Raw genomic sequence first — 56324 nt, 5'->3', positions numbered from 1 at the left:
GCTGGTTTCCACCAGGATGCCGCCGAGCTTGGCCAGGGAGCCGTCGCCGGGCTGTGCGAGCAGCAGGTCGTTGGGCCATTTCAGGCACACCCCGGGGATCGCCAGGGTTTCCACGGCCCGGGCCACCGCCAGGCCCACCGCCAGGGGGAGACCGGAGAGGCGCTCAGGGCGACCGGCTTCGCCGGCGAAGCGCCACAGCAGGGAAAAGGTCAGGCTGGCGCCGGGGCGGGACAGCCAGGTGCGGCCGCGCCGGCCGCGGCCGGCGGTCTGGGCGTCGGCCACCACCACGGTGCCCGAGGGGGCCTGGGGGCGGCGAGCCAGCTCCAGGTTGGTGGAATCGCACTCGGCCAGGGCGTCCACGTCGAAGCGCCCGGCCATCGGGCCGAGACAGGCCTTGAGGCGGGCGAGGTCGATGAGGGGCGTTGGGCGGGCCGGAGTGTCCAGGGGGGCCGGCGTCGGCGCGGTAACCGACGGGTCGGGCTGAACGGGCGGGAGGTGCTGGCTCACGGAGGCGGGGACCGGCGGGCGGCGAAAACGGTTAATCCATAATTATCACCGATTTGCCCCCCGCCATCCCGCGCCCGTGGCGCGGCGGGTCATTCGTTTGCGCCGACGCTTTCCCGGGGGGCGTCCAGACCCAGTTCCTGGATCTTGCGGGTGATGGTGTTGCGGCCGATGCCCAGGGCGGTGGCCGCCTCGATGCGCCGTCCGGCGGTGTGGGCCAGGGCCCGGTTGATCAGGATGCGCTCGAAGATGCGGGTGAGGCGGTCGTGCACCTCGCCGCTGTGGCGGGTCAGCTCCCGGTCCACTTCGGCGGCCAGGGCCGTTTCCCAGTCGCCGTAGGTACTGCCGCCGCCGTTGCTGGCCTGGGCCTCGCGGATTTCCGGGGGCAGATCGGTGACTTCCACGGTCTGGCCCGGGGCCATCACCGTCAGCCAGTGGCAGAGGTTTTCCAACTGGCGCACGTTGCCCGGGAAGTCCAGGCCCATCAGGTGCTTGAGGGCGCCGTCGGACAGGCGCTTGGCCTCCACCCCAAGATCCTGGGCGCTCTTGGCCAGGAAGTGGCGGGCCAGCAGGGGAATGTCCTCGCGCCGCTCGCGCAGGGCCGGCAGGCGGACGCGGATGACGTTGAGGCGGTGGAACAGGTCTTCCCGGAACAAGCCTTCCTTGACCCGGGTTTCCAGGTTCTGGTGGGTGGCGGCGATGACCCGCACGTTGGCCTTGAGCGGCTGGTGGCCGCCGACCCGGTAGTAGTGGCCGTCGGACAGCACCCGCAGCAGGCGGGTTTGCAGCTCCGGGGGCATGTCGCCGATTTCGTCGAGGAACAGGGTACCGCCGGCGGCTTCCTCGAAGCGGCCGCGGCGCTGGGCGGTGGCCCCGGTGAAGGCGCCGCGTTCGTGGCCGAACAGCTCGGATTCGAGCAGGTCCTTGGGGATGGCGGCAGTGTTGAGGGCGATGAACGGCTTGTCGGCCCGGGGGCTGTGGCGGTGCAGGGCGCGGGCCACCAGTTCCTTGCCGGCGCCGGACTCGCCGGTGATCAGCACCGTGGCGTGGGAATGGGACAGGCGGCCGATGGCGCGGAAGACTTCCTGCATCGACGGGGCGGTGCCGAGAATCTCCGGCGTGAGGCTGGGTTCCTCGGCTGCACCATTCTGGTGCATCGACTCGTCCACGGCCCGGCGGATCAGCTCGATGGCCTGATCCACGTCGAAGGGCTTGGGCAGGTATTCGAAGGCGCCGCCCTGGAAGGCCGCCACCGCCGACTCCAGGTCCGAGTAGGCGGTCATGATGATCACCGGCAGGCCGGGCCAGGCCGACTTGATGCGGGTGAGCAGGTCCAGGCCCGAGGCGCCGGGCATGCGGATGTCGGAGAGCAGTACCTGGGGCGGCTCGCAGCCCCGGTCCAGCTCGGCCAGCACCTCGTTGGCCGAGGCGAAGCTGCGGAAGGCGATGGATTCCCGGGCCAGGGCCTTTTCCAGCACCCAGCGGATGGAGCGGTCGTCATCGACGATCCAGACAGGTTTCATGAAGTCTTCCCTGAGTTGTGTTGGCGTTGCCCAACGATGATGCAAGGAGCTTGCCAGGCCCCGGGCCGGCTTCGGTCAGGCCTCTTCCACCGGCAGGCACAGGGTGAAGCAGGTCCGCCCCGGCCGGCTGTCGCACTCGATGGTGCCCTGATGTTGCTGGATGAAACTCTGGGCCAGGGTCAGCCCCAGCCCCGATCCGCCCTCCCGGCCCGAGACCAGGGGGTAGAACATCTTTTCGCGGATGGCGTCCGGGATGCCCGGGCCGTTGTCCTCGATCTGCACCTCGATGGCCAGACGGTAGCGCTTCTTGGCCAGGGTCACCTGGCGCACCGCCCTGGTGCGCAGCACGATCTCGCCCTGGCCGTCCATGGCCTGGGCGGCGTTGCGGGCGATGTTGAGGTGGGCCTGGATGAGCTGTTCCCGGTCGGCCACCAGCTCGGGCAGGCTGGTGTCGTAGTCGCGTCGCACGGTGAGCCCCCCCGGGTATTCGGCCAGCAGCAGGCTGCGCACCCGTTCCAGGATTTCGTGGATGTTGGTGGGGCCGGGCTGCATCGGCCGGTGGGGCGAGAGCAGGCGCTGCATCAGGTCCTGGAGGCGGTCCGCCTCCTTGATGATGACCTGGGTGTATTCCTTGAGGGCCGGGGCGTTGGGGAGGTCCACCAGCTCCCGTTCGAGCAGCTGGGCGGCGCCGCGGATGCCGCCCAGGGGGTTCTTGATCTCGTGGGCCAGGTTGCGGATCAGCTCCCGGTTGGCGAGCTGCTGCTCGATCAGGCGCTCTTCGCGGTGGGCCTTGAGTTGCTGGTCGATGGGGCGCAGTTCCAGCAGCAGGCGGGCGGCGGGCAGGTTGGGCGGGGGCTCCACCGGCGTGACAGTGCAGTCCACGTGGAGGATTTCGCGGCCGTCGCGCCGCAGCTCGATGTTCTGGCCGGTGTAGCCCCAGTTGTTGGCGATGGCGTTGCCCAGGGCCGCTTGCAGGCCGGCGCCGAATTGCACGGTGGCGTTGAGGGGCCGCCCGAACAGGGAGCGCAGGGAGCAGGCCAGCAGGTTTTCCGCCGCCGGGTTGACGTAGCAGACCCGACAGTCCGCGTCGAGGACGAGGACCGCGGCGGAGAGCATGTCCAGGCCGGGGAAGGAGGGCAAGGTCGTGGGCTGGGCGGCGGGGCCGGAGGCGTTGGCGGCGTTGGAAGGCGGCGTGGCGTTCATGGCTCGGAACGGAGCAAGGAGCGGGCCACGTCGAAGAATCGGACACTCAGCGCAGGTTAGCCAGCTCCTTGCGGATGGCCTCGATGTTGCGCTCGTGCAACTGGGCCTTGTCCTTGTAGGGCTGGAGGCGGTCGAGCACCTTCTGGTAGTTGCGCTCGTCGCCGTTGCGCACCGCTTCCTGGTCGGCCAGTTCCTTGCGCGCCTCTTCCAGACTCTTCTGCTCGCTGGCCAGTTCCTGTTCGAGGATGCGGCGGCGGTCGCCGTCGCGGGCCTTCTGGGTGGCGTCGTCCACCCGGGGGAAGCCGGACGGGCTGGGGGCCCGGGGCGCCGGGGCGGCCTTGGGCGGGGGCATGGACGATACCGGGTCGGTGGCGACCTTCTTGCAGTTCTTGCCCTGCTGCACGTTGGAGATGACGGTGTTCCCCTCGGTATCGGTGCAGCGGAAGATCTGGGCCTGGGCACCGCCGGCTGCCAGCAGCAGGGCGGCAGAAACGAGCAGGGACGCGGTTTTCATGGGGGCCTCGTTGCGCATGGGGCAAGTGTAGGGGCGTTGCCGGATGCGGGCAACCGTGAGCATGGGGCGGTCAATGGCAGGCCATGCAAATCGGGCCGTCATCGGGCGGGAATGACCAAAGAAAAAAGGGACGGGTTGCCCCGTCCCTTTCAGTGCTGCGGTCGCGCGACCTCTTAGATGGAGTAGTACAGCTCGAACTCCAGGGGGTGCACAGCCATGCGCAGCTTGGTCACTTCTTCCATCTTCAGGGCGATGTAGGCATCGATCCAGTCGTTGGAGAACACGCCACCGCGGGTCAGGAACTCGCGGTCCTGGTCCAGGGCTTCCAGAGCCTGGTCCAGGCTGTGGCAGACGGTCGGGATCTTGGCGTCTTCTTCCGGCGGCAGATCGTACAGGTTCTTGTCCGCGGGTTCGCCCGGGTGGATCTTGTTCTGGATGCCGTCCAGGCCGGCCATCAGCAGCGCGGCGAAGCACAGGTAGGGGTTGGCGCCCGGGTCCGGGAAGCGGGTTTCGATGCGGCGGGCCTTGGTGGAAGCCACGTGGGGCACGCGGATCGAGGCGGAGCGGTTCTTGGCGGAGTAGGCCAGCTTCACCGGGGCTTCGAAGTGGGGCACCAGGCGCTTGTAGGAGTTGATCAGCGGGTTGGTGATCGCGTTCAGGGCGCGGGCGTGCTTGATGATGCCGCCGATGTAGTACAGGGCCATTTCGGACAGGCCGGCGTAGCCGTTGCCGGCGAACAGGTTCTGGCCGTCCTTCCAGATGGACTGGTGCACGTGCATGCCGGAACCGTTGTCGCCAACGATGGGCTTGGGCATGAAGGTGGCGGTCTTGCCGTACTGGTAGGCCACGTTGTGGATCACGTACTTCTGGATCTGGGTCCAGTCGGCGCGCTTGACCAGGGTGGAGAACTTGGTGCCGATCTCGCACTGGCCGGCGGTGGCCACTTCGTGGTGGTGCACTTCCACGGGCACGCCCAGGGATTCCAGGGCCAGGCACATGGCGGCGCGGATGTCGTTGAGACGGTCGACTGGGGGAACCGGGAAGTAGCCGCCCTTCACCGCGGGACGGTGGCCGGCGTTGCCGCCTTCGGACTTGTCGTCGGAGGACCAGGGGGCCTCTTCGGAGGAAATCTTGCTGTAGGTGCCGGACATGTCGGTCTTCCACTCGATCGAGTCGAAGATGAAGAATTCGGGTTCCGGACCGAAGAAGGCGGTGTCGCCGATGCCGGAGGACTTCAGGTAAGCCTCGGCGCGCTTGGCGATGGAGCGGGGGTCGCGGTCGTAGCCCTTGCCGTCGGCGGGTTCCACCACGTCACAGGTCAGGACCAGGGTGGGCTCGTCGAAGAAGGGGTCGATGTAGGCGGTGTCGGCGTCCGGCATCAGCAGCATGTCGGAGGCCTGGATGCCCTTCCAACCGGCGATGGAGGAGCCGTCGAAGGCGTGGCCTTCCTCGAACTTGCTCTCATCGAAGTGGCTGATGGGCACGCCGACGTGCTGTTCCTTGCCACGGGTATCGGTAAAGCGGAAATCGACGAACTTGACGTCGTTTTCCTTGACCATCTTGATCACGTCCTGGGGGGTCGTCATGTGCAACATCTCCTAAGCAAGGTGCCGGTGCCCGGCAGAATTCAGGATTGCGGTAATTCGTTTGCGGACCGGATTGAGCAGGTTCCATGCCAGTCCGGCCGATAAACCCACGCCATTGTGCCATAACGGAATCCTGCTGCCGGGAGTAGCTGACTCCGCACAAAATCGGTGCGCCATTCGCCGTTTATGCACCAAATTGGTGCTCAAGCGGCAAGGGGCCGGATTCTGCCGTAAATTTGCACCAAATCGTATCGCGGAGGCCCGGCCCTCAGGCATCCTCCAATCTCGTCTACGCGCCTTCGCTTCACCTTCGCCTGGCCGCGCCACCCCGTTCCTCCATCCCGGCGACGCCGGGGGCGGGCGCCTGATTTATACTTGCTACCCCTTGTCCGGCCGCACCGCGCCCCCATCTGATCGGGACCCGCGCACCGCCGCGCAGGCGGCTCGACAATCCATCCACATCCACTGAGCACCGCGAGGTTTGCCATGGGGCGTTTGAACGAATTGCTGGCGCTGGCCAAGGCCCGCGCCGAGGACCAGAACCTGCCCTACGCCGGGGCCCTGACCCCGGCGGAAGCCTACGAGGTGTGGAAGCTCGCCCCCGGCGCCGTGCTCGTGGACGTGCGCACCAAGGCCGAGTGGGACTGGGTCGGGCGCGTGCCCGGCGCGGTGGAGATCGAGTGGAACCTGTACCCGGACGGGGGGCGCAACCCCCACTTCCTGGAGCGCCTCAAGCGCGAGGTGGACCGGGAGGCCCTGGTGCTGTTCCTGTGCCGCAGCGGCGGGCGTTCCAACGCCGCGGCCACGGCGGCGGCCCAGGCCGGCTACACCAGCGCCTGCAACATCCTGGAAGGGTTCGAGGGCGACAAGAGCGCCGACGGCCGGCGCAACACCGTAGGCGGCTGGCGCTTCGCCGGCCTGCCGTGGACCCAGAGCTGATCCGAGTTTCGAGAAGTGACCGATTCGATGCAAACCATTGCCTTCAACCCCTCCTTCGACCGTTACAACAGCCTGTCCGACGCCGAGTGCGAAGAGCGCATCCGCGCCGCCCGGGCCACGCTGGGCAAGAAGGCGGTGCTGCTCTGCCACCACTACCAGCGGGCCGACGTGTACCAGCACGCCGACCTGACCGGTGATTCCCTCAAGCTGTCGCGCCTGGCCGCCCAGGCCGAGAGCGACTACATCGTCTTCTGCGGCGTGCACTTCATGGCCGAGGTGGCGGACATCATGTCCAAGCCCAACCAGATCGCCATCCTGCCCGACCTGGCCGCCGGCTGTTCCATGGCCGACATGGCCAACCTGGCCAAGGTCACCCGGGCTTGGCGCGAGCTGGGCGAAGTGCTCGGCGAGGACCCGGCCAACCAGGTCACCCCGGTCACCTACATCAATTCGGCGGCCGACCTGAAAGCCTTCTGCGGCGAGCGCGGCGGTATCGTGTGCACCTCGTCGAACGCCCGTACCATCGCCGAATGGGCCTTCGCCCGCCGGCCCAAGGTGCTGTTCTTCCCTGATCAGCACCTGGGCCGCTGGACCGGTCACCAGCTGGGCATGCCGCTCACCGACATGGTGGTGTGGGACCCGGACCTGGAATACGGCGGCCTCACCCCGGAGCAGATCAAGAACGCCAAGATCCTGCTGTGGAAGGGCCACTGCTCGGTGCACCAGATGTTCCAGAAGAGCCACATCGACGCCTTCCGCGCCAAGCACCCGGACGGCATCGTCATCGCCCACCCGGAGTGCAACTTCGAGGTGTGCGCCGCCTCCGACCACGTCGGCTCCACCGAGCACATCGTCAAGACCATCAAGGAAGCGCCCAAGGGCACCCGCTGGCTGGTGGGCACCGAGCTCAACCTGGTGGAGCGCCTGGCCCGGGAAGTGGCGCCGGACGACAAGATCGTCCAGTTCATGGCCACCACCATCTGCATGTGCTCGACCATGCAGCGCATCGACCCCCAGCACTTGGCCTGGACCCTGGAAAACCTGGTGGAAGGCAAGGTGGTCAACCGCATTTCTGTGCCGGCCCACGAGGCCGAACTGGCACGCCTGGCCCTGGACCGCATGCTGGCGGTGTCCTGAGCCGCCGGCCCGCAGCGCTGCGATGAACGCCCACCGGCCGAATCCCTATGTTGCCGCGCCGGCCGCCGGCCGGGCCGCCCGCGCGCCCCTGCCGCCGATCTCGATCGCCACCTACAACATCCACAAGGGCTTCTCCCAGTTCAACCGGCGCCTGATGGTCCATGAACTGCGCCAGGAGCTGCGCGGCCTGGCGCCGGACATTCTGTTCCTGCAAGAAGTGCAGGGCCAGCACCGCCACCACGAGGAGCGCCACGATGGCTGGCCCGAGGCGCCCCAGCACGAGTTCCTGGCCGAGGACGTGTGGCAGGAGTCGGCCTACGGGCGCAACGTGGTGTACGACCACGGCCACCACGGCAACGCCGTGCTGTCCCGCTTCCCCATCGTGCATGCCCACAACCAGGACGTGACCCACCACCGCTTCGAGCGCCGTGGCCTGCTTCACTGCGAGATCGCCGTGCCCACCTGGGACGGGCGTTCGCTGCACTGCGTGTGCGTGCACCTGTCCCTGCTCGGCCACTCGCGGCGCCACCAGCTCGACCTGCTGGCCGGGCGCATCGAGGAGCTGGTGCCCCGGGACGCCCCCCTGATCATCGCCGGCGACTTCAACGACTGGCGCAACCGGGCCGACGGCCTGCTGGCCCAGCGCCTCGGCCTGCGCGAGGCCTTCTCCCGCGCCCAGGGCAAGCCTTCGCGCAGCTTCCCGGCGGCCCTGCCCCTGTTCCGCCTCGACCGCATCTACGTGCGCGGCTTCGCCGTTGCCGACGCCCAGGTCCATTCCGGCCGTCCCTGGTCGCGCATTTCCGACCACGCCTTGCTGGCGGCGCGTCTCCTGCCCCACGGGTAGCCCCGGTGCCGACCGAGTTTCAACCTGACAACCGGCTGAAGCTCCTCAAATGCGGGGTGGAATACTTCCCCGCGCTGATTGCCGCCATCGACGCGGCGCAGCACGAAATCTTCCTCGAAACCTACATCTTCGCCGACGACGACGTGGGCCTGGCCGTGGCCGCCGCCCTGTCCCGGGCGGCGCGGCGCGGGGTGGCGGTGCAGGTGCTGGTGGACGGCTTCGGCGGCGGCGAATTCCCCCGCACCCTGGCCCCGGGCATGGTCGCCGACGGCGTCCACGTCCTCGTCTACCGACCCGAGATCGCCAGCCTGCGCGGCCGCTTCCGCCTCAAGCGCCACCGCCTGCGCCGCCTGCACCGCAAGCTGGCCGTGATCGACGGCACCACCGCCTTCGTTGGTGGCATCAACATCGAGAGCGATTTCAACGTGCCCGGCCATACGGCGCCGCGCTACGACTTCGCGGTGGCGGTGGACGGCCCCCTGGTGGAGGCGGTGCGCCATACCATGGTCCGGGTGTGGGAGATCGTCGTCTGGGCCAATTTCCGCCACCGCTACCGGGTCGGCCGGCTGTGCGCCGACCCGCCCTGCGGCGGCGACGATCCGCCCGCGGGGCGGCAGCGCGCCGCCCTGTTGATCCGGGACAACCTGCGCCACCGCCGCGACATCCCCGAGGCCTACCTGGAGGCCATCGCCGCGGCGCGCAGCGAGGTGGTCATCGCCAACGCCTACTTCCTGCCCGGCCGGCGCCTGCGCCACGCCCTGGTGGAGGCGGCGCAGCGCGGGGTGAGCGTGATCGTGCTGCTCCAGGGGCGGGTCGAATACCGCCTCCAGCACTACGCCACCCAGGCCCTCTACGGCGCCCTGCTCGACGCCGGGGTGCGCATCTTCGAATACCGGGCGAGCTTCCTCCACGCCAAAGTGGGGGTGGTGGACAGCCAGTGGGCCACGGTGGGCTCGGCCAACATGGACCCCTTCAGCCTGCTGCTGGCCCGGGAGGCCAACGTGGCGGTGCTGGACCGGGGCTTTGCCCGGGAGCTGCGCGGCCACCTGGCCCAGGCCCTGGACGGGGATTCCCGGGAGGTGCGGGCCGGCGACTGGCGCCGCCTCGGCTGGGTCGGGCGCAGCCTGCGCTGGACCGCCTACTACCTGGTGCGGGTGGGGCTGTCCCTGGTCGGCCTGGGCGACCGCTACTGAGGCGTCGGTGCTTGCGTTCTCCCGCGGCCGTGGGCCGGGGATGCAGCGCCAAGCTCAAGCATCGGCCCGGTTTCGCCCGGCTCTGTTGTGCCTTCGCCTGCTCTTGGTTGCTGGGCGCACTGCCTTGCCGGCGCCGGGAAGGCAGGCTTATCCCCTATTTGAAACCCCGCGTCCCTATTGGCTTTCCGGGCAGTACCCCTGGAGATCGGCCAGGGGCGCGGACTTTCGCCGAGGGCTCAATCGTCGGCCAGCACGATGCTGCGCCGGGCCGGCACCCGGGCCAGGGACCAGTGTTCGTGGGCCCAGGCCCACAGCGCGTCCAGGGGGGCGGCGGCCAGTTCCGCCGGCGGCTGTTGGCCGAGAAAGGCCAGGGCCCGGGCCAACTCCTGGGCTAGTTCGCGTGACTGCGGCAGGGCCGGGGCCAGGGTCTGCTTGGAGAGCTTTTCCCCGGCGGCGTTGGCCGCCACCGGCAGGTGCAGGTAGGACGGCGTGGGCAGGCCCAGGGCCCGTTGCAGGGCCACCTGGCGCGGGGTCGAGTCGATCAGGTCGGCGCCGCGCACCACGTGGGTGACGCCCTGGTCGGCATCGTCCACCACCACCGCCAGCTGGTAGGTGTAGACCCCGTCGGCGCGCTTGAGCACGAAGTCGCCCACATCCTCGGCCAGGTGCTGGGCGATGGCGCCTTGCAGGCGGTCGGCCACCGCGATGGCATCGTCAGGGCTGCCCGCCGCGGGCAGGCGCAGCCGCCAGGCGAAGGGGCCGGGTCCCGCCGGCGGATGGTCGCGGCAGGTACCCGGATAGACCGGGGCGCCATCCACCGAGGCGTGGGGGGATGCGGCGGCGATGGCGCGGCGCGTGCAGGCGCAGGGGTAGGCCAGGCCGGCGGCGGTCAGCCGGTCCAGGGCGGCCTGGTAGGCGGAACGCCGCTCCGGATCGCTCTGGTTGCGTACCGGGCCGTCCCAGGCGAAACCGAAGGATTCCAGGGTGCGCAGGATGCCGTCCCTGGCGCCGGGCACCACCCGGGGCGTATCCACGTCCTCGATGCGCAGCAGCCATTGCCCGCCGTGGGCGCGGGCGTCCAGGTAGCTGCCCACGGCTGCCACCAGGGAGCCAAAGTGCAGCGGCCCGGTGGGGGAGGGGGCGAAGCGGCCGACGTAGGGAGCGGCGGAGCTGGGCGAGGTGGGTGGCATCGAGACGGGCATGGGGCGGATTTTACCGTGGGCCTTTGCCGGCGCCCTGCTTGCCAGGCGGCGCCGGGCGCGGCAGTCTGGCACTTCCGCCCGTTATCCGAGATCGCCCGCGATGCGCCTTCCCCATTTTCGGCCGGCTTCTGCCGCCGCCATTGCCGCCATCCTGATCCTGGCGGGCTGCGCCGCCGAGCCCGGCGACGAGGATATCCGCCAGGCCTACGAAAAGAGCGTGCAGACCAGCACGGGACGTTTCATCGGCGGCGATCTGGCCCAGACCGTCAAGGTGCTGTCCGCCAAGAAGGTGGCCTGCCAGAAGAGCGCCGAGGCGCCGGGCTACGTGTGCGACTTCAGCTATCGCACCGAGCTGCCGGTGGTGGGGGTGCAGGAGGGCCTGGGCAAGGGCCGCTTCGTCAAGGGCGACCAGGGCTGGGTGCTGGCCGAGTAGCGGGCATGAAAAAGCCGCCTGGCGGACCAGGCGGCTTCGGGATGGTAGGCCGTGCAGGGCTCGAACCTGCGACCAAGGGATTATGAGTCCCCTGCTCTAACCGACTGAGCTAACGGCCCGTCAAGCGGTTGGCGCCGTCAGTTGCTGTTGGAGTCGAGGAAGCTGCGCAGCTTGTCCGAACGGGACGGGTGGCGCAGCTTGCGCAGGGCCTTGGCTTCGATCTGGCGGATGCGCTCCCGGGTGACGTCGAACTGCTTGCCGACTTCTTCCAGGGTGTGGTCCGTGTTCATCTCGATGCCGAAGCGCATGCGCAGCACCTTGGCTTCCCTCGGGGTCAGGCTGTCCAGAATCTCGCCGGTGACTTCCTTGAGGCTGGCGTACATGGCCGCTTCCACCGGGGCGGTGGTGGCGGTGTCCTCGATGAAGTCGCCCAGGTGGGAGTCGTCGTCGTCGCCGATCGGCGTCTCCATGGAGATGGGCTCCTTGGCGATCTTGAGGATCTTGCGGATCTTCTCCTCGGGCATCTCCATCTTTTCCGCCAGGGTGGCCGGGTCCGGTTCCACGCCGGTTTCCTGGAGGATCTGGCGGGAAATCCGGTTCATCTTGTTGATCGTCTCGATCATGTGCACCGGGATGCGGATGGTGCGGGCCTGGTCGGCGATCGAGCGGGTGATGGCCTGGCGAATCCACCAGGTGGCATAGGTGGAGAACTTGTAGCCGCGCCGGTATTCGAACTTGTCCACCGCCTTCATCAGGCCGATGTTGCCTTCCTGGATCAGGTCGAGGAACTGCAGGCCCCGGTTGGTGTACTTCTTGGCGATGGAGATCACCAGGCGCAGGTTGGCCTCGGTCATCTCGCGCTTGGCCTTGCGGGCCTTGGCTTCGCCGGTGGACATCTGCTTGTTGATGTCCTTGAGTTCCTTGAGCGAGATGCCGATCTTGTTCTGGATGTCGATCAGCTTCTGCTGCTCTTCGTGGATTGCCGGGATGTTGCGGGCCAGCACGGCCGCGTAGGCGGCCTTGCCGGCGGCGGACACTTCGGCTTCGGCCCAGGCCAGGTTCACCTCGTTGCCCGGGAAGGACTTGATGAAGTGGCTGCGGGCCATGCCGGCGCGCTCGACGCAGATGTCGAGGATCTTGCGTTCGCGTTCGCGCACGCTTTCGACCATGGCGCGTACGCCGTCGCACAGCCGCTCGATGGTGCGCGAGGTGAAGCGGATCAGCATCAGCTCGTCGGAGATCTGCTTCTGGTGCTTGAGGTAGATCTTGTCCTGGCTGCCCTTGCTGGCGAGGGCCTTGACCATCTTGGCGTTGGCGGCCTTGATGGTGGCGAAGCGCTCCAGGGCGTCGGTCTTGAGCTGGAGCAGGGAGGCGGACACGGCACCGCCTTCGCCGTCCTCGTCGTCGCCATCGTCGTCAATGTCGTCGTCATCGGAAGACGGCAGTTCGGCGGCGGGGGCGGCTTCTTCCTCGACGGCGTTGGGGTCGATCAGGCCATCGACCAGTTCGTCGATGCGCATCTCTTCCTTTTCCACCTTCTCGGCCATCTCCAGGATCTCGGTGATGGTGGAGGGGCAGGCGGAAATGGCCAGCACCATGTGCTTGAGGCCTTCCTCGATGCGTTTGGCGATCTCGATCTCGCCTTCCCGGGTGAGCAGCTCGACGGTGCCCATCTCGCGCATGTACATGCGCACCGGGTCGGTGGTGCGGCCGAATTCGGAATCGACGGTGGACAGGGCGGCTTCGGCCTGCTCTTCCACATCCTCGTCGTCGCTGGCAGCGGCGGCGGTGTCGGACATGAGCAGTTCTTCGGCGGCCGGAGCCTCGTCGAAGACCTTGATGCCCATGTCACTGAAGGTGGTGATGATGGATTCGATCTGCTCGGCGTCCACCACGTCGTCAGGCAGGTGGTCGTTGATTTCGGCGTAGGTCAGGTAGCCCCGTTCCTTGCCGAGCTTGATCAGGTTCTTGAGGCGCGTTCTGCGCGTTTCGGCATCCACGGCGGACGGAGAACCGGCTTCCGCGGGCTCGGCCGACGAAGCCTTCGCCTTGGCGGCTTTGGCCTTGAGGATTTCCTTGGCGGCGTCCTTTGCCTTTTCCTTTGCCATGACCCTTTATCCGATCGATTCGAAAAACTCTTAATTATACCACCGCTTAGCCGTCTTCCCCGCAGTCGGGGCAAGGGGCGCTAGCGGCGGCGGCTGATGCGCCCGAGGCGGTTCATTTCCACCACCAGGCGGGCGTATTCCTGCTTTTCGTCCGCATCCAGTCCGGCCTCCTGGGCCTTCTTGGTCAGACGCTGAAATTCCTGGTCGAGCTGGTCCCGGGTGAGTTGGTCCAGGTAGCCCCGCCATACTTCGTCGAGCACCGCGGTCTCGTCCGAGCCCTCGGCCGGCGCCTGTTGCAGCAGGCGCCCGGCTACCTCGCGGATCAGGGCTTCCTCGCTGCTGCCGCGCAGGCGCTCGATCAACGTAGCGTAGGGTAGCGGCGCCTCGGCGGCCAGGATGGCCTGGGCCAGGCGCAGCACCGCCCGGGCTTCCGGGTCGCCGCCGGGCAGCAGGGTGAGGGGCAGGTCCCGGGCCAGCTCGGGTTTTTGCAGCAGCACCTCGATCAGCCCGCGCATCAGCGACGGCGCCTGGCGCGGCACCCGGGCCGGCGCCGGCGGGGCGATGTGGCGCAACTCACACAGCCGCTCCACTTCCTGCTGGGAAAAGCCGGTGGTGTCGGCGAGCCGCTTGACCAGTTGCAGACGCAGCAGGGGGGCGGTGAGCTTGAGCAGCAGGGGCTTGGCTTCGGCCACCAGCTTGGCCCGTCCCTCGGCGGTGTGGGGGTCGGCCTCGGCCGACAGGTGCTGGATGAGAAAGTCCGACAACGGCGTGGCCTGGGCCACCGTGGCCTGGAAGGCGTCCTTGCCGCGCTCGCGCACGTAGCTGTCCGGGTCGTGCTCCGGCGGGAGAAAGACGAAGGCCACCGTCTTCTGGTCCGAGAGCGAATCCAGGGCGTTCTCCAGGGCGCGCCATGCCGCCTTGCGGCCGGCGGCGTCGCCGTCGAAGCAGAAAACCACCCGCTCCACCTGGCGGAACAGTTTCTGGATGTGGGTGGCGGTGGTGGCGGTGCCCAGGGTGGCCACGGCGTTGCCCACGCCGTGCTGGGCCAGGGCGATCACGTCCATGTAGCCTTCGACCACGATCGCCGTGTCGGTTTCCCGCAGGCCGACCCGGGCCTGGGGCAGACCGAACAATTCTCGCCCTTTCTCGAACACCGGGGTTTCCGGGGAGTTGAGGTACTTGGGTTCGCCGCTGCCCAGCACCCGGCCGCCGAAGCCGATCACCTCGTTCTTCTGGTTCACGATGGGGATCATGATCCGGTCGCGGAAGCGGTCGTAGAGGCGGCCCTGGTCGTTCTTGATGACCAGGCCGGCGGCCTGTAGCTGGGCGTCCTGATAGTTGGGGAAAATCTCCTCCAGGTTCTGCCAGCCCTCGGGGGCGTAGCCGATGCCGAACTTGGCGGCGATTTCGCCGGACAGACCCCGCTGCTTGAGGTAGCCGATGGCCTTGTCGGAGCGCTTGAGTTGCTCGTAGTAGTAGCGCGCGGCCGAGGCCAGCAGATCGGTCAGGGCCCGGGTCTGGGCGGCGGGGCGGGGGGCGGATTCGAAGTCGCCGTGGCCGCCGCCGCGGCGCGGCTCCTGGGGCACTTGCAGGCCGACCCGGTCGGCCAGGGCCTTGATCGCATCGACGAAGGACAGCCCCTGGTATTCCATCAGGAAGCCGATGGCCGAGCCGTGGGCGCCGCAGCCGAAGCAGTGGTAGAACTGCTTCGACGGGCTGACGGTGAAGGAGGGGGATTTCTCGTTGTGGAAGGGGCAGCGCGCGGCGTAGTTGGACCCCGCCTTCTTCAGCGGTACCAGGGGATCGATGACATCGACGATGTCGATCCGCTGCAGCAAATCCTGGATGAAGGATTCGGGGATCACCGGCGCTCCGGGGCGGGCTGGGGTGGGGTCAGCCGGCCAGGGCGGCCTTGACCTGCCGGGACACCTCGCCCATGTCGGCCTTGCCGGCCAGCTGGGGCTTGAGGATGGCCATCACCTTGCCCATGTCGGCCGGGCCGGCGGCGCCGCTGGCGGCCACGGCGGCAGCCACCGCCGCCTGGATCTCGGTCGCCGACAGCTGGGCCGGCAGGTAGGCGGTCAACACCTCGGCCTCGAAGCGCTCGGCGGCGGCCAGGTCCTCGCGGCCGGCGGCCTCGTACTGGGTGATGCTGTCACGGCGCTGCTTGAGCAGTTTTTCCACCACGGCGGCCACGTCTGCGTCGGTCAGCTCGATGCGCTCGTCCACCTCCTTTTGCTTGATCGCCGCCAGGAGCAGGCGCAGGGCGCCCAGGCGGGGCGCGTCCTTGGCCTTCATGGCCGATTTCATGTCGTCGCTGATGCGGATCTTGAGGCTCATGGCGGAGACTTTCGCGGAGAGGGGCGGGGCGGCGAGCCCCAAAACGCCGAAAGCCGCCGATCGGGGATCGGCGGCTTCGCGGCGGATCGTGTCCGACGGGCCGGGGCGGGCACGGGGTGCCGGGCCCGGGGCGTCAGGAACGAGCGTCGATATCAGTAGAGCTTCGGCGGCAGCTGCTGGCTGCGGATGCGCTTGTGGTGACGCTTGACGGCGGCGGCGGCCTTGCGCTTGCGCTCGGCGGTGGGCTTTTCGTAGAACTCGCGGGCACGCAGTTCGGTCAGCAGACCGGTTTTTTCGACAGTGCGCTTGAAGCGGCGGATCGCCACCTCAAACGGCTCGTTTTCCTTGACGCGGATAGAAGGCATTGAAATCGGTCCCCGATTGGTTTTCGACAGAGAAAGTCGGCAAGTATAAAGGGAAAAGTCAATAAATTTCAAGTAGGTCAACATCTTGGCCGCCTCTGGCGCGGTGCCCCCCCCTGGCAAAGCAATGCCTGCGACGCCCGCGCCGCGCAAGGCGGCCCGTGCCTGCCCGCCCCGCTGGGGTAAAATCGCCGCCATGCTAGTGCTCGGCCTCGAATCCTCCTGCGACGAGACCGGCGTTGCCCTGGTGGAGGTCGGGTCCGGAAACGGGCCGGCGGCCTCGGGGACATCGGTCCCGGCATCGTCCCGTCTGCTCGCCCATACCCTTCATTCCCAGATCGCCCTGCACCGCGCCTATGGCGGCGTGGTGCCGGAACTGGCGTCCCGGGACCACATCCGCCGGGTGGTGCCCCTGTTGCGCGAGGCCCTGGCCCGTAGCGGCAAGGCCCTGGCCGAGGTCGACGCCGTCGCCTACACCCAGGGCCCCGGCCTAGCCGGCGCCCTGCTGGTGGGATGCGCCTTCGCCGAGGCCCTCGCCACGGCCCTGGGCAAGCCGGTGGTGCCGGTGCACCACCTGGAGGGGCATTTGTTGTCGCCCCTGCTGTCCGCCGACGCCCCCACCTTCCCCTTCGTCGCCCTGCTGGTGTCCGGGGGGCATACCCAGCTGATGCGGGTCGATGGCGTTGGCCGCTACACCCTTCTGGGGGAAACCCTGGACGACGCCGCCGGCGAGGCCTTCGACAAGACCGCCAAGCTGCTCGGCCTGCCCTACCCGGGCGGCCCGGCCCTGGCCCGGCTGGCGGAGGACGGGCGGCCGGACCAGGTGGCCCTGCCCCGGCCGATGCTCCATTCCGACGACCTGAATTTTTCCTTCGCCGGGTTGAAGACCGCGGTTCTGACCCGGGTGCGCGACATGGGCGGCGAGCACGGCGAACTGGACGACGCCCAGCGGGCCGATCTGGCCCGGGGCTTCCAGGACGCCATCGTCGAAGTGCTGGTCAAGAAATCCCTCAAGGCCCTCAAGCAGACCGGCCTGAACCGGCTGGTGGTGGCCGGCGGGGTGGGGGCCAACCGCCAGTTGCGCGCCATGCTCGACGAGGCGGCGCGGCGCCGTCGCCTGCGGGTCCATTACCCCGAGCTGGAGTTCTGCACCGACAACGGGGCGATGATCGCCCTGGCCGGCGCCCTGCGCCTGGCCGCCGACGCCGGGGCGGCGCGCCCCGCCGGCACCTTCGCGGTGCGGCCGCGCTGGCCCCTGGCCGAACTGATGAGCCCGGCGGACTGAATTCCGGGGCCATCTTCCGCAACCATCGCTGTCGCGCAATCGCCATGAAAAAGGCCGCCCCCTCGGGCGGCCTTCGTTTTTTGCGGGCGTTGGATCGGCGCCCGGGTGGAATCCGCGTCAGGCGGCCTTCTTCTTGGCGCCAATCTTCGGTTCCTGGCCAGCCATCAGGCGCTGGATGTTGGCCCAGTGCTTGGCGATCAGGCCCAGGGCCATGACGGCCACCACCAGCAGCTGGCCGCCGCCGCCACCGCTCAGGCCCACGGCCAGGGGCGCCGCCAGGGCGGCGAGCAGGGCGGCCAGGGACGAGTAGCGCGTCACTACGGCCGCGGCCAGCCAGGTGCCCAGGGCGGCGAGGCCCACCACCGGGTCCAGGGCGAGCAGCACGCCGGCGGCGGTGGCCACGCCCTTGCCGCCCTTGAACTTGAGGAAGAGGGGGAACAGGTGGCCGAGGAAGGCGGCCAGACCGGTCAGCGCCACCACCAGTTCCGGGGCGTTCAGGCTGCGCGCCAGCACCACCGCCGCCACACCCTTGAGGGCGTCGCCGAGCAGGGTGAACAGGGCCGCCTTCTTGTTGCCCGAGCGCAGCACGTTGGTCGCCCCCGGGTTGCCCGAGCCGTAGCTGCGCGGGTCGGCCAGGCCGAAGACCCGGGAGACGATCACGGCGAAGGGCAGGGAACCGAGCAGGTAGCCGGCGGCCAGGAACAGCAGCAGGGCGGGGGCGGCAGCGGCGAGGGCGGTGGCAGGGGGCATAAAGATAGGTGGCCCGGAAGGGCGGCAGGTAAAATCCGCCGGATTCTACACTTCCCCACCGCAACATCGTGCCGCCGGCCCTGCCGGGCGGGCGGCCGATCCGGACCTTCCATGGACATCATCTTCATCGACGAGCTGCGCATCGACACCCTGATCGGCATCTATCCGCGGGAACGGGAGATGCGCCAGACCGTCGAGCTGTCGCTGAAGATCGGCCTGTCGACCGCATCGGCCGGGGCCAGCGACGACATCCACGACACCATCAACTACGCCGAGGTGGTGGGCCGCCTGCGCCGGGAGCTGGGCACCCGCCAGTTCGGCCTGATCGAAAAGCTGGCCGAATTCGTCGCCACCCTGCTGCTGGAGGACTTCGGCGCCCAGTGGGTCCAGGTGTCCATCGCCAAGCTGGGCATGATGCCCGGGGTGCGGCGCGTCGGCGTGGTGATCGAGCGCTCCGCCTGATCGTACCGCAGTCCGGCCGCGTTACTTCTCCAGAGCGGCGGACACCGGCTTGGGGGTCAGCACCCGCAGCACGTCGTGGGGATGGACCCCCACCAGAAAGCCGCGCCGCCCGCCGTTGATGTAAATGAGGGCCAGGCCGAGGATGCTCTTCTCGATGTAGATCGGCATCGCCTTCTTGGTGCCGAAGGGGCTGGTGCCGCCCACCAGGTAGCCGGTGTGGCGGTTGGCCACCTCCGGCTTGCAGGGCTCCACGTGCTTGGCGCCGATCTGGCGCGCCAGTTCCTTGGCCGACACCTTGCGGTCGCCGTGCATCAGCACGATCAGGGGCTTCTTGTTCTCGTCCTCGAACACCAGGGTCTTCACCACCGCGTGCTCGTCCACGTTCAGCTCCCGGGCGGACACCTTGGTGCCGCCGTGCTCCTCGTAGGCGTACAGGTGGGCGGAATAGGGTACGTGCTGGCTCTTCAGGAAGCGGGTGGCCGGCGTTTCCGGGGCGTTCCCGTGGGTGGGGTCGTCGTGGCGTGACATGGTGCTTCTCCATCGGGGCGGGCTACTCGCCCGCGCCGGATTCCGGGTGGGAGGCCAGGCTGCGCAGCAGGGCGCGCAGGCGGGCCGGGCGCAGGGGGCGGTTGAGGACGTTGGGCAGGGCCGGGTGGGCATCCCGCTCCGGGGCGACGACGATCACCGTGGCCTGTAGCAGGGTGGCGGTCTCTTCGTCGGCGAAGGGACCGGGCTGGCGCTTGCAGTACAGGGTGACCGCGTAGGGGTCGTTGCGCCCCGGCAGGAGCCGGCCCGGCGGCAGGGGCAGTTCCTCGTGGCGGATAGCGTAGCCCCAGCCGGTCAGGGTTGCCAACAGGGCGCGCTCGTCCTCGTTGGGGGGGAAAGCCGACAGCACGGTGACGCCCGGCCCCCGGGGCGCGGCGCCGAGGCGCGGGCGCAGGGGACTGGGAATGACCACGCCGAAGACCGTGCCGACACCGGGGCGCGAGGCGAAGCGGATGCGGTGGCCGAGCAGGTCCGAGAGGCGGCGCACGATGGCCAGGCCCAGGCCCAGGCCCTTTTCCGCCTGGCGGGCGGCGTTGCCGACCTGGTAGAACTCTTCGAAGATGCCGTCCTGGTGCTCCAGGGGCACGCCGATACCGTTATCCCGCACCTCGATGCGCAGGTGCTCGGGGCCGTGGCGCCGGGCGCAGACCATGACGTGGCCGCCCGGGGTGAACTTGATGGCGTTGTCGATCAGGTTGCCGAGCAGGCGCGACAGCAGGGCAGGGTCGGTCTCGATCAGCCCCAGGCCGCGGCGCGGTGTGTGGAAGCTCAACGCCACCGCGGCGGCCTCGGCCAGGGGGGCGTAGGTGGCGGCCAGGCTGGTGAACAGCTCGGATACCGGCAGGGTGTGGCGTTCCGGGTCGATGCGGGTCAGGTCGAGGCGGGAGATTTCCAGCAGGCTTTCCAGCTGGTCGCCCATGGCCCCGGTGGCCACCTCGATGCGCTTGAGCACCGCCTGCTGCTCCGGCGCCAGGTGCGTCTGGCGCAGGTCGGAAAGGAACATGCGCAGGGCGTGCAGGGGCTGGCGAAGATCGTGGCTGGCGGCGGCGAGGAAGCGGGTCTTGGCCCGGTTGGCCCGCTCCGCGTCGCGGCGGCGGGTCTCGATCTCACGGGTGGCCTGGCGCACCCGCTGGGCCAGGTTGTCTCGGTGGCCGGTCAGTTCCACGGTCAGCGCCCGCAGGCCGATGAACTGGCGGCGGACGAGCAGGCCGGCGATGAGCAGGGAGATGGCCGCTACCCCCACCAGGGCCATCACCTGGACCTGGCGGGTGCGCCACTGGCGCAGGGTGCTCTCGGTAGTGCGCACGGTGACGATGCGCAGGTCGTCGTAGCCCGGCACTTCCACCTGGGCGAGCAGGTGGCGCTCGCTGCGCAGGGTCTCGGCCAAGGGGCTGGCGTGGCGGAAATCCCGGTCGGCCATCACCTCGCGGAAGTCGCGGCCCAGGTATTCGTCCTGATCCTCGGCATCCTGGCGGCACAGGGCCACCAGGATGCCGGCGCTGTTGACCAGGGCGGCCTGGAACGAATCCTCGGGCCGGGTGCTCCAGCAGAAATCCTCGAAATACTGGGGTTCCAGGGCGGCCATCAGCACCCCGGCGAAATTGCGGTTGGGCCGCTCCAGGCGGCGCGCCACGGCGTAGGTGTGGCGGTTGCTGTTGCGGCCGATGTAGGGACCGTAGCGGGTGCGGGCCTCGCCGGACTTGAGGCGCTCGAAATAGACCCGGTCGGCGATGTTGATCGGGTTGGCCGGGTAGAACGAGCCGGAGAAGCGCTGGGTGCCCTTGTCGTCGAAGACGATCAGGTGGCGGATCTGGGGCAGGGTCCGGGTCATGCGCACGCGCAGGAATTCGTGGCCCCGGGCGTCGGACCAGTCCCACCAGCGGTGGCCGCTGGAGAGGTCGCGGTTGAGTTCGTCGAGCAGCACCTCGACGCTGTCGAAGGAGCGGGCGGCGTGCTCGGCGAGCAGGCGGGCGTGCTGGGTCAGGGCCTGTTCGCCGGCCTTCAGCTCCTGGTCCCGGGCCACCAGGATGTCCACCACGAAGGCGATCAGTACCAGGAAGACGGTGAACAGCCCGTAGGCGTACAGCACCGGGTTGGGCGCGCGCGGGTCGTCCTGGCCTCCGGCGTAGCCGCTCAGGGTGGGGAAGAAGGGCGGCGTGCCCGTGCCCGGCTCGACCGCTTCGGAAGGCGGGGCCGGGGGCGGCGCTGCGGGATGGGTGGTCACGGCGAGGAGTTCGGGCAAGGCGCGGGCCGGGGGAAGAGGGCGCGATCCCCATAGCATACCAGCCTGCGGGCTGCCCGCCGGCGGCCGGGCCGGCGTCTCAGCCCCGGGGATGGTGCTGGGCGTGCAGGGTCTTCAGCCGTTCCCGGGCGACGTGGGTGTAGATCTGGGTGGTGGAGATGTCGGCGTGGCCGAGCAGCAGTTGCACCACCCGCAGGTCGGCGCCGTGGTTGAGCAGGTGGGTGGCGAAGGCGTGGCGCAGCACGTGGGGCGACAGGCGGGCCGGGTCGATGTCGGCCTGGGGGGCGTAGCGCTTGATCAGGGTCCAGAACATCTGCCGGGTCATGGCAGCGCCCCGGGCGGTGACGAACAGGTCGTCGCCGCTGCGCTGCCCCATCAGGCCGGGCCGGGCCTCGGCCAGGTAGCGCTCCAGCCATTCCAGGGCCAGTTCGCCCAGGGGCACCAGACGTTCCTTGGCGCCCTTGCCCAGCACCCGCACCACCCCCATGTCGAAGTTCACTTCGAAGAGGCGCAACCCTACCAGTTCCGAGACGCGCAGGCCGGTGGCGTAGAGGGTTTCCAGCATGGCCCGGTCGCGCAGGCCCAGGGGGGTGGTCACGTCCGGGGCGGCCAGCAGGGCCTCCACGTTCTCTTCCGAGAGCACCTTGGGCAGGCGCTCGGCCCGGCCGGGCATGGCCAGGGTGGCGGTGGGGTCGTCGGCGCGCCGGCCCCGCACGGCCAGCCAGCGGTAGTAGCGGCGCAGGGTGGACAGGTGGCGCGACTGGGAAGTGGCCTTGTGCCCGGCGGCCAGGTGGGCCAGGTAGCGGCCCAGGTCGGTGGCGCCGGCGGCGGCCAGGGGCGCGCCGTCCCGTTCCGCCAGCCAGCGGGACAGGCCGGTCAGGTCGGCCCGGTAGCTCGACAGGGTGGTCTTGGCCAGGCCGTCCTCCAGCCATAGGGCGTCGCAGAACAGGTCGATCTCGGCCAGGTCTTCCGGGCGGGGCGGAACGGGCTCGGCCGCCGCCGGGGAGGCAGTGGCGGCGCTGGTACGGGCCGCGCTCATGCCGACAGGATGCCCTCGTGGGTGAGCAGCCAGCGCTTGATGGCGAGCAGGAAGCCACCCCGTTCCCGGGCGAAGCCGCCCAGGCCGTCGTTGAAGCCGGCGTTGGCGGCCACCACCCGGTGGCAGGGCACCACCAAGGGGTAGGGGTTGGCGCCGCAGGCACCGCCCACGGCCCGGGGGGCGCTGTGGATGGCCTTGGCCAGGGCGCCATAGGTGACGGTCTCCCCCGGCGGGATGGCGGCGATGCCGTCCCACACCCGGCGCTGGAACGGCGTGCCGCAGGGGGCCAGGGGCAGGGTGAAGGGGGCGCCGGGGGCGGCGGCGTAGGCTTCCAGCTGCCGCACCGCCAGGGCAGCCAGGGGCGAGTCGATCCGGGGCGCCGCCGCGGCGGCTTCCGGCGGGAGGAAGTCGATCTCGGTGATGCAGTCCCGGTCGCAACGGATGCCCAGGGCGAACACCGGGTGGGCGGGGGGCATGGCGACGATGGCCTGGTAGGGCGTGGGGGAAGCGGTCATGGCGAAGCCGGGCAGGGGCGCAGTTCGATCACCGCATTATCGGGGATCGTACCGCCGCCGGCCAGCCAGCCGGGCAGGGGGCGGCAGTCGCCGGCCACGCACAGGGTGTAGGGGGGCACGTAGGGCGACTGGGTCAGGCGCACCGCCGGCAGGGGCGGCAGGCCGGGGCGGTAGTGCCAGACCCCGTCGCGCAGCACGGCGCCTTCGGGAATCTCCATGCCGGCGCCGCTGCCGCGGATGCGGGCCTCGGTGATCGTCACCCCGGGCCCGGCCGTGGGCGGGGCGGAGGCGGTGACAGTGGAAAGGCCTGTGGAAGTGGCCGGGTCCGCGACCGCCCAGTCCTCTTCCCAGCGAATCTTCTCGATGGAGTGGGTCCAGGCCAGGGTGGCGGTGGCGGCGGGCAGGACCGTCGTCCGGGCGGGGGTGGCCCCGGCGGGTTCCCCCGCCAGGGCCAGGCACAGGGCCAGCGCTGCGGCCATGGCCGGGATGGCTCGCCGGTCAGCCGGCGGTGGCGGCCGCCGCCTGGCCGCGCCGGCGCAGGGCCTGCCAGGCGAGGAAGGCCGCCGCCAGGACGAAGCCGATGTCGTCGGTGATCGGCGCGGCGGCCACCAGGAAGCCGGCGCCCAGGGCGGCCAGCAGCCGGGCCGGCCAGGACAGGGGCTGCCACAGGTAGCCCACCGCCGCCGCGCCCCACAGGCAGATGGCGAGCAGGGCCTTGGCGACGATGTAGCCTACCCCGAGCACGGTCCAGTCGCCTTGCAGCATCAGCAGCGGGTCGTAGACCGCCATGTAGGGCACGACGAAGCCGGCGATGGCGATCTGGGTGGCCTTGAAGCCGATCTTCATCGGCGAATCCTTGGCGATCGACGCCGCGGCGAAGGCGGCCAGGGCTACCGGCGGGGTCAGGTCGGCCATGATGCCGAAGTAGAAGACGAACATGTGGCTGACGATCAGCGGCACTCCGAGCTTGAGCAGGGCCGGGGCGGCGATCGAGCTGGTGATGATGTAGTTGGGGATGGTGGGGATGCCCATGCCCAGGATCAGGCAGACGATCATGGTCAGCACCAGGGAGAGGAACAGGCTCTGCTCGCCCACGTGCAGGATGAAGCCGGCGAAGCTGGAGGCGGCGCCGGTCAGGGTGAGAACGCCGATGATGACGCCGACGATGGCGCAGGCCACACCCACCGGCAGGGCCTGGCGGGCCCCGTCGGCCAGGGACAGCTTGAGGGTGTGCAGGGTCTTGCCACCGCCCTTGAGGCCGATCACCACCGCCACCAGCAGGGCGATGGTCCCCAGCACCGGGACGATGCCCCATTCGATGAACGTGGCGGCGCCCAGGCCGCAGGCCAGCCAGAACACGTAGCGGAAGGCCTGGTGGCTGATGCGCGCGGCCACCGCGGCCCCCAGGATCAGGATGGCGGTCAGGGCCAGCCCCATCATGCCCGAGAACATCGGGGTGAAGCCGTGGAAGAGCATGTACACCAGCACCGCCAGGGGCAGCACCAGGTACCAGCTTTCCTTGAGGGCGCGCCAGGGGTTGGGGCACTGGTCCTTGGGCAGGCCGAACAGGCCCTTGCGTCCGGCTTCCAGGTGCACCATCCAGAAGGCGGTGAAGTAGTAGAGCAGGGCCGGGATCACCGCCGCCTTGACGATCTCGGCGTAGGGCACGTTGAGGGTTTCGGCCATGATGAAGGCCACCGCCCCCATCACCGGCGGCATGATCTGGCCGCCCATGGAGGACGTGGCCTCCACCGCTCCGGCGAACACCGACGAGTAGCCGAAGCGCTTCATCAGCGGAATGGTGAACTGGCCCACGGTGAGCACGTTGGCCACCCCGGAGCCGGAGATGGTGCCCATGAAGCCGGACGAGATCACCGCCACCTTGGCCGGGCCGCCCTTGGCGTGGCCGACCAGGCCCAGGGCCAGGGAGTTGAACAGGTGGATCATGCCGGCGTGTTCGAGGAAGGCGCCGAACAGGATGAACAAAAAGATGTAGGTGGCCGACACCAGGGTGGGGATGCCGAATATGCCCTCGGTGCCCAGGGCCAGCTGGTTCACGATCTGGTCGAAGCCGTAGCCCCGGTGGGCCACCACTTCCGGCAGGTACTGGCCGAAGAAGCCGTAGGCGAGAAAGCTGGCGCAGACCAGGGGCAGGGCCAGGCCGAGGATGCGCCGGGCCGCTTCGAAGAGCAGCACCACCAGGGCGGCGCCCACCACCAGGTCGGTGGTGGACGGGTCGCCGGAGCGCTGGATCAGGTCGGCCTCGAACACCCAGTGGTAGGTGCCGAGAGTGAAGGACACCAGGGCCAGCATGGCGTCCAGGGGGGCGATGCGGTTCAGCTTGCCGTGCTTGCTCCAGGGGTAGAGGAGAAAGGTCAGGGCGAGCAGAAAACCCACGTGCAGCGAGCGGGTGGCCAGGCTGGACAGGGGGTGGAAGGCGGCCACCACCAGCTGGTAGGTGGAAAAGGCCAGGCAGATGGTGGTGAAGGTCTTCAGCGCCCAGCCGCCCAGCTTGCGCTGGGTGCCGTGCTCGTTGAATTCCTCGGCGGCGCCGTCGGCGTGATCGGCGCGGCCGGCACGATCGGAAGATTCCGGCGCCAGGCCGGGCAGGGCGTGGGGGGATGTCATGGTCAAACCTCTGCGGGGGTTTGTTGCCGCGAAACTGGCGTGGCGGAAAGCCAGGCGGGGCGCGGTGTTCGGAGGTTGGTGGCCTGGGAGCCGCGCCAGTTCTCGATCTTCAGGGGCATGCCGTGGAGATCAAGCACTGGCGCGGGGTTTGGCTGGGCCGGGGAGTAGGGCGCCGCTTACTTGAGCAGCCCGGCTTCCCGGTAGTAGCGCTCGGCCCCCGGGTGCAGCGGCACCGGTGGGTTCTTGGCCGCATCCGCCTTGCTGATCGCCTTGGCGGCGGCGTGGGCGGCGGTGAGCTGGTCCAGGTTGTCGAACATCGACTTGGTCATGGCATACACCGTGTCGGCGGGCACGCCCTCGTGGGTGACCAGGAAGTTCTGGATCTTCACCGTGGTCACGTCGGCGTTCTGGCCTTCGTAGGTCTTGGCCGGCACCACGCCGGGCTGGTAGGCGGCGTCGCCGATCTTGGCCACCACCTCGGCGGGCACCGGCACCACCACGATCTTCTGCGCCGTGGCCAGGTCGCGCAGGGCCGAGACGCCGAGGCCGGCGGATTGCAGGGTGACGTCGAGCTGGCGGTTCTTCATCAGCTCCACCGACTCGCCGAAGGGCAGGTACTCGACCTTGGCGAAGTCCTTGTAGGTCAGGCCGGCAGCCTTGAGCACGGCCCGGGCGTTGAGCTCGGTGCCGGACTTGGGCGCCCCCACCGAGATGCGCTTGCCCTTGAGGTCGGCCAGGGTGCGGATGCCGGAATCGGCGCTGGCGACGATCTGGATGTAGTTGGGGTAGATGCCGGCGACGGTGCGCAGCTTCTTCAGGGGCATCTTGAACCCCGCCTCCTCGTCGCCCTTCCAGGCGTCCGAGAGGGCGTCGCCCAGGGTGAAGCCGATTTCGCCGCGGCCGGCCTGGAGCAGGTTGAGGTTTTCGGCGCTGGCCTTGGTGGCCTGGACCGAGGCCTTGGCGTTGGGCAGGGCCTTGCCGTAGATCTGGGAGAGGGCCACGCCCATGGGGTAATACACCCCGCTGGTGCCGCCGGTCAGCACGTTGATGAATTCCGCGCCCCGGGCCGCGGTGGTGCCGAGCGTGCCGAGGGCGAGGGTGGTGGACAACAACAGGGTGTGAAGCAGTTTGCTCATGGTTTGTCTCCGTTGATTTTTTAGGTGGACCTGAACACTGCGGTTACGGAAGAGAGGGGTGGGACTGGGGTGGTGCCTTGCTCCGCGAAGGGGGTGAAGAAGAAAGGTGAATAAGAGGGGTGGCGTGGCGGCCCCGGCTCAGGCCTCAGACCTCACACGACGCCGCCGGCCCGCAGGGCGGCGATGTCCTGGGGACTATAGCCCATTGATGTCAGTACGGCGTCAGTGTGTTCCCCCAGGACCGGCGGCGCCTGGCGGTAGGCCACCGGGGTGGCCGACAGGTGCAGGGGATTGCCCACTCCGGGGGCGCGGCCGCCGGCGGCGTGGGGCAGGTCGAGCTTGAGGCCCCGGTGCTGCACCTGGGGGTCGGCGAAGACCCGGTCCAGGGTATTGATCGGGCCGCAGGGCACGGCCTCGGCCTCCAGGGCGGCGATCCAGGCGTCGGTGGTGCGGGTCACGGTGACCTGGCGCATCAGCGGGATCAGCTCGGCGCGATGGCGCACCCGGGCCGGGTTGGTGGCGAAGCGCGGGTCGTGGGCCCACGCCGAGTGCCCGGCCACCGCGCACCAGCGGGCGAACTGGCCGTCGTTGCCGATGGCCAGGATCATGTCGCCGTCGGCGGTGGGGAAGTCCTGGTAGGGGACGATGTTGGGGTGGGCGTTGCCCATGCGCTTGGGCACGGCGCCCGACACCAGGTAGTTGAGGGCCTGGTTGGCCAGGCAGGCCACCTGCACGTCGAGCAGGGCCACGTCGATGTGCTGGCCCTCGCCGCTGGCGGCCCGGTGCAGCAGCGCGGCCTGGATGGCGTTGGCGGCGTAGAGGCCGGTGAGGATGTCGGTGAGGGCCACCCCTACCTTCTGCGGCCCTTCGCCGTCCTCCCCGTCGGGGCGGCCGGTCAGGCTCATCAGCCCGCCCATGCCCTGGATCAGGAAGTCGTAGCCGGCCCGGGGGGCGTAGGGGCCGTCCTGGCCGAAGCCGGTGATGCTGCAATAGACCAGCCTCGGGTTGAGCGCCGCGAGGCTGGCGTAGTCCAGGCCGTAGGGCGCCAGCCCGCCGACCTTGAAGTTCTCCACCACCACGTCGGCCCGGGCGGCCAGTTGCTTGACCAGGGCCTGGCCCTCGGGCCGGGTGAAATCCACCGTCACCGACTGCTTGTTGCGGTTGGTGCACAGGAAGTAGGCCGCGTCCCTGGTCGGCTGGCCGTCGCCGTCGGCTAGCCAGGGTGGTCCCCAGGCCCGGGTGTCGTCGCCGGCGCCGGGGCGCTCCACCTTGATCACGGTGGCACCCAGGTCGGCGAGCAGCTGGGTGGCCCAGGGGCCGGCCAGCACCCGGGACAGGTCGAGGACGGTGATGCCGGCCAGGGCCCCGGCAGGGGGCGGAGCCTGGCTGGCGGTTGCGCTGGCGCCCATGGCGGTGCTCAGAAGAAGGCCTGGATGCCGGTCTGGGCGCGGCCGAGCACCAGGGCGTGCACGTCGTGGGTGCCCTCGTAGGTGTTCACCGCCTCCAGGTTGAGCACATGGCGGATCACGTGGTACTCGTCCGAGATGCCGTTGCCGCCGTGCATGTCCCGGGCCACCCGGGCGATGTCCAGGGACTTGCCGCAGGAGTTGCGCTTGATCAGCGACACCATTTCCGGGGTGGCGCGGCCCTCGTCCATCAGGCGGCCGACGCGCAGCACCGATTGCAGGCCCAGGGCGATCTCGGTTTGCATGTCGGCCAGCTTCTTCTGGATCAGCTGGTTGGCCGCCAGGGGGCGGTCGAACTGCTTGCGCTCCAGGGTGTAGTTGCGCGCCGCGTGCCAGCAGAACTCGGCGGCACCCAGGGCGCCCCAGGCGATGCCGAAACGGGCCTTGGTCAGGCAGCCCAGGGGCGACTTCAAGCCGCCGGTCTTGGGCAGCAGGTTCTCGGCCGGGACGAACACCTCGTCCATGACGATCTCGCCGGTGATCGAGGCGCGCAGGGAAAACTTGCCCTCGATCTTGGGGGCCGAGAGGCCCTTCATGCCCTTTTCCAGGATGAAGCCGCGCACGTCCTCGGCCCGGTCGCCGTCGAGCTTGGCCCACACCACGAAGACGTCGGCGATGGGCGAGTTGGTGATCCACATCTTGGCGCCGTGCAGGACGAAGCCACCGTCCACACTCTTGGCCCGGGTGAGCATGCCGCCCGGGTCGGAGCCGACGTTGGGCTCGGTCAGGCCGAAGCAGCCGACCCATTCGCCGCTGGCCAGCCTGGGCAGGTACTTCTCGCGCTGGGCTTCGGAGCCGTAGGCCCAGATCGGGTACATGACCAGGGACGACTGGACGCTCATGGCCGAGCGGTAGCCGGAATCGACCCGCTCCACCTCCCGGGCGATCAGGCCGTAGCCGACGTTGGACAGCCCGGCGCAGCCGTAGCCCTCGATGGTGCAGCCGAGAAAGCCCAGGGCGCCCATCTCGGTGAAGATGTCCCGGTCGAAGGTCTCGTGCCGGTGCGCCAGCAGCACCCGGGGCATCAGCTTGTCCTGGCAGTAGGCATGGGCGGTGTCGGCGATCAGGCGCTCCTCGTCGCTCAACTGGTCGCGGAACAGGAAGGGGTCTTCCCACTGGAAGCGGGCTTTTTCGGCCATGGATGTCTCCTCGTCTCGATTTTGGCCCGGGGCGCGGCGGCCTCGGGAAGCGGTTCGTTGCGGCGGCGGATCGGGCAGTGCGCGGTCGGGGTGGGGCGCAGTGGTGTTGCTTGTTCCGTTGTGCGGAACTGTGATTTAATAAAGTGGAATCATCTTGGCAAAAAACCAAAAGAAATGGAAGTGGCGATGGGGAAAATTGCCAACAAACTGGATGGCGATTCCGCTGTGCAGAATGACGAGGTCGGGGTGAATGCGGCCGACACCACCGACCGCAACCGGGTCACCGCCCTGGAGCGGGGGCTGGCCATCCTGCGCTGCTTCACCGCCCGGGACCGGGGCGGCCTGAGCAACGGCGAGATCGCCGCCCGCACCGGCCTGGCCAAATCCACCGTGTCCCGGCTCACCTACACCCTCACCACCCTGGGCTACCTGCGCTGGGACGAGGCCGCGGGCACCGCCGGCCGCTACCGGGTCGGCCCCTCGGTGCTGGCCCTGGGCTACGTGGCCCTGGGCAACATCGGCATGCGCGAGCAGGCCCGGCCGCTGATGCAGGACCTGGCCGACTATTCCAGCGCCCTGGTGTCCCTGGCTACCCGGGACCGGCTGGCCATGATCTACCTGGAAAACTGCCGGCCCCGTTCCCTGACCACCCTCAAGGTCAGCGTCGGCATGCAGATGCCGATGGCCAGCACCTCCATCGGCCGCGCCTTCCTGGCCGCCCTGCCGGCGGCCGAGCGGGAGTTTTTGATGGACCAGTTGGCTCGCCGCGAGGGCGACGCCTGGGCCGAACAGCGGGCCGGGCTGGACAAGGCCTTCGCCGACGTGGCGGCCCGGGGCTACTGCGTGTCCATCGGCGAATGGCAGCGCGACACCAACGCCGTGGCCGCGCCCCTCACTTGCCCGGACGGCGAGGTGCTGGCCCTCTCCCTGTCCGGCCCGGCCTTCGCCCTGACGCCCCAGCGCATCGAGGAAGACCTGGGGCCGCGCCTGGTGTACCTGGCTCGCTCCATCGAGGCGGCGGCGGGGTAGGCGGCGGGGCCAACGGCGCTCCGCTGCCGCCTCGTACGCCCGCCGGCGGCGTTCGCCTGGGGCGGTAGTTGGGATGGCCGGGGCATACGGCGTGCCGATCCTGAACGCCGAAAAAGCAAATCCCGCGTCCCTATTGGATTTCCGAGGTGTCATGCCGGAAAGCCAATAGGGACGCGGGGTTCCGCTATGGGTGCCTGGAGATGCCCGCCCGGCGCGACGTTCCGGGCGGGTGTCGGCCGGAACGGAGACGTGGTGCGCAAAAAAAACGGCGGCCCGAATCCACCGGGCCGCCGTTGCTGGGGCGCTGTTCGAGACGGCGCCTTACTTCTTGCCGAGCAGACCCTCTTTCAGGTCGTCCTGGGCCGGTTTGGCGCCGAGCCAGATGCGCAGCAGGGCCCGGTTGAAGTCCTCGCCGGGGATCGGGGCGCCTTTGGCGCTGCCGTTGACCAGCAGCTGGGTGCCCTTCTCCGGGGTGTAGTCGAGGACCACGCTGGTGCCCTTCTTGGCCTCGCCCAGGGACAGCAGGGTGTCGGTGAACGCCTGCACCTTGGGCTTGAGGGCGGCCAGCTCGGCGTCCGCCGTGTTCTTGACGATGCCCTCGTTGAGGGCGTCGGCGAACTGCTGGGCCGACAGGTCGCGCAATAGGCTGATGCCGATGCGCCGGGGCCCCTTGGCGGCCAGCACGGCGTCGGCCGTGGCGGCCTTTTCCGGCAGGTACAGGGCCATGGCGTACACCTTGAAGAACACCTTGGTGCGCAGGCCGCCGCCGTTGAGCTGGAGCTCGCTGGCGCCGACCTTGACGCGGTCGTCGAAGGCAACGCCGCCGAACTCGGCGGCCTGGGCGGCGCCAGCGGCGAGGAAGAGGGATAGGGACAGGGCAAGGGTGGAGGCGGCGGGCGCGAAACAGCGCCCCGCGCTCCGCAGCGTCCGGCGGGACGCCTCAGGCAGGGGATGGTTCATAGTCTCCTCAACGGTCATCGGGGTTGTTATGTGTTTTGCGCCGCCGCTTCACCCCGTGAGCGGTGGCGTCCCTCTGCCTTGCCGGTACTGCGCGCCGGCCCGCGGGAGGCGGGCCGGCGATGTTGCTCAAAACGAATTGCGGATGGCTGGGCTGCCGGCCTCAGCCGCGCACCTGGCCGGTGCCCAGCACCACCCACTTCTGGCTGGTCAGCCCTTCCAGGCCCACCGGGCCCCGGGCGTGGATCTTGTCGGTGGAAATGCCGATCTCGGCGCCCAGGCCGTACTCGAAGCCGTCGGCGAAACGGGTCGAGGCGTTGACCATGACCGAGGCCGAATCCACTTCGCGCAGGAAGGTCAGCGCCCGGGCGTAGTCCTCGGTGACGATGGCCTCGGTGTGGTTCGACGAGTAGCGGGCGATATGGTCCATGGCCTCGTCCAGGCCGGCCACCACCTTGACGGCGATGATCGGGGCGAGGAATTCGGTGGCGTAGTCCTCGTCGCTGGCCGGCACGGTGTTCGGCACCAGGGCGGCGGTCTCGGCGCAGCCGCGGATTTCCACCCCCTTGCCCTGGAGCATGGCGGCGATGCGCGGCAGCAGGGTCGGGGCGATGGCTCGGGCGATCAGCAGGGACTCGGCGGTGTTGCAGGTGCCGTAGCGCTGGGTCTTGGCGTTCTCGACGATCGCGAGGGCTTTTTCCGGATCGGCCTTGTCGTCCACATAGACATGGCAGTTGCCGTCCAGGTGCTGGATCATCGGCACCCGGGATTCGGCCAGCAGGCGGGCGATCAGGCCCTTGCCGCCGCGCGGCACGATCACATCCACGTACTCGCGCATGGTGATCAGCTCGCCCACGGCGGCCCGGTCGGTGGTGTCCACCACCTGCACCGCGTCGGCGGGCAGCCCGGCGGCGGCCAGGCCTTCCTGGACGCAGGCGGCGATGGCCCGGTTGCTGCGGATGGCTTCGGAACCGCCGCGCAGGATGCAGGCGTTGCCCGACTTGAGGCACAGGGCGGCGGCGTCCACCGTCACGTTGGGGCGGGCCTCGTAGATGATGCCGATGACCCCCAGGGGCACGCGCATCTTGCCCACCTGGATGCCGGAGGGGCGGAACTTCAGGTCGGAGATTTCGCCCACCGGATCGGGCAGGGCGGCGACTTGTTCGACGCCCTCGGCCATGGCGGCGATGGTCTTGGCCGACAGGGTCAGGCGGTCGACCATGGCCGGCTCCAGCCCGTTGGCCTTGGCGGCGGCCACGTCCTCGGCGTTGGCGGCGAGCAGCTTTTCCGCGTCGCGGCGCAGGGCTGCGGCAATGGTGGCGAGGGCCTTGTTCTTGAGGCCGGTGTCGGCCCGGGCCACGGCCCGGGAGGCGGCCCGGGCGCGCTGGCCCAGGGTCTGCATGTACGCGTGAATGTCCATCGAAGGCTTCCGGCGCGGCCGCCTGGGGCGGCCGGCGCGACTGGTGGGGAAGCTTTCGATTATAGGGCGGGCGGCGGCTGGGGCAACCCCAGGGGGCGCCGAAATCGGGGATGGCCGGGCGGAAAGCGGCCGAAGGGGCGACGAACGGGCCGGAAAGACGAGGGAAGGGCCGGTAAACGTAATGGTCGCGGCGGGGTGTTGCCGGCGGCGCCAGGGCAGCGTACCTTTGCCGTCGGACGGCCGCATTGTCCGTTTTGCGTCAGATCAGAGAAAAACCGGGAACCTCTTTCGTCTCCCGGGTCTAACGGGATATTCTTGCAAGACCATGGTTGGCGTGTGGTTTCTTGCGCCGTAATTTTTTATTTTGCCCGTCGTCACGACGTTTGCCGTCATGTCCAAGAAATTGATTCTCCCTGCTGAAATCAAAGTCTGTGCAACATGCAGTTACTGGGATGGTGAGCGCAAGGTCAGCGACGATAACCATGTGGTCGTCGTGAGCGAATGCGCGTCCGGCGAATGCCTGGTGAAGTCCAACAGCCAGCCCGGCCTGGCCTCCTACCCGGAGGAAAGCGGCTGCCTGTGGGAGCACCTGGACCCGGACCCCATCGACGAAGAGGTCGACCTCTCCGACCAGACTGACGTGCGCAAGGTGTCGGGCGCTTAAGCCCGGCAGTCCTTCGAGTCCTTCGAGTCCTTCGAGTCCTTCGATTTCGCACAACGCGGGCCCGGCGCTTGCCGCCGGTGCCGCAGTTCAGCGCAGGCCCGGCCTGCCGCCGGCGTTACGGGCGTTCCGCCCGGCCGATCCCGCCCCCAGTCCCATCCCCAGGCGCAGCAGTTCCAGCCAGGCGTCGCCGTCCTCGATCCCCTTGGCAATACGGTCCACCCGGGCGACCTGTTTCAGCGCCCGCGCCGGGCGATCGTCCCGCAGCCGGCCCAGGGCCTGCTTGAGCGCCCCCTGGCGCGGTCCCCAGACCCGGGCCTCCTTCAGCAGTGCATCCAACGGCCGCCCCGCCGCCACGCCTTGGGCCAGGGTGGCCAGGGCGCGCACCTCTTCCGTCACCGCCCAGATCACCAGGGGCAGGGCCTCGCCGCTCTGGCGCAGCGCATCCAGGATGCGCGCCATGCGCCCCGTGTCCCCCGCCAGCAGGGCCTCGCGCAGGCTGTCCAGGTCGTAGCGGGCCACGTCCAGCACTGCGTCCTTGACCTGTTCCAGGGTGAGTTCTGCCGCTTCCCGGCCCGTGGGGTAGAGCAGGGCCAGCTTCTGGATTTCCTGGTGGGCGGCGAGCAGGTTGCCCTCGACCCGTTCCGCCAGGAAGTGGAGCGCCTCGCGGCTGGCGCGCTGCTGCTGCCGGGCCAGCCGGCCGCCGATCCAGGCGGGCAGTTCGTCGAGGCGCGGGGCGTTGAGCTTGATCGCCACCCCGGCCTTTTCCAGGGCGGTGAACCAGGCCGACTTCTCGTCCTGCCAGTTGAGTTCCGGCAGGGTGACCAGCATCAGGCTGTCGTCGGAAAGCTGGCCGCAGTAGCGCTGCAAGGCCTCGGAGCCGTCCCGCCCGGGCTTGCCCGAGGGGATGCGCAGGTCGAGCAGGCTCTTGTCGCCGAACAGGGACAGGTTGCCGCCCCGGGTGAACAGTTCGCCCCAGTTGAAGCCGGGCAGCACCGTCAGCACGTCGCGCTCGGTGAAACCGCGCTGCCGGGCCGCGGCGCGGATGGCGTCGCCGGCCTCGATCACCAGCAGGGGTTCGTCCCCGTACAGCACGTAGAGGGACGCCAGGGGGCGGTTCCCGTCCAGGTGCGCGGCGAGGGCTTCCCCCTTGAGGATCATTGCTGGCCGTCGTCTGACGGGGGCAGGGGCTTCACCGCGGCCAGGCGGCGCATCACCTGCTGAACCAGGTCGCGCTGCATGTCCTGGCGCAGCAGTTCCTCTTCCTGCTGCTTGGAGAGGACTTCCTGGGCCACCGCCGGGTTCACCGTCACCACCCGCTGTTGCAGCAGGCTGGCGGGGGAAATCAGGCTGCGGCCCTTGGCGTCGGTGAGGGTGAAGCCGAAGCGGTAGCGCAGCTCGTATTCCCGCGCCTGGCCGGCGTTGTTCACCGACAGGACGAACTTCTCCATTGCGTCCTGGCTGATGCTGAAGACCGCATCGGCATCCTCGCGGCGCTCGGCCAGGGTGGTGGAGTTGCTGGCGCGCACGGCGCGCTTGAGCAGGGCGCCGAACTCGGAAGTGTCAGGCACCGCCACGTAAATCGACTTGAACGGCAGGGTCTGGGCGCCGCGCAGCTGGAAGCCGCAGGCCGCCAGCAGCAGGACGGCGGTCAGGGCGACCAGCCAGGTGCGGAAAGTCCTCATGGGGTTCCCCGGTTAGACCACGATGTTGACCAGACGCCCCGGCACCACCACCACCTTCTTGGCCGGCTTGCCTTCCATGAACTTCTGGGCCGCCTCAGAGGCCAGGGCGGCGGCTTCGATGCTGCCCTTGTCGGCGTCGGCGGCCACCTTCAGGCTGCCGCGCAGCTTGCCGTTCACCTGGATCATCAGCTCGATCTCGTCCTGCTTGAGGGCGGCCGGATCGGCCTTGGGGAACGGGGCGTGCACCGCGTCGGCGCCGGGCTTGAGCTCGGCGTAGAGGGCCTGGCCGATGTGGGGGGCGATGGGGAAGAGCATCAGCACCGCCGCCTCCAGCACCTCCTGGGCCAGGCTGCGGCCGGCGGCATCGTTCAGGTCGGTCTTGTCGTAGGCGTTGAGCAGCTCCATCACGGCGGCCACGGCGGTGTTGAACTGCTTGCGCCGGCCGTAGTCGTCGGCCACCTTGGCCATGGTCTGGTGCAGCTTGCGGCGCAGGTCCTGCTGGGCGCCGCCGAGCCCGTCGCTGCTGGTCGCAGCCGGGACGAGGCCGGCCTGGGTGTGGTCGTAGACCAGCTTCCACAGGCGGCGCAGGAAGCGGGCGGCCCCTTCGACCCCGGCGTCGGACCATTCCAGGGACTGGTCGGGTGGGGCGGCGAACATCATGAACAGGCGGGCCGTGTCGGCGCCGTACAGGTCCATCAGGGATTGCGGGTCCACGCCGTTGTTCTTCGACTTGGACATTTTCTCGGTGCCGCCGATGATCACCGGGGCGCCGTCGGCCTTGAGGGTGGCGCCGGTGGGGCGGCCGCGCTCGTCGGTGACCACGTCCACGTCGGCCGGATTGAGCCACAGCTTCTTGCCGCCGTCACCCTCGCGGTAGAAGGTGGGGGCCACCACCATGCCCTGGGTAAGCAGGTTGGCGAAGGGCTCGTCGAGCTTGAGGTCGCCGAACAGGCCCACGTCGCGCATCAGCTTGGTGAAGAAGCGGGAGTAGAGCAGGTGCAGGATGGCGTGCTCGATGCCGCCGATGTACTGGTCGATGCCGCCCTTGCACCAGTAGGCGACGCGCTCGTCCACCATGGCTTGGTCGTTGTCCGGGCAGGCGTAGCGCAGGAAGTACCAGGAGGACTCGACGAAGGTGTCCATGGTGTCGGTTTCGCGGCGGGCCGGCTTGCCGCACTTGGGGCAGGTGCACTCGTAGAACTCGGGCATCTTGGCCAGGGGCGAGCCGGCGCCGGTGATTTCCACGTTCTCCGGCAGCACCACGGGCAGCTGGTCGTCGGGCACGGGCACGTCGCCGCAGGACTCGCAATGGATCACCGGGATCGGGCAGCCCCAGTAGCGCTGGCGGGAAATGCCCCAGTCGCGCAGGCGGAACTGCACCTTCTTCTCGCCCAGGCCCTTGGCGGCCAGATCGGCGGCGATGGCGTCCACGGCAGCCTCATAGGTCAGGCCGTCGTACTTGCCGGAATTGACGCAGGTGCCGCGGGTCTTGTCGCCGTACCATTCCTGCCAGCCGTCCAGGCTGAAGGTCTCGCCTGCGGCAGCGATGACCTGCTTGATGGCCAGGTTGTACTTCTTGGCGAAGGCAAAGTCCCGCTCGTCGTGGGCGGGCACCGCCATCACGGCGCCTTCGCCGTAGCCCATCAGCACGTAGTTGCCGACCCACACTTCCACCTTGTCGCCGGTTAGGGGGTGCTGGACGAAGATGCCTGTGGGCATGCCCTTCTTTTCCATGGTGGCGATGTCGGCCTCGGCCACGCCGCCCTGCTTGCATTCCTCGATGAAGGCGGCGAGCTCCGGGTTGTCCCGGGCGGCGCGGGTGGCCAGCGGATGCTCGGCGGCCACAGCGCAGAAGGTCACGCCCATGATGGTGTCGGCCCGGGTGGTGAACACCCACAGCTTGTCCTGCTTGCCGTCCAGCTCGTAGGGGAAGGCGAAGCGCACGCCGGTGCTCTTGCCGATCCAGTTCTTCTGCATCAGGCGCACCTGCTCGGGCCAGCCCGGCAGTTGGTCCAGGTCGGCCAGCAGTTCGTCGGCGTAGGCGGTGATCTTCATGTAGTACATGGGGATCTCGCGCTTTTCCACCAGGGCGCCGGAGCGCCAGCCGCGGCCGTCGATGACCTGCTCGTTGGCCAGCACGGTGTGGTCCACCGGGTCCCAGTTCACGGTGCCCAGCTTCTTGTAGATCAGGCCCTTCTCAAAGAGGCGGGTGAACAGCCATTGCTCCCAGCGGTAGTACTGGGGCGTGCAGGTGGCCAGTTCCCGGGACCAGTCGATGGCAAAGCCCAGGCGCTGGAGCTGGCTGCGCATGTAGTCGATGTTGGCGTAGGTCCACTTGGCCGGGGGCACGTTGTTGGCCAGGGCGGCGTTTTCCGCCGGCATGCCGAAGGCGTCCCAGCCCATGGGCTGCAGCACGTTGTAGCCCTGCATCTTGTAGAAGCGGGACAACACGTCGCCGATGGTGTAGTTGCGCACGTGGCCCATGTGCAGCTTCCCGGAGGGGTAGGGGAACATGGACAGGCAGTAGTACTTGGGCTTGCTGGCGTCTTCGACGGCCCGGGCGGCCCCGGTCTGGTCCCAGTGGGCCTGGGCGGCGCGCTCGATCTCGGCGGCGTTGTATTTTTCCTGCATGGCTTCCTGCTTCGGCACGTGAGTGCGGCAAAAGGGATAAACCGCCGATTATAGCGGCCGGGACCCCGGTCCCCCAGCGCTACCGGGAAAACAGTGGGCAAAACGCAGCCGGCAAAAACGCCGATGCCCGCCGGAGGGCGGGCATCGGAAGGCGCGGGGCGGGCAGCGTGGAGCGCCATTGGGTGCTCCGGGCTGCGGCGTCAGCGGCCGTTGCTGCGCTTTTGTACCAGCATCCCGGTCACGGTGTCGTTCCAGGTGTTCTGCCAGAAGCGCGCGGCGTTTTCCGCTGCCATCAGGCCGAAGATGGCCATGCGGCCCTGATGGCGCCAGAACCAGGAAAGGCGGGCGGGGGTGTTGCTGTAGCCGTGGCGCACGGTGCCGAAGGCGGCGGCTTCCACGTTGTCGAGGAAGCGCTCCACCGACAGCTTGTGGAACGCCGGGCCTTCGCTACAGCCGGCGATGGTGGCGGCCTCGCGCACGGCGCGCTTCCACAGCTTGGTGGCGTGGTCGTCGGTGATCCCGGCTTTGCGGGCCACCCAGGGGAGGATTTTCGGGGTGTTCATGCTGGTTTCTCCTCGTCGGTTGGACGGAGGTGTAAAAGCCAGAATGCGTTGCCGACGGCAATGCGGGGTTCCGGCGATCCGGTCGTCCTTGTGGGGGCCGGATGGGTTATTGTGCGATGCAGCAGAATTATAACCCGTTTGTTTGAGCCGTGCTTTTGACTTTTGTTCAGTTTGGTAACGACGCCATGTTGCAATGCAAGAAGCATTGGCAGGGCGGCGATGGCCCCGGGCGCCGCCGGCCGGAAAGGGCGGGATGGCTATAATTCTCCCCTTGTCGATTCCCACCTATGCCCCCGGCCCCGCCGTTGCACCCGGGCCGCCGCCTCCCATGACCCTTTCCGTTCCCGAATCCGGCTTGCTCGCCAACCTCAACCCGCCCCAGTACCAGGCCGTCACCCTGCCGGCCCAGTCGGCCCTGATCCTGGCCGGGGCCGGTTCGGGCAAGACCCGGGTGCTCACCACCCGCATCGCCTGGCTGATCGCCACCCACCAGGTCAGCCCCCACGGCATTTTGGCTGTGACTTTCACCAACAAGGCGGCCAAGGAAATGGTCACCCGCCTGGGGGCGATGATCCCGGTGAACCCGCGGGGGATGTGGATCGGCACCTTCCACGGCCTGTGCAACCGGCTGCTGCGCGCCCACTACAAGGACGCCGGCCTGCCTCAGCTGTTCCAGATCCTGGACACGGCGGACCAGCTTTCGGCGATCAAGCGGCTGTTGAAGAACCTCAACGTGGACGACGAGAAATTCCCGCCCCGGGAGCTGATGCACTTCATCAACGGCCACAAGGAACAAGGCATCCGCGCCGCCCAGGCCGAAGCCTGGGACGACTACACCCGGCGTCGCGTCGCCCTCTACGCCGAGTACGAAGCCCAGTGCCAGCGCGAGGGGGTGGTGGACTTCGCCGAGCTGCTGCTGCGCTGCTTCGAGCTGCTGTCGCGCAATGAGCCCCTGCGCGCCCACTACCAGTCCCGCTTCCGCCACATCCTGGTGGACGAGTTCCAGGACACCAACCGGCTTCAATATGCCTGGCTGAAGCTGATCGCCGGCTTCGAGCAGCGGGCCACCGACGCCCCGCCGGCGGCGGTGTTCGCCGTGGGCGACGACGACCAGTCGATCTACGCCTTCCGCGGCGCCGAAGTGGGCAACATGCGCGAGTTCGAGCGCGACTTCGCCAAGGAGACGGTAATCCGCCTGGAGCAGAACTACCGCTCCCACGGCAACATCCTGGACGCCGCCAACGCCCTCATCGCCCGCAACCGGGAACGCCTGGGCAAGACCCTGTGGACCGACGCCGGCGCCGGCGAGCCGATCCGGGTGTACGAGGGCATGTCCGACTTGGACGAGGCTCGCTTCATCGTGGACGAGATCCGCGAACTGGTGCGGGACGGCACCGAGCGCAGCCAGGTCGCCCTGCTCTACCGTTCCAACGCTCAGTCCCGGGTGCTGGAGCATGAGCTGTTCAGCCACGGCGTGCCTTACCGGGTCTATGGCGGGCTGCGCTTCTTCGAGCGCCAGGAGGTGAAGCACGCCCTGGCCTACCTGCGCCTGATCGCCAACCCGGACGACGACACCGCCTTCATGCGGGTGGTGAACTTCCCCACCCGGGGCATCGGCGCCCGCTCCCTGGAAGCCCTCCAGGCCGCCGCCCATACCGCCAATTCCAGTCTGTACAACGCCGCCGCCAGCCTCACCGGCAAGGCCGGCACCGCGGTGGCCGCCTTCATCCGCCTGGTGGAGACCCTGCGCCAGGAAACCGCCAGCCTGCCCCTGCCCGAGGCGGTGGAGCACGTCATCGAACGGTCCACCCTGCGCCAGCACTACCTGGGCGAAAAGGAAGGCCAGGACCGGCTGGAGAACCTGGACGAACTGATCAACGCCGCCGCCAACTTCGCCCGGGAATTTGCCGGCGGCGAAATCACCCTGGACGGCACGCCGGTCAATGGCGATGACCTGGGGGCGGTGCTGGCCGCCTTCCTCCAGCATGCCAGCCTGGAAGCCGGCGACCACCAGGCCGGGGCGGAAGAAGAGGCGGTGCAACTGATGACGGTGCACGCCGCCAAGGGCCTGGAGTTCGACGTGGTGTTCATCTCCGGGCTGGAGCAGGGCCTGTTCCCTCACGAGAACGCGGTGATGGAAGAGGGGGGCCTGGAAGAAGAGCGTCGCCTGATGTACGTGGCCATCACCCGGGCGCGCAAGCGCCTCTACCTGGCCCACGCCCAGACCCGCATGCTGCACGGCCAGACCCGCTACTGCCTGCCCTCCAAGTTTCTGGAGGAACTGCCGGAAGAGCTGCTCGCCCGGGTCAACAGCGTCGCCTCCCGGGAAACCGCCTACCCGGGCTGGGGGGCCTCTTCCCAGTCCCGCTGGAACGCCAGCCTGCCCCGCAGCGAAGCCCGGGCCGCGGCAGCGCCGGCCGGCGATGCGGGCGTGGGCAAGGGCCTTCGCATCGGCCAGAGCGTCAAGCACGCCAAGTTCGGCACCGGGGTCATCGTCGCCGCCGAAGGCCGGGGCAGCGATGCCCGGGTCCAGGTCAATTTCAGCAACGCCGGGGTGAAGTGGCTGGCCCTGGAGTACGCCAAGCTCGATCCCGTCTAAGTCTCCCCGTTTCCCGTTCTTCTTCCCGGAATCCGCCATGCCCCTGCTCCTGCCCGACGACGCCCCGTCCAACCTGCCGCAGCGCTGGCTGAAGCTGCTTTCGGTGCAACGCATCGGCACCGCCGGCGCCACCCACCGGGGCGAGCCGGATCGCACCGCCTTTCAGCAGGACTACGACCGCATCGTCTTTTCCGCCGCCTTCCGGCGCATGAAGGACAAGACCCAGGTCTTTCCCCTGGCCCAGAGCGACTACGTGCGCAACCGCCTGACCCACAGCCTGGAGGCGAGCTGCGTCGGGCGCAGCCTGGGCACGGCGGTGGGGCGCATCCTGGTGCAGCGCCACCAGTTGCAGGACCAGCTGCACGCCTCCGACTTCGGCGCCGTGGTGGCCTCGGCCTGCCTGGCCCACGACATCGGCAACCCGCCCTTCGGCCACGCCGGCGAGGACGCCATCCGCGACTGGTTCTGCGCTTCGGGCCTGTTCGAAAAACACGGCCTGACCGGCGCCCAGCGCGCCGACTTCGAGCGCTACGAGGGCAACGCCCAGGGCTTCCGTCTGCTCGCCCAGTTACAGAGCCCGTCCAATCCGGGGGGCTTGCAGCTCACCGCGGCGGTGGCGGCCTCCTTCGCCAAGTACCCCTGCCCGTCGTGGACCGAGCAGCCCCTGACCGGGCGCAGCGCCAAGAAGTTCGGCTACTTCCAGGCCGACGCCTGCTTCTTCGCCGAAGCCGCCGAAGCCGTCGGCCTGGTGGCCCGGGATGAGGCGCCCGGGGCGTGGCGACGCCATCCTCTGGCCTTCCTGGTGGAGGCGGCGGACGACATCTGCTATCGGGTGGTGGATTTCGAGGACGCCGCCCGCCTCGGCGTGATCACCTACGACACCGCCGAATCCCTGCTGCTCACCGTGGCCGGTGGGCCGGACCGGGCCAGCCGCCTGGCCCACATCCGCGAGCCCAAAGAGCGCATCGAATACCTGCGCGCCAAGGCCATCGGCCGCCTGGTGGAAGAGGCCGGCGCCTGCTTCCTGGAGAACGAGGCGGCCATCGTGGATGGCGCCTGGGACGACGAGCTGCTCGCCCATTCCCGGGTCAAGGAGGCCCTGGACGAGATCGAGCGCATCTCCTACGAGAAGATCTACGTCTGCCGCGCCGCCATGGAAGTGGAAGCGGCCGGCTGCGAAGTGCTGGCCGGCCTGCTGGATTGCTTCGTCGCCGCCGTCGAGGAAAAGGCTGTCCAGCTGGCGGGCGGGCCCAAGCCCACCACCCGCAGCCGGGTGGTGCTGACCCTGCTGCCGGCCCAGTTCCTCGGCAAGGACGGCCAGCCGGACGAAGACCCCTACCTGCGCCTGCTCAAGGTGGTGGATTTCGTCTCGGGCATGACCGACTCCTACGCCGTCACCCTGTACCGCCGCCTCAAGGGCATCGAACTGCCCGGGGCCTGAGCCGGCAGCCGGTCAGGGCGCCGTGGGGCCATGGGGCCTGCCGCCGGCCGGGCTTGGAGCGCCCCGGGGCTGGCGCTATAGTCGTAGCCCGCGCCGCCAACTCCTTCTGTCCGTCCCATGGAAATTTCCGTCAACGGCATCAAGCTGGCCTACGACCACCGCGGCGACGGCCCGCCGGTGGTCTTTCTCCATTCCCTGGGCGCCGACCACACCATCTGGGCGCCCCAGATCGAGATGCTGCGCGCCACCCACACCTGCGTCGCGGTGGACCTGCGCGGTCACGGCGGCAGCGAGGCGCCCCCGGGGCCCTATACCCTGGAGTGCCTGGCCGACGACGTGGCGGCCCTGATGGACGCCCTGTTCATCCCTTCCGCCACCATCGTCGGCATCTCCCTCGGCGGCATGGTGGCCATGACCCTGGCCCTGCGCCATCCCGCCAAGGCCGCCCGGCTAGTGCTGGCCGATACCACCGCCGCCTATCCGGACGAGGCCCAGGCGGCCTGGCCGGCGCGCATCCGGCAGGTGGAAGAGGGCGGCGTCGCCCCTCTGGTGGCGGCCACCCTGGAGCGCTGGTTCACTGCTGAAGTACGGCAGGAGCGCCCGGCCCTGGTGGAGCGGGTCGGTTCGATCATCGCCGCCACCCCGGTGGCCGGCTACGCCGGCTGCTGCCACGCCATCGCCGGCATGGCCGCCGAGCCCACCCTGAAGGGCCGCCTGCCCCTGATCCGCTGCCCCGCCCTGGTGGTGGTCGGCGACCGGGACGCGGGCACGCCGCCGGCCATGGCCGAGGCCATCGCCGCCGCCATCCCCGTGGCCCGGCTGGAAGTGATCGAAGGGGCGGCCCACCTGTCGAACCTGTGTCGTCCCGACCATTTCACCCAACTTCTGCACGCCTTTCTTGCCGAGCCGCCGGTCTAGCGGCCTGTCCCGGTTATAACAACAGCGCCGCCCGTCCGGCGGCCCCAACCCAGGAGCCTCCCCATGACTACCCACGCTATTCGCTTCCACCAGACCGGCGGCCCCGACGTCCTGCAATGGGAAACCGTCGATGTCGGCGCTCCGGCACCGGGCCAGGTGCGCCTGCGCCACCACGCCTGCGGCCTCAATTACATCGATACCTACCACCGCACCGGCCTGTACCCGGTGCCCCTGCCCTCCGGCATCGGCCTGGAAGGTGCCGGGGTGGTGGAGGCGGTGGGCGACGGCGTGCACCACCTCAAGATCGGCGACCGGGTGGCCTACGCCGGCGGCCCCCTGGGCGGCTATTCCGAGGTCCGCCTGATCCCCGCCGACCGGCTGGTGTGCCTGCCGGACGCCCTTTCTTTCGAGACCGGGGCGGCGATGATGCTCCAGGGGCTGACCACCGCCTACCTGCTGCGCCGCACCTACCGGGTCAAGCCCGGGGATACCGTGCTGATCCACGCTGCCGCCGGCGGGGTAGGGCTGATCGCCTGCCAGTGGGCCAAGGCCCTGGGCGCCACGGTGATCGGCACCGTGTCCACCGACGAGAAGGCGGCCCTGGCCAAGGCCCACGGCGCCGATCACGTGATCCTGTATTCCAAGGAGGCGGTGGCACCCCGGGTGCGCGAGCTGACCGGCGGCGAAGGCGTGGCGGTGGTTTACGACGGGGTGGGCAAGGACACCTTCCTGGCCTCCCTGGACAGCCTGCGCCCCCTGGGCATGATGGTCAGCTTCGGCAACGCCTCCGGCCCGGTGCCAGCCTTCGAACCGATCGAGCTGACCAACCGGGGCTCCCTGTTCTTCACCCGGCCCAAGCTGGCTGACTACACCGGCAAGCGCGCCGACCTGGAACCCCTGGCCGCCGAGCTGTTCGACGTGGTGCTGTCGGGCAAGGTGAAGATCGAGGTCAAGCAGACCTATGCCTTGAAGGATGCCGCCCAGGCCCACCGCGACCTGGAGGCGCGCAAGACGGTCGGCTCCACCGTGCTGATCCCCTGACTCCCTGATCCTCCGATCCCCCGGGCCGCGCAGCGGCCTCGTTCGGTCCGGGGGGATGTGCTGCCCTCATGCCCGGCGCCAAACCCCAGGCTGGGCGGGCTTCTCCGCGATGCACGCCCGCGCCGCCAGATTCCACGAGGCTTTCCAGAGGGCATGGTTGAAACCCCGCGCCAGTAGCGGCTTTCCGGCGCATGCCTTTTCCGTTCTGCTGACTCCCCATGACTCCGACGCCCACTCCCCCGCCGGACCTGCCGCCGCCCGAGCCGCGCCGCCGCTTCGCCCTGATCGCCAGCGGGCGGGACCTGGTGGCCACCTTCTGGCCCTGGATCCTGCTGGTGCTGGCCGGCTTCGTCATCGCCTTCCACTACGTCAAGCCGGCGCCGCCGCGCCATGTGGTGTTCGCCGCCGGGGCCCAGAGCGGGGCCTACTACGGCTTTGCCAAGCGCTACGCGGCCATCCTGGCGCGCAACGGCATCGCCGTGGAGGTGCGCGAGACCGCCGGTTCCGCCGACAACCTGGCCCGGCTGCTGGACCCGGACGATCCGGCCAAGATCGGCTTCGTCCAGGGCGGCATCTTGCCGACGCCGGGCAGCGTTTCCGAGGATTCGTCGGAAAGCGAAGCGGTACCCCTGCTGTCCCTCGGCGCCATGTACTACGAGCCCTTGTGGGTGTTCTACCGGCCGGCGGCCTTTCCCGGCGGTCCCCTGACCCGGCTTACCCAGCTGGCCGGCAAGCGGGTCGCCATCGGCGGTGCGGGCAGCGGCGTGCGCCCCCTGGCCGAACAACTGCTCGACGCCAACCGGGTGGCGGCGCACCTGTCCGATCTGGGCGGGCTGAAAGCGGCCGAAGCCCTGGTGCAGGGGCGGCTGGACGTGGCCTTCCTGATCGCCGGGCCAGAGGCGCCCATGGTCCAGGACCTGCTGCGCACCCCGGGCGTGGCCCTGATGAGCTTCGTCCAGGCCGATGCCTACACCCGGCGCTTTCCCTTCCTGTCGCGCATCGTCCTGCCCCGGGGGGCGGTGGACCTGGTGCGCGACTACCCGGCCCAGGATGTGGTGCTGCTCGCCCCCACCGCCAACCTGGTAATCCACGAGAACCTCCATCCGGCCTTGGCCGGCCTGTTCCTCGAAGCCGCCAGCGAGGTGCACCGGGAATCGGGCTTCTTCCAGAAGCGCGGCGAATTCCCCGCTCCCCGGGAGCAGACCTTTCCCCTGGCGCCCCAGGCCGAGCGCTACTACAAATCCGGCCCGCCCCTGTTGCAGCGCTACCTGCCCTTCTGGGCGGCGGTGCTGGCCGACCGTCTGCTGGTGCTCTTGATCCCCTTCCTGGCCCTGCTGCTGCCGGTGTTCCGCCTGGCGCCGGCCCTCTACACGTGGCGGGTGCGCTCCCGGGTGTTCCGCCTCTACGGCGAACTGAAGTTCCTCGAAAGCGACATCCGCACCGGCTTCGATCCGGCCCGGCTGGCGAGCTACCGGGAGCGCCTGGCGCGCATCGAGGAACAGGCGTTCCGCCGCCGCCTGCCCCTGGCCTTTCTCGACCTGCAATACACCCTGCGCACCCACATCGCCCTGGTACGCGCCGACCTGGACGCCCGCGCCCGGCAAGCCGCACCGTGACAGGGGCCGTGCTATCCTCGCCGCCACATTCTTAAAACATAAATAGGGAGGAGCTTATGGTTCAGGTTGCGTCGTTTGCCGGCGTTTCCGTTTATCTGGTGGAGCCGTCGGCGACCCAGGCCCGCCTGGTGGAGCAGATGCTGCAACGGGCCGGCGCCAGCCGGGTCGATGTGTTCGCCTCGCAAGAGGCCACACTGGCCGCCCTGCGCGAGGCGCGGCCCACGGTGGTGGTGAGCAGCCTCTACCTGCCGGATGGCACCGGCACCGCCCTGGTGGCGGCGATGCGGGCCGAGGAGGGGCTGGAGACGGTGCCCTTCGTGCTGATTTCCAGCGAAACCCGGCCCCAGGTGCTGGACCCGGTGCGCCAGTCGGGCGCCTGCTGCATCCTGGAAAAACCCTTCGACGACGAGCGTCTGGCCCGGGCCCTGCGCGCCGTGCTCAGTTTCGACTCCCACCACGAGGTGTTGAGCCTTGACGTGGAAACCCTGCGGGTGCTGCTGGTGGACGACAGCCCCATGGCCCGCCGCCACATCCGCCGCATGCTCGAAAGCCTGGGCATCGAGCGCATCCTGGAGGCCGAGAACGGCCGCGAGGCCATCGGCCTGTTGGCCGAGACCATGGTGGACCTGGTGGTCACCGACTACAACATGCCGGAAATGGACGGCAAGGCCCTCACCGAGTACATCCGCACCCAGAGCTGGCAGAACGCGGTGCCGGTGCTGATGGTCACCAGCGAGCAGGACCAGGGCCGGCTCGCGGCGGTGGAGCGGGCCGGCGTCTCGGCGGTGTGCGACAAGCCGTTCGAGCCGGCCACCGTGCGCCGCCTGATCGAGCAGGTTATGGCCGCCTGAGGCGGTGTACTCGCGCGGCGACGGGCGTTCCGTCCCGCTGCCAGCCCTCTCCGACGCCCCGCCTGTGCGGGGCGTTTTCGTTGGGCAAAAGAAAAATGATGCCGGGTGCTTGCAGCCGGGAATAATCTTCCCTATGATTTAAACGAACGTTTGAATCATAGTCAGGACACGCAGCAACCCATGAGCGCCGTAGCCAAGATGACCACCCCGAATTCCGCCGATGCCAAATCCGCCGCCCAGAGCAGCGATACCGCCGAGCGCATCCTCGACGTGGCGGAACGCCTGTTCATGGCCCACGGCTACGACGGCACCTCGATGCGCATGATCACCGGCGAGGCCCAGGTGAACCTGGCGGCGGTCAATTACCACTTCGGCTCCAAGGAAGACCTGTTGCGCGAAGTGTTCCGCCGCCGCCTCTCCTGGCTCAACGCCGAGCACCTGCAAGTCCTCGACGCCCTGGAGGCGGAAGCCGGCGGCAAGCCGCTCAAGCCGTCCCTGATCGTCGAAGCCTTCTTCGGCACCCTGCTCAAGATGGGCGAGGAGCCGGCCCTGGGCGGCATGACCTTCCTGCGCCTGCTCGGCCGCACCATGACCGAGCCGGCCGCCTTCATCCGCACCTTCTTCGCCGGCGAGTACGCCGAGGTGATGGGCCGCTTCAAGGATGCGCTCTTCCGCGCCCTGCCCGACGTGCCCAGGGAAGAGATCGCCTGGCGCTTCCACTTCATGCTCGGTGCCATGTCCTACGCCATCGCCGAGACCGACGTGCTTTCCCTGATCGACGGTTTCGAGGTGTCCGAGTCCGACGTGGAGGCCGAGGCGGCCCGCCAGCTCAAGGCGCGGCTGATGCCCTTCCTCCTCGGCGGCCTGCGCGCCCCGCTGCCCCAGCTACCCCTCGGAATGGCGCCGCCTTCGGCGGCCGCCTGACCGGCCCGCTTCCGCCTGACCCCCACCTTCACCTAACAGAGCCGGACACCGGCCAAGACCATAAATTGGAGACAGCCATGACGAATTCGGTCATCCCTCTGCCAGCGGTAACACTGGTACTCCTTGGAGTACTGCTGGCTTTTGTCGCGCTGATCAGCATCCGTCCCCTGCGGCGGGCGCTGATCAGCCGGCCTCTTTTTGGGATCTACAAGCGCATCCTCCCCTCCATGTCCGACACCGAGCGGGAGGCCCTGGAGGCGGGCACCGTGTGGTGGGAAGGCGATCTGTTCCGCGGCAAGCCCGACTGGAAGAAGATGCACGCCTACCCCAAGCCGGTGCTGACGGCCGAAGAGCGCTCCTTCCTCGACAACGAGGTGGAGACCGCCTGCCGCATGACCAACGACTGGGATGTGTCGCACCATCGTTATGACCTGGACGCCGAGACTTGGCAGTACATCAAGGACAAGGGCTTCCTCGGCCTGATCATTCCCAAGAAGTACGGCGGCCTGGGCTATTCGGCCTACGCCCACTCCCAGGTGATGACCAAGCTGTCCACCCGTTCCTCGGCCCTGGCCGTGTCGGTGATGGTGCCCAACTCCCTGGGCCCGGCCGAGCTGCTGCTGCACTACGGTACCGAAGAGCAGAAGAACCACTACCTGCCGCGTCTGGCCAAGGGGCTGGAAGTGCCGGCCTTCGCCCTGACCTCCCCCTGGGCCGGCTCCGACGCCGCCTCGATTCCCGACTTCGGCGTGGTCTGCAAGGGCACCTGGCAGGGCAAGGAAGTGCTCGGCATGCGCGTCACCTGGGACAAGCGCTACATCACCCTGGCCCCGGTGTGCACCATCCTCGGCCTGGCCTTCCGTCTCTACGATCCGGACGGTCTGCTCGGCGACAAGAAAGACATCGGCATCACCTGCGCCCTGGTTCCCCATGACCACCCGGGTGTGGACGTGGGCCGCCGCCACTTCCCGCTCAACGCCGTGTTCATGAACGGCCCGACCCGGGGCAAGGACGTGTTCATGCCCCTGGACTTCATCATCGGTGGCCCGGCCATGGTCGGCCAGGGCTGGCGCATGCTGATGGAGTGCCTGGCCGCCGGCCGCTCCATCTCCCTGCCGTCCTCCAACACCGGCATGGCCAAGATGACGGCCCGCGCCGTGGGCGGCTATGCCCGGGTGCGCAGCCAGTTCAAGATGGCCGTGGGCAAGTTCGAGGGCGTCGAAGAAGCCCTGACCCGCATCGGCGCCTACACCTACCTGGTGGACGCCACCCGCACCATGACCGCCGGGGCGGTGGATCTGGGCGAGAAACCCTCCGTGGTCTCCGCCATCGCCAAGTACCACGTCACCGAGCGGGCCCGCAAAGTGGTCAACGACGGTATGGATGTGATCGGCGGCAAGGGCATCTGCCTCGGACCCTCCAACTTCCTCGGCCGCGCCTACCAGCAGATTCCCATCGGCATTACCGTGGAAGGCGCCAACATCCTCACCCGTAGCCTGATCCTGTTCGGCCAGGGCGCCATCCGCTGCCATCCCTACGTGCTCGCCGAAATGCGTGCCGCCCAGAACCCGAATGCGGCGGCCGGCCTGCTGGACTTCGACAAGGCCTTGTTCGGCCACGTCGGCTACACCATCAAGAACGGCCTGCGCGCCCTGGGCATGGGCCTGGCCGGCAGCCACTTCGTCGGCGTCAATGCGGACGTGGCGCCGGAAGTGAAGCGCTACTACCAGCAGCTCACCCGCTTCTCCTCGGCCTTCGCTTTCCTCGCCGACGTGTCGATGCTGGTGTTGGGCGGCGGCCTGAAGCGGCGCGAGAAGCTGTCGGCCCGCCTCGGCGACATCCTCTCCCAGATGTACCTGATTTCCGCCACCCTCAAGCGCTTCCAGGACGAAGGCCGCCAGAAGGACGACCTGCCCCTGGTGCACTGGGCGGTGTGGGACGCCATGTACCAGGCCCAGGAAGCCTTCGACGGCGTCATCGCCAACTACCCGAACAAGCTGGTGGCCTGGTTCCTCAACCGCATCATCTTCCCCCTGGGCCACCCCTACGTGGTGCCGTCCGACGACGTCGGCCACCAGGTCGCCAAGCTGCTGATCAACCCCTCGGCCGCCCGGGAGCGCCTGGCCTCGGACACCTTCGTCGATCGCCGCGAGGAAGACCCGGTGGGCGCCATCGAGTTGGCTCTGGAGGCGACCCTTGCCGCCGAGGCGGTGGAAGCCAAGATCCGCGAGGCCGAGAAAGCCGGGCGCTTCGACAACAACCCGCTGGCCAACGTGCGCGACATCGCCCACGCCGCCTTCGAGGCCAAGGTCATCAGCGCCGCCGAGTACGACGTGGTCAAGCGCCGCAACCACCTGCGCGACATCGTCATCCGGGTGGACGACTTTCCCTTCGATCTGGGAGTGGCCGGTGCCGCCCAGCCGGCGGAAAAGAAGGCCGCCTAAACAGTAAGCGACGCAACCGCAGAATCCGCCGCCCCTCACCGGACCGGGCCGTGCCAAGAGCCCGGCCGGCGAGGGCGCCCAGCACCCGGGCGCACGGCGGCCCCGACAGAATGCAGCAGGAGGAGACAGCGTGATCGAGCAAGCCCAGCAATCCCGGACCTTCCAACCCGTCTACGTGGTGGACGGCGCCCGCACCCCCTTCCTCAAGGCGCGCAACGCCCCCGGCCCCTTCTGGGCCTCGGACCTGGCCACCCAGGCCGGCCGCACCCTGCTGGCTCGCCAGCCCTTCCTGCCCTCCGACCTGTCGGAAGTGGTGCTGGGCTGCGCCGCTCCGTCGGCGGATGAGGCCAACATCGGCCGCATGGTGGCGCTGCGCCTCGGCTGCGGCGACCGGGTGCCGGGCTGGACGGTGATGCGCAACTGCGCCTCGGGCATGCAGGCCCTGGATTCGGCCATCGCCAACATCCAGTCGGGCCGTTCCGAGCTGGTCCTGGCCGGCGGCGTCGATGCCCTGTCCCGGGCGCCCCTGCTCTTTTCCGAACAGATGGTGGTGTGGCTGTCGCGCTGGTATGCCACCAAGACCGCCGGGCAGAAGCTGGCCGCCCTGCGCAGCTTCAAACTTGGCTACCTGGCGCCGGTGATCGGCCTGTTGAAGGGCCTCACCGACCCGGTGCTGGGCCTGACCATGGGCCAGACCGCCGAGAACCTGGCCTTCCGTTTCGGCATCACCCGCGCCGACATGGACGCCTTCGCGGTGGAATCCCACCGCCGCGCCGTGGCCGCCCGGGCCGCCGGCCACATGGGCGAGATCGTTCCCCTGGTGGACGGCGAGGGCAATCTCTACCCCGAGGACGACGGCGTGCGCCCCGACTCGTCGGTGGACAACCTGAAGAAGCTGCGCCCGGTGTTCGACCGCAAGTACGGCAACGTCACCGCCGGCAACAGCTCCCAGGTCACCGACGGCGCCGCCTGGCTGCTGCTCGCCTCCGAGGCGGCGGTGCAGCGCTGGAAGCTCGAACCCCTGGGCAAGATCAGCGACAGCCAGTGGGCTGGTCTCGACCCCGCCCAGATGGGCCTGGGCCCGGTCCATGCCGCCACGCCGATCCTGCAACGCCACGGCCTGGGCCTCAACGACCTGGATGCCTGGGAAATCAACGAAGCCTTCGCCGCCCAGGTGCTGGCCTGCCAGCGCGCCTGGGCCGACCCCGCCTATTGCCGCGACGAGCTGGGGCTGGATGAGCCCCTGGGCACGCTCGATGCCGCCCGCCTCAACGTGGACGGCGGCGCCGTGGCCCTGGGGCACCCGGTGGGGGCCTCCGGGGCGCGCATCGTCCTGCACCTGCTGCACGTGTTGCGCCGCCAGGGCAAGCGGCGCGGCATCGCCTCGATCTGCATCGGCGGCGGCCAGGGCGGCGCCATGCTGGTGGAAACCCTCTGAGCCCCATCCCGGGACGACGGCCATGGCCAAGCTCAGGATCGGCATCGTGGTGGATTCCTGCTGCGACCTGCCCCGGGACTTTCTCGACGCCCACGGCATCGTGGTGCTGCCCATCGCCCTGCGCGTGGGCGGGCGCATCGTCGAGGACAGGCGGGACCCCCAGGCGACCCAGGAGTTCTACCGCAAGTATCTGGACAAGCGCGACGAGGATTTCGCCGAGTCCATCCCCTACACCGTCGAGCAGATCGAGCGCCTGTTTCTGGAACGGCTCGCCCTCGACTTCGATTTCGTCTACTGCCTGACCATCACCGCCAAGCGCAGCCCCATCTTCGACAACGCCACCCGGGCCTCCCGCACCATCCTGGCCAAGTACAAGGACGTACGCCGCGCCGCCGGCCTGCCGGAGCGCTTCGGCCTGGCGGTGGCCTCGTCGCGCAACATGTTCACCGGCCAGGCGGTGCAGGTGGCCGAACTGGCCCGCCTGGTGGCCGCCGGCAAGACCCCCAGCGAGATCGGCGACCGCTTGCAGAAGCTGGTGGCGGGCACCCACACCTACCTGATGCCCACCGACCTGTTCCACATCTTCAAGCGCGCCCAGAAGAAGGGCGACAAGAGCGTCACCTGGGGGGCCTACGCCCTGGGCTCGATGCTCGACGTCAAGCCGATCCTGCACTGCCACATGGACGAGACCGGGCCGGTGGCCAAGGTGCGCGGCTTCGAGAGCGGCGTGGAGCGGATGTTCGACAACGCCATCCACCAGATCCGCACCGGCCTCGAAGCCCCCTTCGTCTGCCTGAGCTACGGCGGCGACCTGGATGCGGTGCCCGACCTGCCCGGCTACGGCGAGCTGGCCAAGGCCGCCCGGGACAAGGACGTGCAGTTGCTGGTGGCGCCGATGAGCGCCACGGCGGCGATCAACGTCGGCCCCGGCGCCGTGTCCCTGGCCTTCGTCAGCAGCGCTGCTCCGGCTGCCCAGACCGGCGCCGTGCATTGAGCGCGCCATTCACTGACTTCCAGAATTCCTCCGCGACCATGAACATGAACGACCTGAACACGCAGCAGCTGACCCACTGGCAACTGCGCACCGACGACGCCGGCATCGCCTGGGCCACCCTGGACCGGGCCGGCGAATCCGCCAACACCCTGTCCAAGGCTGTGCTTGAAGAACTCGACCGCTTGCTCACCCACCTCGACGGCCAGCGCCCCAAGGCCCTGATCATCGCCTCGGGCAAGAGCGCCGGCTTCGTCGCCGGCGCCGACATCGGCGAATTCACCGCCCTGGCGTCGCTCGAAGCCACCAAGGGATTCGTCGCCCTGGGCTGGAACGTCTTCGAGCGCCTCGCCGCCGTGCCCTATCCGACCCTGGCCCTGGTGCGCGGCCACTGCCTGGGCGGCGGCCTGGAACTGGCCATGGCCTGCCGCTACCGGGTGGCGGTGGATGAGCCGGGCACCAAGTTCGCCCTGCCCGAGGTCATGCTCGGCATCTTCCCCGGCTGGGGCGGCATGAAGCGCCTGCCGGCCCTGGTGGGCCCCCAGGTGGCCCTGGACATGATGCTCACCGGCCGCAATGTGGATGCCAAGAAGGCCAAGCGCCTGGGCCTGGCCGACGAGTGCGTCGCCCCCCGGGTGATGCACAACGCCGCCCGGGGCCTGGTGCTGTCCGGCAAGCCGGCCCGGCGCCTGCCCTTCATGGCCCGCCTGCTCAACGGCCCGCTGAAGAGCGTGGTGGCCAACGGCGCACGCAAGCAGGTGGCGAAGAAGGCCCGCCCCGAACACTACCCGGCCCCCTACGCCATCATCGATTTCTGGCAGCACCACAACGGCAACGCCCTGGCCGCCCCCGAGGTCATGGCGCGCATCACCGGCAACGACACGGCCAAGAACCTGGTGCGGGTGTTCCACCTCCAGGAGCGCCTCAAGGGCTTCGGCAAGGATGGCGCCTTCAAGGCCCAGCGCCTGCACGTGGTCGGCGCCGGGGTGATGGGCGGCGACATCGCCGCCGTGGCTGCCCTGAAGGGCATCACCGTCACCTTGCAGGACCAGGAGCTGTCCCGTATCGCCCCGGCCATCGCCCGGGCGAAGAAACTGTTCCAGCGCCGCCTCAAGGACAAGCTGCTGGTGCGCTCCGCCATGGACCGCCTGATTCCCGATCCGACTGGCGCCGGGGCCGCCCACGCCGACGTGGTGATCGAAGCCATCTTCGAGAACCTGGATGCCAAGCACGCCCTGCTGAAGAGCCTGGAAGCGCGCATGAAGCCCGAGGCCGTGCTCGCAACCAACACCTCCAGCCTGAAGATCGAGGACCTGCGCACGGTGCTGAACCAGCCCGAGCGGCTGGTGGGCATCCACTTCTTCAACCCGGTGCCGATGATGCCCCTGGTGGAGGTGGTGGAGGCCGGCGGCACCGACGGCGCGGCCTTCCGCAACGCCTGCGCCTTCGTCAAGCAGATCGACAAGTTGCCCTTGCCGGTGAAGAGCGCCCCGGGCTTTCTAGTGAACGCGGTGCTGGCCCCCTACATGCTCGAAGCCATGCGCTGCGTCGATGAAGGTATCGCCCCGGAAACCGTGGATGCGGCCATGGAAGCCTTCGGCATGCCGATGGGCCCCATCGAGTTGGCCGACACCGTGGGTCTGGACATCGCCATGGCGGCGGGCAAGACCTTGGCCGCCGGTGCCGGCGGCAACGTGGAACCGCCGCGTTGCCTGGCCGACAAGGTGGCCGCCGGCAACCTGGGCAAGAAGAGTGGCCGCGGCTTCTACGATTTTTCTAGTGGCAAGCCGGCCAAGGGCACGGCCGGCACCATCCCGGCCGGCTTGGCCGAGCGACTGGTGGCGCCTTTGTTGGCGAAAACGCAACAACTGGTCGATGACGGCATCGTGGCCGATGCGGACTTGGCTGACGCCGGCGTTATATTTGGCACGGGGTTCGCGCCTTTCACCGGCGGGCCCCTCAATTACGCCAACCAGGGCGCCGCAAACCAGTCCGCGACTTCCATCCGTTCCGCGGCCCGGAGCTGACGGCGCCAGCCCAACGGAGCCCCAAATGTCCAACGATCCCGTCCTCCTGCCTAACCGCCAGCCCGCCCTGCGGGTGGTGCCCATGCCCGCCGACCTGAACCAGAACGGCGACATTTTCGGCGGCTGGGTAATGGCTCGCGTCGACATGGCCGGCGGCATCGTTGCCATGCGCCGCGCCAAGGGACGGGTCGCCACCGTGTCGGTGAACGCCTTTCAGTTCAAGCAGCCCATTTCGGTAGGGGACGTGGTCAGTTTCTACACCCGCATCGTGCGCGAAGGCACCACCTCGATCACGGTGGATGTGGAGGTCTATGCCGAGCGCAACCCGTCCGCCCCGGTCACAGTGAAGGTCACCGAGGCCACCCTGACCTACGTCGCCATCGACATCGACGGCAACAAGCGGCCCCTGCCGCCAGTCCAGGAGGCATGACCGCGGCCAGCCTGTCGTAACCCGTTTCATCCCGCCGGCACCCGCCGGCGGGCGAAAGCCCGGGGGGCCCGCTCCCCACCCATAAGCACCAAAACCAATCATCATCAAAAGAGGAGACTTTACTTATGAAAAGAGGGACTGCTTTGCGCGCCATCCCGGCCGCCATTCTCGCCCTGTCCTCCGGCTATGCCGGTGCTTCGGGTTTCCAACTTCTGGAGCAGAACGCCAGCGGCCTGGGCAACGCCTACGCCGGCTCTGCGGCCAATGCGGAAAACGCCTCGGTGCAGTTCTACAACCCGGCGGCCATGAGCGCCCTGGGCCAGGGGACATCGGTTTCGGTGGGCTTCAACGCGATCACGCCGGGCTACAAGTTCAGCAACGAAGGCTCCACCACCAGTGTCGGCGCAACCCGCCCCACCCCGGGCAGCAACGGCGGCGACGCCGGCAGCACCGGCTGGGTGCCTAACGCCTACATGGCCTATGGCGTCACCAAGGACATTTCCGTCGGCCTCGGCCTGGGCGCCCCCTTCGGCCTCAAGTCCGAATACAGCCCGGACTGGGTGGGCTCGGCTCAATCCATCAAGTTCGACGTCAAGACCATCAACATCAACCCGTCGATCTCCTGGAAGGTCAACGAGCTGATCTCCCTCGGCGCCGGTGTGAGCTACCAGAAGCTCGACGTCGAATATGTCCGCCGCGTCGTGGCCCAGAGCCCGCTGGTGCCCGCCAACCCCCTCTATCCCAGCAACCAGTTCGTCACCCTGAAGGCCGACGACTGGGCCTGGGGCTGGAACGTGGGCGCCCTGTTCACCCTGTCGCCGAGCACCAAGGTCGGGGTGTCCTACCGCTCCCAGGTCAAGCATGAGGTGGAGGGCAACCTGTCCAGCGGCTATGGCCCTGCCAACGGCAACGCCAAGGTCAGCGTGACCCTGCCGGATACCTTCATCGTTTCCGTCACCCAGGCCCTGTCCGACCGCTGGGAAATGCTCGGCGACATCTCCCTGACCCGCTGGTCTACGATCAAGAAGCTGGATGTGATGTCCAATTCCTTGGCCGCCCAGGCTAACGGTGGCGTGGCCCAGGTGCTGCACACCGAGTTCCAGGATGCCTGGCGCGTCGCCCTCGGTGCCAACTACAAGGTCAACGACGCCTGGAAGCTGAAGTTCGGCATCGCCTACGACCAGACCCCGGTGAAGAACGCCACTACCCGCCTGGCCTCCCTGCCGGACAACGACCGCACCTGGTTCTCGATCGGCGCCCAGTGGAAGCCGGCCAAGGATCAGGCGGTGGATGTGGGCTTCGCCTACCTGTTGGTGCCTGACGCCAAGATCAACAGCAACCAGTCCGCCGACAACCAGGGCACCCTGACCGGCACCTACAAGGACAGCGCCTACATCTTCGGGGCTCAGTACTCGATCAAGTTCTAAGCCGTCCTCCTGCAACACACCGCGACCTGCCCGGGACGTTTCCGGGCCGGTCGCGGCCTCGATACCGACAAGAAGACAAGACCATGAGCGAGACCAGCAAACTAGTAGTACGCAAGGCGGCGGTTCTGGGGGCGG

The 56324-nt window shown here is 68.9% G+C and carries 48 protein-coding genes and 1 tRNA gene (1 of these 49 running past the window's edge); 22 read left to right on the top strand and 27 right to left on the bottom strand.

Going from position 1 to position 56324, the window contains the following annotated elements; genetic code table 11:
- The 5 genes from V7Z98_RS07845 to glnA all read right to left on the bottom strand — a co-directional run.
- A protein-coding gene (locus tag V7Z98_RS07845) for a biotin--[acetyl-CoA-carboxylase] ligase (protein WP_334157585.1) crosses the window boundary here: on the bottom strand, window positions 1-507 show its 5' portion. The gene continues 1176 nt to the left of window position 1, outside the view; 507 of the gene's 1683 nt are visible here — the first part of the coding sequence; the start codon lies at window positions 505-507; its stop codon lies off the left edge, out of view.
- An 89-nt stretch (window positions 508-596) separates the two neighbouring features.
- Window positions 597-2027, bottom strand: a complete 1431-nt coding sequence (gene ntrC / locus V7Z98_RS07840) for a nitrogen regulation protein NR(I) (protein ID WP_334157584.1) — start codon at window positions 2025-2027, stop codon at window positions 597-599.
- A 75-nt stretch (window positions 2028-2102) separates the two neighbouring features.
- Complete coding sequence (gene glnL, locus V7Z98_RS07835; protein ID WP_442951824.1) at window positions 2103-3230, bottom strand: nitrogen regulation protein NR(II); 1128 nt, start codon at window positions 3228-3230, stop codon at window positions 2103-2105.
- Window positions 3231-3276: 46 nt separating this feature from the next.
- Window positions 3277-3744, bottom strand: coding sequence for a DUF4124 domain-containing protein (locus tag V7Z98_RS07830; RefSeq protein ID WP_293263926.1), 468 nt, complete (start codon window positions 3742-3744; stop codon window positions 3277-3279).
- A 173-nt stretch (window positions 3745-3917) separates the two neighbouring features.
- A complete protein-coding gene (gene glnA / locus V7Z98_RS07825; RefSeq protein ID WP_293263925.1) occupies window positions 3918-5330 on the bottom strand; it encodes a type I glutamate--ammonia ligase in 1413 nt (470 codons plus the stop codon).
- 486 nt (window positions 5331-5816) lie between these two features.
- On the opposite strand from glnA, the gene V7Z98_RS07820 reads away from it, so the two are divergent.
- Genes V7Z98_RS07820 through clsB form a run of 4 tightly spaced genes read left to right on the top strand, consistent with a single transcriptional unit; the run spans window position 5817 to window position 9443 of the window.
- Window positions 5817-6269, top strand: coding sequence for a rhodanese-like domain-containing protein (locus V7Z98_RS07820; RefSeq protein ID WP_334157583.1), 453 nt, complete (start codon window positions 5817-5819; stop codon window positions 6267-6269).
- 27 nt (window positions 6270-6296) lie between these two features.
- Entirely contained in the window at window positions 6297-7406 is a 1110-nt protein-coding gene (nadA, locus tag V7Z98_RS07815) for a quinolinate synthase NadA (RefSeq protein WP_334157582.1), read from the top strand.
- A 22-nt stretch (window positions 7407-7428) separates the two neighbouring features.
- A complete protein-coding gene (locus V7Z98_RS07810; RefSeq protein WP_293263922.1) occupies window positions 7429-8250 on the top strand; it encodes an endonuclease/exonuclease/phosphatase family protein in 822 nt (273 codons plus the stop codon).
- A 5-nt stretch (window positions 8251-8255) separates the two neighbouring features.
- Window positions 8256-9443 carry a cardiolipin synthase ClsB gene (gene clsB / locus V7Z98_RS07805; protein WP_334157581.1) on the top strand — a complete coding sequence of 396 codons (1188 nt, stop codon included), beginning with the start codon at window positions 8256-8258 and terminating at the stop codon, window positions 9441-9443.
- Between the two features lie 236 nt (window positions 9444-9679).
- Here clsB and gluQRS read toward each other — a convergent pair whose 3' ends face one another.
- Window positions 9680-10645: a tRNA glutamyl-Q(34) synthetase GluQRS gene (gluQRS, locus tag V7Z98_RS07800; protein WP_334157580.1), complete on the bottom strand. Its 966-nt coding sequence runs from the start codon at window positions 10643-10645 to the stop codon at window positions 9680-9682.
- Between the two features lie 100 nt (window positions 10646-10745).
- On the opposite strand from gluQRS, the gene V7Z98_RS07795 reads away from it, so the two are divergent.
- Window positions 10746-11078, top strand: a complete 333-nt coding sequence (locus V7Z98_RS07795; protein ID WP_334157579.1) for a hypothetical protein — start codon at window positions 10746-10748, stop codon at window positions 11076-11078.
- 42 nt (window positions 11079-11120) lie between these two features.
- Here V7Z98_RS07795 and V7Z98_RS07790 read toward each other — a convergent pair.
- The 5 genes from V7Z98_RS07790 to rpsU form a co-directional block, all read right to left on the bottom strand.
- Window positions 11121-11197, bottom strand: a tRNA-Ile gene (locus V7Z98_RS07790).
- A gap of 18 nt (window positions 11198-11215) precedes the next feature.
- Window positions 11216-13186 carry an RNA polymerase sigma factor RpoD gene (rpoD, locus tag V7Z98_RS07785; protein ID WP_334157578.1) on the bottom strand — a complete coding sequence of 657 codons (1971 nt, stop codon included), beginning with the start codon at window positions 13184-13186 and terminating at the stop codon, window positions 11216-11218.
- 80 nt (window positions 13187-13266) lie between these two features.
- Window positions 13267-15051, bottom strand: coding sequence for a DNA primase (gene dnaG / locus V7Z98_RS07780; protein WP_293263907.1), 1785 nt, complete (start codon window positions 15049-15051; stop codon window positions 13267-13269).
- A gap of 28 nt (window positions 15052-15079) precedes the next feature.
- Window positions 15080-15526: a GatB/YqeY domain-containing protein gene (locus V7Z98_RS07775; protein ID WP_293263906.1), complete on the bottom strand. Its 447-nt coding sequence runs from the start codon at window positions 15524-15526 to the stop codon at window positions 15080-15082.
- 152 nt (window positions 15527-15678) lie between these two features.
- Window positions 15679-15891: a 30S ribosomal protein S21 gene (rpsU, locus tag V7Z98_RS07770; protein WP_293263905.1), complete on the bottom strand. Its 213-nt coding sequence runs from the start codon at window positions 15889-15891 to the stop codon at window positions 15679-15681.
- 193 nt (window positions 15892-16084) lie between these two features.
- On the opposite strand from rpsU, the gene tsaD reads away from it, so the two are divergent.
- Window positions 16085-17173, top strand: coding sequence for a tRNA (adenosine(37)-N6)-threonylcarbamoyltransferase complex transferase subunit TsaD (gene tsaD, locus V7Z98_RS07765; protein WP_334157680.1), 1089 nt, complete (start codon window positions 16085-16087; stop codon window positions 17171-17173).
- A gap of 117 nt (window positions 17174-17290) precedes the next feature.
- Here the strand turns inward: tsaD and plsY are convergent, their stop codons facing one another.
- Window positions 17291-17923, bottom strand: coding sequence for a glycerol-3-phosphate 1-O-acyltransferase PlsY (gene plsY, locus V7Z98_RS07760; RefSeq protein ID WP_293263904.1), 633 nt, complete (start codon window positions 17921-17923; stop codon window positions 17291-17293).
- A 111-nt stretch (window positions 17924-18034) separates the two neighbouring features.
- On the opposite strand from plsY, the gene V7Z98_RS07755 reads away from it, so the two are divergent.
- Entirely contained in the window at window positions 18035-18385 is a 351-nt protein-coding gene (locus V7Z98_RS07755) for a dihydroneopterin aldolase (RefSeq protein WP_334157577.1), read from the top strand.
- A 21-nt stretch (window positions 18386-18406) separates the two neighbouring features.
- On the opposite strand, the gene ybaK is transcribed toward V7Z98_RS07755, so the two are convergent.
- The 9 genes from ybaK to V7Z98_RS07710 form a co-directional block, all read right to left on the bottom strand.
- Window positions 18407-18913 (bottom strand): Cys-tRNA(Pro) deacylase, encoded by a 507-nt coding sequence (gene ybaK / locus V7Z98_RS07750; RefSeq protein WP_293263902.1) that lies wholly within the window; start codon window positions 18911-18913, stop codon window positions 18407-18409.
- 22 nt (window positions 18914-18935) lie between these two features.
- Window positions 18936-21173: a sensor histidine kinase gene (locus V7Z98_RS07745; protein WP_334157576.1), complete on the bottom strand. Its 2238-nt coding sequence runs from the start codon at window positions 21171-21173 to the stop codon at window positions 18936-18938.
- Between the two features lie 79 nt (window positions 21174-21252).
- On the bottom strand, window positions 21253-22212 hold the full coding sequence (xerD, locus tag V7Z98_RS07740) for a site-specific tyrosine recombinase XerD (protein ID WP_334157575.1): 960 nt from the start codon (window positions 22210-22212) through the stop codon (window positions 21253-21255).
- The gene (locus V7Z98_RS07735) at window positions 22209-22727 is read right to left on the bottom strand and encodes a methylated-DNA--[protein]-cysteine S-methyltransferase (protein ID WP_334157574.1); all 519 of its coding nucleotides are present in this window, start codon (window positions 22725-22727) and stop codon (window positions 22209-22211) included. Before V7Z98_RS07735 ends, xerD begins: the two co-directional genes overlap by 4 nt.
- Window positions 22724-23206 carry a DUF1850 domain-containing protein gene (locus V7Z98_RS07730; protein ID WP_334157573.1) on the bottom strand — a complete coding sequence of 161 codons (483 nt, stop codon included), beginning with the start codon at window positions 23204-23206 and terminating at the stop codon, window positions 22724-22726. The genes V7Z98_RS07735 and V7Z98_RS07730 overlap by 4 nt, the downstream gene beginning before the upstream one ends.
- A gap of 19 nt (window positions 23207-23225) precedes the next feature.
- Entirely contained in the window at window positions 23226-25355 is a 2130-nt protein-coding gene (locus V7Z98_RS07725; RefSeq protein WP_334157572.1) for a TRAP transporter permease, read from the bottom strand.
- A gap of 176 nt (window positions 25356-25531) precedes the next feature.
- On the bottom strand, window positions 25532-26491 hold the full coding sequence (locus tag V7Z98_RS07720) for a TAXI family TRAP transporter solute-binding subunit (RefSeq protein ID WP_334157571.1): 960 nt from the start codon (window positions 26489-26491) through the stop codon (window positions 25532-25534).
- 152 nt (window positions 26492-26643) lie between these two features.
- The gene (locus tag V7Z98_RS07715) at window positions 26644-27900 is read right to left on the bottom strand and encodes a CaiB/BaiF CoA transferase family protein (protein WP_334157570.1); all 1257 of its coding nucleotides are present in this window, start codon (window positions 27898-27900) and stop codon (window positions 26644-26646) included.
- A gap of 8 nt (window positions 27901-27908) precedes the next feature.
- A complete protein-coding gene (locus V7Z98_RS07710; protein WP_334157569.1) occupies window positions 27909-29096 on the bottom strand; it encodes an acyl-CoA dehydrogenase in 1188 nt (395 codons plus the stop codon).
- Window positions 29097-29282: 186 nt separating this feature from the next.
- Between V7Z98_RS07710 and V7Z98_RS07705 the strand changes: the two genes are divergently transcribed.
- Window positions 29283-30125 (top strand): IclR family transcriptional regulator, encoded by an 843-nt coding sequence (locus tag V7Z98_RS07705; protein WP_334157568.1) that lies wholly within the window; start codon window positions 29283-29285, stop codon window positions 30123-30125.
- A 321-nt stretch (window positions 30126-30446) separates the two neighbouring features.
- Here V7Z98_RS07705 and V7Z98_RS07700 read toward each other — a convergent pair whose 3' ends face one another.
- Both V7Z98_RS07700 and V7Z98_RS07695 read right to left on the bottom strand, forming a co-directional pair.
- Window positions 30447-31085, bottom strand: coding sequence for a chalcone isomerase family protein (locus tag V7Z98_RS07700; protein ID WP_334157567.1), 639 nt, complete (start codon window positions 31083-31085; stop codon window positions 30447-30449).
- Between the two features lie 160 nt (window positions 31086-31245).
- On the bottom strand, window positions 31246-32502 hold the full coding sequence (locus tag V7Z98_RS07695; RefSeq protein WP_334157566.1) for a glutamate-5-semialdehyde dehydrogenase: 1257 nt from the start codon (window positions 32500-32502) through the stop codon (window positions 31246-31248).
- A 493-nt stretch (window positions 32503-32995) separates the two neighbouring features.
- Here V7Z98_RS07695 and V7Z98_RS07690 point away from each other — a divergent pair, with 493 nt between their 5' ends.
- On the top strand, window positions 32996-33166 hold the full coding sequence (locus V7Z98_RS07690; protein WP_334157565.1) for a hypothetical protein: 171 nt from the start codon (window positions 32996-32998) through the stop codon (window positions 33164-33166).
- 87 nt (window positions 33167-33253) lie between these two features.
- On the opposite strand, the gene holA is transcribed toward V7Z98_RS07690, so the two are convergent.
- The 4 genes from holA to V7Z98_RS07670 all read right to left on the bottom strand — a co-directional run bounded on the left by holA (window position 33254) and on the right by V7Z98_RS07670 (window position 38042).
- Window positions 33254-34324, bottom strand: a complete 1071-nt coding sequence (gene holA / locus V7Z98_RS07685; protein WP_334157564.1) for a DNA polymerase III subunit delta — start codon at window positions 34322-34324, stop codon at window positions 33254-33256.
- Entirely contained in the window at window positions 34321-34848 is a 528-nt protein-coding gene (locus tag V7Z98_RS07680) for an LPS-assembly lipoprotein LptE (protein ID WP_334157563.1), read from the bottom strand. The genes holA and V7Z98_RS07680 overlap by 4 nt, the downstream gene beginning before the upstream one ends.
- Before the next feature lie 12 nt (window positions 34849-34860).
- The gene (gene leuS, locus V7Z98_RS07675) at window positions 34861-37479 is read right to left on the bottom strand and encodes a leucine--tRNA ligase (protein WP_334157562.1); all 2619 of its coding nucleotides are present in this window, start codon (window positions 37477-37479) and stop codon (window positions 34861-34863) included.
- Between the two features lie 200 nt (window positions 37480-37679).
- On the bottom strand, window positions 37680-38042 hold the full coding sequence (locus tag V7Z98_RS07670; RefSeq protein ID WP_334157561.1) for a hypothetical protein: 363 nt from the start codon (window positions 38040-38042) through the stop codon (window positions 37680-37682).
- A gap of 328 nt (window positions 38043-38370) precedes the next feature.
- Between V7Z98_RS07670 and V7Z98_RS07665 the strand changes: the two genes are divergently transcribed.
- The 13 genes from V7Z98_RS07665 (at window position 38371) to V7Z98_RS07605 (ending at window position 56189) form a co-directional block, all read left to right on the top strand.
- A complete protein-coding gene (locus V7Z98_RS07665) occupies window positions 38371-40641 on the top strand; it encodes a UvrD-helicase domain-containing protein (protein ID WP_334157560.1) in 2271 nt (756 codons plus the stop codon).
- Between the two features lie 37 nt (window positions 40642-40678).
- Complete coding sequence (locus tag V7Z98_RS07660) at window positions 40679-42082, top strand: deoxyguanosinetriphosphate triphosphohydrolase (RefSeq protein WP_334157559.1); 1404 nt, start codon at window positions 40679-40681, stop codon at window positions 42080-42082.
- 117 nt (window positions 42083-42199) lie between these two features.
- Window positions 42200-43000, top strand: coding sequence for an alpha/beta fold hydrolase (locus tag V7Z98_RS07655; RefSeq protein WP_334157558.1), 801 nt, complete (start codon window positions 42200-42202; stop codon window positions 42998-43000).
- 63 nt (window positions 43001-43063) lie between these two features.
- On the top strand, window positions 43064-44041 hold the full coding sequence (locus V7Z98_RS07650) for a quinone oxidoreductase family protein (RefSeq protein ID WP_334157557.1): 978 nt from the start codon (window positions 43064-43066) through the stop codon (window positions 44039-44041).
- Between the two features lie 218 nt (window positions 44042-44259).
- Window positions 44260-45657, top strand: coding sequence for a TAXI family TRAP transporter solute-binding subunit (locus tag V7Z98_RS07645; RefSeq protein WP_334157556.1), 1398 nt, complete (start codon window positions 44260-44262; stop codon window positions 45655-45657).
- Between the two features lie 56 nt (window positions 45658-45713).
- Window positions 45714-46508 (top strand): response regulator, encoded by a 795-nt coding sequence (locus tag V7Z98_RS07640; protein WP_293263879.1) that lies wholly within the window; start codon window positions 45714-45716, stop codon window positions 46506-46508.
- A 180-nt stretch (window positions 46509-46688) separates the two neighbouring features.
- Entirely contained in the window at window positions 46689-47432 is a 744-nt protein-coding gene (locus V7Z98_RS07635) for a TetR/AcrR family transcriptional regulator (protein ID WP_334157555.1), read from the top strand.
- A 77-nt stretch (window positions 47433-47509) separates the two neighbouring features.
- Complete coding sequence (locus V7Z98_RS07630) at window positions 47510-49876, top strand: acyl-CoA dehydrogenase (RefSeq protein WP_334157554.1); 2367 nt, start codon at window positions 47510-47512, stop codon at window positions 49874-49876.
- A gap of 130 nt (window positions 49877-50006) precedes the next feature.
- Complete coding sequence (locus V7Z98_RS07625; protein ID WP_334157553.1) at window positions 50007-51314, top strand: acetyl-CoA C-acetyltransferase; 1308 nt, start codon at window positions 50007-50009, stop codon at window positions 51312-51314.
- Between the two features lie 22 nt (window positions 51315-51336).
- Entirely contained in the window at window positions 51337-52308 is a 972-nt protein-coding gene (locus V7Z98_RS07620) for a DegV family protein (protein ID WP_334157552.1), read from the top strand.
- A 44-nt stretch (window positions 52309-52352) separates the two neighbouring features.
- Window positions 52353-54332, top strand: a complete 1980-nt coding sequence (locus V7Z98_RS07615) for a 3-hydroxyacyl-CoA dehydrogenase NAD-binding domain-containing protein (protein ID WP_334157551.1) — start codon at window positions 52353-52355, stop codon at window positions 54330-54332.
- 25 nt (window positions 54333-54357) lie between these two features.
- Window positions 54358-54762 (top strand): acyl-CoA thioesterase, encoded by a 405-nt coding sequence (locus V7Z98_RS07610; RefSeq protein WP_293263873.1) that lies wholly within the window; start codon window positions 54358-54360, stop codon window positions 54760-54762.
- Window positions 54763-54887: 125 nt separating this feature from the next.
- Window positions 54888-56189 carry an OmpP1/FadL family transporter gene (locus V7Z98_RS07605; RefSeq protein ID WP_334157550.1) on the top strand — a complete coding sequence of 434 codons (1302 nt, stop codon included), beginning with the start codon at window positions 54888-54890 and terminating at the stop codon, window positions 56187-56189.
- Window positions 56190-56324 lie beyond the last annotated feature (135 nt).

The organism is Oryzomicrobium sp., from assembly GCF_036820405.1.
Taxonomy (GTDB): Bacteria; Pseudomonadota; Gammaproteobacteria; order Burkholderiales; family Rhodocyclaceae; genus Oryzomicrobium.
Note: the sequence above shows the minus strand (reverse complement) of the source record. Positions and strands in the feature narration are given on the sequence as shown.

Bases quoted from the DNA above. Each gene is read 5' to 3' on its own strand.
- ntrC (WP_334157584.1), bottom strand. From the start codon at position 2,027: ATGAAACCTGTCTGGATCGTCGATGACGACCGCTCCATCCGCTGGGTG.
- glnL (WP_442951824.1), bottom strand. From the start codon at position 3,230: ATGAACGCCACGCCGCCTTCCAACGCCGCCAACGCCTCCGGCCCCGCC.
- V7Z98_RS07830 (WP_293263926.1), bottom strand. From the start codon at position 3,744: ATGAAAACCGCGTCCCTGCTCGTTTCTGCCGCCCTGCTGCTGGCAGCC.
- glnA (WP_293263925.1), bottom strand. From the start codon at position 5,330: ATGACGACCCCCCAGGACGTGATCAAGATGGTCAAGGAAAACGACGTC.
- V7Z98_RS07820 (WP_334157583.1), top strand. From the start codon at position 5,817: ATGGGGCGTTTGAACGAATTGCTGGCGCTGGCCAAGGCCCGCGCCGAG.
- nadA (WP_334157582.1), top strand. From the start codon at position 6,297: ATGCAAACCATTGCCTTCAACCCCTCCTTCGACCGTTACAACAGCCTG.
- V7Z98_RS07810 (WP_293263922.1), top strand. From the start codon at position 7,429: ATGAACGCCCACCGGCCGAATCCCTATGTTGCCGCGCCGGCCGCCGGC.
- gluQRS (WP_334157580.1), bottom strand. From the start codon at position 10,645: ATGCCCGTCTCGATGCCACCCACCTCGCCCAGCTCCGCCGCTCCCTAC.
- V7Z98_RS07795 (WP_334157579.1), top strand. From the start codon at position 10,746: ATGCGCCTTCCCCATTTTCGGCCGGCTTCTGCCGCCGCCATTGCCGCC.
- rpoD (WP_334157578.1), bottom strand. From the start codon at position 13,186: ATGGCAAAGGAAAAGGCAAAGGACGCCGCCAAGGAAATCCTCAAGGCC.
- V7Z98_RS07775 (WP_293263906.1), bottom strand. From the start codon at position 15,526: ATGAGCCTCAAGATCCGCATCAGCGACGACATGAAATCGGCCATGAAG.
- rpsU (WP_293263905.1), bottom strand. From the start codon at position 15,891: ATGCCTTCTATCCGCGTCAAGGAAAACGAGCCGTTTGAGGTGGCGATC.
- tsaD (WP_334157680.1), top strand. From the start codon at position 16,085: ATGCTAGTGCTCGGCCTCGAATCCTCCTGCGACGAGACCGGCGTTGCC.
- plsY (WP_293263904.1), bottom strand. From the start codon at position 17,923: ATGCCCCCTGCCACCGCCCTCGCCGCTGCCGCCCCCGCCCTGCTGCTG.
- V7Z98_RS07755 (WP_334157577.1), top strand. From the start codon at position 18,035: ATGGACATCATCTTCATCGACGAGCTGCGCATCGACACCCTGATCGGC.
- ybaK (WP_293263902.1), bottom strand. From the start codon at position 18,913: ATGTCACGCCACGACGACCCCACCCACGGGAACGCCCCGGAAACGCCG.
- xerD (WP_334157575.1), bottom strand. From the start codon at position 22,212: ATGAGCGCGGCCCGTACCAGCGCCGCCACTGCCTCCCCGGCGGCGGCC.
- V7Z98_RS07735 (WP_334157574.1), bottom strand. From the start codon at position 22,727: ATGACCGCTTCCCCCACGCCCTACCAGGCCATCGTCGCCATGCCCCCC.
- V7Z98_RS07730 (WP_334157573.1), bottom strand. From the start codon at position 23,206: ATGGCCGCAGCGCTGGCCCTGTGCCTGGCCCTGGCGGGGGAACCCGCC.
- V7Z98_RS07725 (WP_334157572.1), bottom strand. From the start codon at position 25,355: ATGACATCCCCCCACGCCCTGCCCGGCCTGGCGCCGGAATCTTCCGAT.
- V7Z98_RS07720 (WP_334157571.1), bottom strand. From the start codon at position 26,491: ATGAGCAAACTGCTTCACACCCTGTTGTTGTCCACCACCCTCGCCCTC.
- V7Z98_RS07715 (WP_334157570.1), bottom strand. From the start codon at position 27,900: ATGGGCGCCAGCGCAACCGCCAGCCAGGCTCCGCCCCCTGCCGGGGCC.
- V7Z98_RS07710 (WP_334157569.1), bottom strand. From the start codon at position 29,096: ATGGCCGAAAAAGCCCGCTTCCAGTGGGAAGACCCCTTCCTGTTCCGC.
- V7Z98_RS07705 (WP_334157568.1), top strand. From the start codon at position 29,283: ATGGGGAAAATTGCCAACAAACTGGATGGCGATTCCGCTGTGCAGAAT.
- V7Z98_RS07700 (WP_334157567.1), bottom strand. From the start codon at position 31,085: ATGAACCATCCCCTGCCTGAGGCGTCCCGCCGGACGCTGCGGAGCGCG.
- V7Z98_RS07695 (WP_334157566.1), bottom strand. From the start codon at position 32,502: ATGGACATTCACGCGTACATGCAGACCCTGGGCCAGCGCGCCCGGGCC.
- holA (WP_334157564.1), bottom strand. From the start codon at position 34,324: ATGATCCTCAAGGGGGAAGCCCTCGCCGCGCACCTGGACGGGAACCGC.
- V7Z98_RS07680 (WP_334157563.1), bottom strand. From the start codon at position 34,848: ATGAGGACTTTCCGCACCTGGCTGGTCGCCCTGACCGCCGTCCTGCTG.
- leuS (WP_334157562.1), bottom strand. From the start codon at position 37,479: ATGCAGGAAAAATACAACGCCGCCGAGATCGAGCGCGCCGCCCAGGCC.
- V7Z98_RS07670 (WP_334157561.1), bottom strand. From the start codon at position 38,042: ATGAACACCCCGAAAATCCTCCCCTGGGTGGCCCGCAAAGCCGGGATC.
- V7Z98_RS07665 (WP_334157560.1), top strand. From the start codon at position 38,371: ATGACCCTTTCCGTTCCCGAATCCGGCTTGCTCGCCAACCTCAACCCG.
- V7Z98_RS07660 (WP_334157559.1), top strand. From the start codon at position 40,679: ATGCCCCTGCTCCTGCCCGACGACGCCCCGTCCAACCTGCCGCAGCGC.
- V7Z98_RS07655 (WP_334157558.1), top strand. From the start codon at position 42,200: ATGGAAATTTCCGTCAACGGCATCAAGCTGGCCTACGACCACCGCGGC.
- V7Z98_RS07650 (WP_334157557.1), top strand. From the start codon at position 43,064: ATGACTACCCACGCTATTCGCTTCCACCAGACCGGCGGCCCCGACGTC.
- V7Z98_RS07645 (WP_334157556.1), top strand. From the start codon at position 44,260: ATGACTCCGACGCCCACTCCCCCGCCGGACCTGCCGCCGCCCGAGCCG.
- V7Z98_RS07640 (WP_293263879.1), top strand. From the start codon at position 45,714: ATGGTTCAGGTTGCGTCGTTTGCCGGCGTTTCCGTTTATCTGGTGGAG.
- V7Z98_RS07635 (WP_334157555.1), top strand. From the start codon at position 46,689: ATGAGCGCCGTAGCCAAGATGACCACCCCGAATTCCGCCGATGCCAAA.
- V7Z98_RS07630 (WP_334157554.1), top strand. From the start codon at position 47,510: ATGACGAATTCGGTCATCCCTCTGCCAGCGGTAACACTGGTACTCCTT.
- V7Z98_RS07620 (WP_334157552.1), top strand. From the start codon at position 51,337: ATGGCCAAGCTCAGGATCGGCATCGTGGTGGATTCCTGCTGCGACCTG.
- V7Z98_RS07615 (WP_334157551.1), top strand. From the start codon at position 52,353: ATGAACGACCTGAACACGCAGCAGCTGACCCACTGGCAACTGCGCACC.
- V7Z98_RS07610 (WP_293263873.1), top strand. From the start codon at position 54,358: ATGTCCAACGATCCCGTCCTCCTGCCTAACCGCCAGCCCGCCCTGCGG.
- V7Z98_RS07605 (WP_334157550.1), top strand. From the start codon at position 54,888: ATGAAAAGAGGGACTGCTTTGCGCGCCATCCCGGCCGCCATTCTCGCC.